General features: G+C 57.2%; 53 protein-coding genes, 2 tRNA genes and 4 pseudogenes (2 of these 59 cut by a window edge). 20 read left to right on the top strand and 39 right to left on the bottom strand.

What is annotated here, in order from left to right:
• The 4 genes from ACM1ZW_RS23030 to ACM1ZW_RS23045 all read right to left on the bottom strand — a co-directional run.
• Positions 1-413: the beginning of a purine-cytosine permease family protein gene (locus tag ACM1ZW_RS23030; protein ID WP_416739419.1), read on the bottom strand. 949 nt of this gene lie to the left of the window's left edge; the window shows 413 of its 1,362 coding nt (coding positions 1-413); the start codon lies at positions 411-413; its stop codon lies off the left edge, out of view.
• Between the two features lie 5 nt (positions 414-418).
• Entirely contained in the window at positions 419-1,096 is a 678-nt protein-coding gene (locus ACM1ZW_RS23035) for an isochorismatase family cysteine hydrolase (protein ID WP_416739420.1), read from the bottom strand.
• Positions 1,097-1,187: 91 nt separating this feature from the next.
• A complete protein-coding gene (locus tag ACM1ZW_RS23040) occupies positions 1,188-1,340 on the bottom strand; it encodes a hypothetical protein (protein ID WP_197281746.1) in 153 nt (50 codons plus the stop codon).
• A 63-nt stretch (positions 1,341-1,403) separates the two neighbouring features.
• Positions 1,404-2,447, bottom strand: coding sequence for an LLM class flavin-dependent oxidoreductase (locus tag ACM1ZW_RS23045; protein WP_416739421.1), 1,044 nt, complete (start codon positions 2,445-2,447; stop codon positions 1,404-1,406).
• Between the two features lie 368 nt (positions 2,448-2,815).
• Between ACM1ZW_RS23045 and ACM1ZW_RS23050 the strand changes: the two are divergent.
• Both ACM1ZW_RS23050 and ACM1ZW_RS23055 read left to right on the top strand, forming a co-directional pair.
• Positions 2,816-3,700, top strand: a pseudogene (locus ACM1ZW_RS23050) (cache domain-containing protein); the annotation flags it as partial.
• A gap of 201 nt (positions 3,701-3,901) precedes the next feature.
• A complete protein-coding gene (locus ACM1ZW_RS23055) occupies positions 3,902-4,606 on the top strand; it encodes a methyl-accepting chemotaxis protein (protein ID WP_416740832.1) in 705 nt (234 codons plus the stop codon).
• Between the two features lie 47 nt (positions 4,607-4,653).
• On the opposite strand, the gene ACM1ZW_RS23060 is transcribed toward ACM1ZW_RS23055, so the two are convergent.
• Positions 4,654-5,139: a flavin reductase family protein gene (locus tag ACM1ZW_RS23060; protein ID WP_416739422.1), complete on the bottom strand. Its 486-nt coding sequence runs from the start codon at positions 5,137-5,139 to the stop codon at positions 4,654-4,656.
• Positions 5,140-5,450: 311 nt separating this feature from the next.
• Here ACM1ZW_RS23060 and ACM1ZW_RS23065 point away from each other — a divergent pair, with 311 nt between their 5' ends.
• Positions 5,451-6,857, top strand: a complete 1,407-nt coding sequence (locus tag ACM1ZW_RS23065; RefSeq protein ID WP_414883665.1) for a purine-cytosine permease family protein — start codon at positions 5,451-5,453, stop codon at positions 6,855-6,857.
• A gap of 386 nt (positions 6,858-7,243) precedes the next feature.
• Here ACM1ZW_RS23065 and ACM1ZW_RS23070 read toward each other — a convergent pair whose 3' ends face one another.
• From ACM1ZW_RS23070 to ribBA, 5 genes are all read right to left on the bottom strand, one after another.
• A complete protein-coding gene (locus ACM1ZW_RS23070; RefSeq protein WP_416739423.1) occupies positions 7,244-8,398 on the bottom strand; it encodes an ABC transporter ATP-binding protein in 1,155 nt (384 codons plus the stop codon).
• A gap of 17 nt (positions 8,399-8,415) precedes the next feature.
• A complete protein-coding gene (locus ACM1ZW_RS23075) occupies positions 8,416-9,225 on the bottom strand; it encodes an ABC transporter permease (protein WP_414883667.1) in 810 nt (269 codons plus the stop codon).
• Positions 9,226-9,231: 6 nt separating this feature from the next.
• On the bottom strand, positions 9,232-10,185 hold the full coding sequence (locus tag ACM1ZW_RS23080) for an ABC transporter permease (RefSeq protein WP_416739424.1): 954 nt from the start codon (positions 10,183-10,185) through the stop codon (positions 9,232-9,234).
• On the bottom strand, positions 10,170-11,195 hold the full coding sequence (locus ACM1ZW_RS23085; protein ID WP_416739425.1) for an ABC transporter substrate-binding protein: 1,026 nt from the start codon (positions 11,193-11,195) through the stop codon (positions 10,170-10,172). Before ACM1ZW_RS23085 ends, ACM1ZW_RS23080 begins: the two co-directional genes overlap by 16 nt.
• Before the next feature lie 280 nt (positions 11,196-11,475).
• On the bottom strand, positions 11,476-12,585 hold the full coding sequence (gene ribBA / locus ACM1ZW_RS23090; RefSeq protein ID WP_414883670.1) for a bifunctional 3,4-dihydroxy-2-butanone-4-phosphate synthase/GTP cyclohydrolase II: 1,110 nt from the start codon (positions 12,583-12,585) through the stop codon (positions 11,476-11,478).
• A 71-nt stretch (positions 12,586-12,656) separates the two neighbouring features.
• Between ribBA and ACM1ZW_RS23095 the strand changes: the two genes are divergently transcribed.
• Positions 12,657-12,950: a DUF1330 domain-containing protein gene (locus ACM1ZW_RS23095; RefSeq protein ID WP_095152784.1), complete on the top strand. Its 294-nt coding sequence runs from the start codon at positions 12,657-12,659 to the stop codon at positions 12,948-12,950.
• Between the two features lie 21 nt (positions 12,951-12,971).
• Here ACM1ZW_RS23095 and ACM1ZW_RS23100 read toward each other — a convergent pair whose 3' ends face one another.
• The 8 genes from ACM1ZW_RS23100 to ACM1ZW_RS23135 form a co-directional block, all read right to left on the bottom strand.
• Positions 12,972-13,535, bottom strand: coding sequence for an NUDIX hydrolase (locus ACM1ZW_RS23100; protein ID WP_416739426.1), 564 nt, complete (start codon positions 13,533-13,535; stop codon positions 12,972-12,974).
• A gap of 2 nt (positions 13,536-13,537) precedes the next feature.
• Positions 13,538-14,290, bottom strand: coding sequence for a GntR family transcriptional regulator (locus ACM1ZW_RS23105; protein WP_095152786.1), 753 nt, complete (start codon positions 14,288-14,290; stop codon positions 13,538-13,540).
• An 88-nt stretch (positions 14,291-14,378) separates the two neighbouring features.
• Positions 14,379-14,768: a 4-carboxymuconolactone decarboxylase gene (gene pcaC, locus ACM1ZW_RS23110; RefSeq protein WP_414883672.1), complete on the bottom strand. Its 390-nt coding sequence runs from the start codon at positions 14,766-14,768 to the stop codon at positions 14,379-14,381.
• Positions 14,765-16,240 (bottom strand): NAD-dependent succinate-semialdehyde dehydrogenase, encoded by a 1,476-nt coding sequence (locus ACM1ZW_RS23115; protein ID WP_416739427.1) that lies wholly within the window; start codon positions 16,238-16,240, stop codon positions 14,765-14,767. Before ACM1ZW_RS23115 ends, pcaC begins: the two co-directional genes overlap by 4 nt.
• Before the next feature lie 69 nt (positions 16,241-16,309).
• Positions 16,310-16,795: a flavin reductase family protein gene (locus tag ACM1ZW_RS23120; RefSeq protein WP_074877285.1), complete on the bottom strand. Its 486-nt coding sequence runs from the start codon at positions 16,793-16,795 to the stop codon at positions 16,310-16,312.
• Between the two features lie 12 nt (positions 16,796-16,807).
• On the bottom strand, positions 16,808-18,289 hold the full coding sequence (locus tag ACM1ZW_RS23125; protein WP_416739428.1) for an aldehyde dehydrogenase: 1,482 nt from the start codon (positions 18,287-18,289) through the stop codon (positions 16,808-16,810).
• Complete coding sequence (locus ACM1ZW_RS23130) at positions 18,286-19,119, bottom strand: alpha/beta fold hydrolase (RefSeq protein ID WP_414883675.1); 834 nt, start codon at positions 19,117-19,119, stop codon at positions 18,286-18,288. The genes ACM1ZW_RS23125 and ACM1ZW_RS23130 overlap by 4 nt, the downstream gene beginning before the upstream one ends.
• A gap of 43 nt (positions 19,120-19,162) precedes the next feature.
• Complete coding sequence (locus ACM1ZW_RS23135; RefSeq protein WP_018927718.1) at positions 19,163-19,753, bottom strand: amino acid synthesis family protein; 591 nt, start codon at positions 19,751-19,753, stop codon at positions 19,163-19,165.
• Positions 19,754-20,452: 699 nt separating this feature from the next.
• On the opposite strand from ACM1ZW_RS23135, the gene ACM1ZW_RS23140 reads away from it, so the two are divergent.
• On the top strand, positions 20,453-20,698 hold the full coding sequence (locus ACM1ZW_RS23140; protein ID WP_416739429.1) for an Arm DNA-binding domain-containing protein: 246 nt from the start codon (positions 20,453-20,455) through the stop codon (positions 20,696-20,698).
• Positions 20,699-20,829: 131 nt separating this feature from the next.
• Here the strand turns inward: ACM1ZW_RS23140 and pstB are convergent, their stop codons facing one another.
• From pstB to ACM1ZW_RS23195, 11 genes and pseudogenes are all read right to left on the bottom strand, one after another.
• The gene (gene pstB, locus ACM1ZW_RS23145) at positions 20,830-21,609 is read right to left on the bottom strand and encodes a phosphate ABC transporter ATP-binding protein PstB (protein ID WP_017339129.1); all 780 of its coding nucleotides are present in this window, start codon (positions 21,607-21,609) and stop codon (positions 20,830-20,832) included.
• Entirely contained in the window at positions 21,609-22,481 is an 873-nt protein-coding gene (gene pstA / locus ACM1ZW_RS23150; RefSeq protein WP_017339128.1) for a phosphate ABC transporter permease PstA, read from the bottom strand. The genes pstB and pstA overlap by 1 nt, the downstream gene beginning before the upstream one ends.
• A complete protein-coding gene (gene pstC / locus ACM1ZW_RS23155; protein WP_414883952.1) occupies positions 22,478-23,446 on the bottom strand; it encodes a phosphate ABC transporter permease subunit PstC in 969 nt (322 codons plus the stop codon). The genes pstA and pstC overlap by 4 nt, the downstream gene beginning before the upstream one ends.
• A gap of 103 nt (positions 23,447-23,549) precedes the next feature.
• Positions 23,550-24,566: a phosphate ABC transporter substrate-binding protein PstS gene (pstS, locus tag ACM1ZW_RS23160; protein ID WP_017339126.1), complete on the bottom strand. Its 1,017-nt coding sequence runs from the start codon at positions 24,564-24,566 to the stop codon at positions 23,550-23,552.
• Between the two features lie 268 nt (positions 24,567-24,834).
• Positions 24,835-25,200, bottom strand: a complete 366-nt coding sequence (locus tag ACM1ZW_RS23165) for a YidH family protein (RefSeq protein WP_416739430.1) — start codon at positions 25,198-25,200, stop codon at positions 24,835-24,837.
• A gap of 48 nt (positions 25,201-25,248) precedes the next feature.
• Positions 25,249-25,467: pseudogene (locus ACM1ZW_RS23170) on the bottom strand (MBL fold metallo-hydrolase); the annotation flags it as partial.
• A 17-nt stretch (positions 25,468-25,484) separates the two neighbouring features.
• Positions 25,485-25,586, bottom strand: a pseudogene (locus ACM1ZW_RS23175) (DUF2892 domain-containing protein); the annotation flags it as partial.
• A pseudogene (locus tag ACM1ZW_RS23180) lies at positions 25,573-25,692 on the bottom strand (YeeE/YedE family protein); the annotation flags it as partial. The pseudogenes ACM1ZW_RS23175 and ACM1ZW_RS23180, both read right to left, overlap by 14 nt.
• 112 nt (positions 25,693-25,804) lie before the next feature.
• On the bottom strand, positions 25,805-26,605 hold the full coding sequence (locus ACM1ZW_RS23185; RefSeq protein ID WP_017339124.1) for a sulfite exporter TauE/SafE family protein: 801 nt from the start codon (positions 26,603-26,605) through the stop codon (positions 25,805-25,807).
• A 28-nt stretch (positions 26,606-26,633) separates the two neighbouring features.
• On the bottom strand, positions 26,634-28,304 hold the full coding sequence (locus tag ACM1ZW_RS23190) for a TIGR01244 family sulfur transferase (RefSeq protein WP_416739431.1): 1,671 nt from the start codon (positions 28,302-28,304) through the stop codon (positions 26,634-26,636).
• A gap of 54 nt (positions 28,305-28,358) precedes the next feature.
• On the bottom strand, positions 28,359-29,237 hold the full coding sequence (locus tag ACM1ZW_RS23195; protein ID WP_416739432.1) for an MBL fold metallo-hydrolase: 879 nt from the start codon (positions 29,235-29,237) through the stop codon (positions 28,359-28,361).
• A gap of 237 nt (positions 29,238-29,474) precedes the next feature.
• Here ACM1ZW_RS23195 and ACM1ZW_RS23200 point away from each other — a divergent pair, with 237 nt between their 5' ends.
• From ACM1ZW_RS23200 to ACM1ZW_RS23225, 6 genes are all read left to right on the top strand, one after another.
• Positions 29,475-30,800 (top strand): sigma-54 interaction domain-containing protein, encoded by a 1,326-nt coding sequence (locus ACM1ZW_RS23200; protein WP_416739433.1) that lies wholly within the window; start codon positions 29,475-29,477, stop codon positions 30,798-30,800.
• 162 nt (positions 30,801-30,962) lie between these two features.
• On the top strand, positions 30,963-31,139 hold the full coding sequence (cydP, locus tag ACM1ZW_RS23205) for a cytochrome oxidase putative small subunit CydP (protein WP_338012305.1): 177 nt from the start codon (positions 30,963-30,965) through the stop codon (positions 31,137-31,139).
• Positions 31,136-32,707 carry a cytochrome ubiquinol oxidase subunit I gene (locus ACM1ZW_RS23210; protein WP_416739434.1) on the top strand — a complete coding sequence of 524 codons (1,572 nt, stop codon included), beginning with the start codon at positions 31,136-31,138 and terminating at the stop codon, positions 32,705-32,707. Before cydP ends, ACM1ZW_RS23210 begins: the two co-directional genes overlap by 4 nt.
• The gene (cydB, locus tag ACM1ZW_RS23215) at positions 32,700-33,836 is read left to right on the top strand and encodes a cytochrome d ubiquinol oxidase subunit II (RefSeq protein ID WP_017339119.1); all 1,137 of its coding nucleotides are present in this window, start codon (positions 32,700-32,702) and stop codon (positions 33,834-33,836) included. Before ACM1ZW_RS23210 ends, cydB begins: the two co-directional genes overlap by 8 nt.
• 22 nt (positions 33,837-33,858) lie before the next feature.
• Positions 33,859-33,981 carry a cytochrome bd-I oxidase subunit CydX gene (gene cydX / locus ACM1ZW_RS23220; protein ID WP_090185398.1) on the top strand — a complete coding sequence of 41 codons (123 nt, stop codon included), beginning with the start codon at positions 33,859-33,861 and terminating at the stop codon, positions 33,979-33,981.
• A complete protein-coding gene (locus tag ACM1ZW_RS23225) occupies positions 33,978-34,265 on the top strand; it encodes a cyd operon YbgE family protein (RefSeq protein ID WP_017339117.1) in 288 nt (95 codons plus the stop codon). The genes cydX and ACM1ZW_RS23225 overlap by 4 nt, the downstream gene beginning before the upstream one ends.
• 91 nt (positions 34,266-34,356) lie before the next feature.
• Here ACM1ZW_RS23225 and ACM1ZW_RS23230 read toward each other — a convergent pair whose 3' ends face one another.
• The 4 genes from ACM1ZW_RS23230 to ACM1ZW_RS23245 all read right to left on the bottom strand — a co-directional run bounded on the left by ACM1ZW_RS23230 (position 34,357) and on the right by ACM1ZW_RS23245 (position 38,989).
• The gene (locus ACM1ZW_RS23230; protein ID WP_416739435.1) at positions 34,357-35,274 is read right to left on the bottom strand and encodes a c-type cytochrome; all 918 of its coding nucleotides are present in this window, start codon (positions 35,272-35,274) and stop codon (positions 34,357-34,359) included.
• Between the two features lie 9 nt (positions 35,275-35,283).
• Complete coding sequence (locus ACM1ZW_RS23235; protein WP_414883680.1) at positions 35,284-35,919, bottom strand: c-type cytochrome; 636 nt, start codon at positions 35,917-35,919, stop codon at positions 35,284-35,286.
• A 398-nt stretch (positions 35,920-36,317) separates the two neighbouring features.
• Positions 36,318-37,739, bottom strand: coding sequence for an SGNH/GDSL hydrolase family protein (locus ACM1ZW_RS23240; RefSeq protein WP_416739436.1), 1,422 nt, complete (start codon positions 37,737-37,739; stop codon positions 36,318-36,320).
• A gap of 311 nt (positions 37,740-38,050) precedes the next feature.
• Positions 38,051-38,989, bottom strand: a complete 939-nt coding sequence (locus ACM1ZW_RS23245; protein WP_416739437.1) for a LysR family transcriptional regulator — start codon at positions 38,987-38,989, stop codon at positions 38,051-38,053.
• Positions 38,990-39,124: 135 nt separating this feature from the next.
• Between ACM1ZW_RS23245 and ACM1ZW_RS23250 the strand changes: the two genes are divergently transcribed.
• The 3 genes from ACM1ZW_RS23250 to ACM1ZW_RS23260 all read left to right on the top strand — a co-directional run bounded on the left by ACM1ZW_RS23250 (position 39,125) and on the right by ACM1ZW_RS23260 (position 41,793).
• Positions 39,125-40,438, top strand: coding sequence for an MFS transporter (locus ACM1ZW_RS23250; RefSeq protein ID WP_416739438.1), 1,314 nt, complete (start codon positions 39,125-39,127; stop codon positions 40,436-40,438).
• A 62-nt stretch (positions 40,439-40,500) separates the two neighbouring features.
• Positions 40,501-41,250: a creatininase family protein gene (locus ACM1ZW_RS23255; protein WP_416739439.1), complete on the top strand. Its 750-nt coding sequence runs from the start codon at positions 40,501-40,503 to the stop codon at positions 41,248-41,250.
• A 78-nt stretch (positions 41,251-41,328) separates the two neighbouring features.
• Positions 41,329-41,793, top strand: a complete 465-nt coding sequence (locus ACM1ZW_RS23260) for a RidA family protein (protein ID WP_017339109.1) — start codon at positions 41,329-41,331, stop codon at positions 41,791-41,793.
• Between the two features lie 68 nt (positions 41,794-41,861).
• Here the strand turns inward: ACM1ZW_RS23260 and ACM1ZW_RS23265 are convergent, their stop codons facing one another.
• A complete protein-coding gene (locus ACM1ZW_RS23265; protein ID WP_416739440.1) occupies positions 41,862-43,118 on the bottom strand; it encodes an OprD family porin in 1,257 nt (418 codons plus the stop codon).
• A gap of 280 nt (positions 43,119-43,398) precedes the next feature.
• Positions 43,399-45,138, bottom strand: coding sequence for a dipeptidase (locus ACM1ZW_RS23270; RefSeq protein ID WP_414879736.1), 1,740 nt, complete (start codon positions 45,136-45,138; stop codon positions 43,399-43,401).
• Positions 45,139-45,432: 294 nt separating this feature from the next.
• Here ACM1ZW_RS23270 and ACM1ZW_RS23275 point away from each other — a divergent pair, with 294 nt between their 5' ends.
• From ACM1ZW_RS23275 to ACM1ZW_RS23300, 6 genes are all read left to right on the top strand, one after another.
• Positions 45,433-46,602, top strand: a complete 1,170-nt coding sequence (locus ACM1ZW_RS23275) for a DUF1624 domain-containing protein (protein ID WP_414883685.1) — start codon at positions 45,433-45,435, stop codon at positions 46,600-46,602.
• Between the two features lie 351 nt (positions 46,603-46,953).
• Positions 46,954-49,515 carry a nitrite reductase large subunit NirB gene (gene nirB / locus ACM1ZW_RS23280; RefSeq protein ID WP_416739441.1) on the top strand — a complete coding sequence of 854 codons (2,562 nt, stop codon included), beginning with the start codon at positions 46,954-46,956 and terminating at the stop codon, positions 49,513-49,515.
• Positions 49,515-49,892: a nitrite reductase small subunit NirD gene (gene nirD, locus ACM1ZW_RS23285; protein WP_017339103.1), complete on the top strand. Its 378-nt coding sequence runs from the start codon at positions 49,515-49,517 to the stop codon at positions 49,890-49,892. The genes nirB and nirD overlap by 1 nt, the downstream gene beginning before the upstream one ends.
• A gap of 40 nt (positions 49,893-49,932) precedes the next feature.
• A complete protein-coding gene (locus tag ACM1ZW_RS23290; RefSeq protein ID WP_017339102.1) occupies positions 49,933-50,373 on the top strand; it encodes a CBS domain-containing protein in 441 nt (146 codons plus the stop codon).
• 244 nt (positions 50,374-50,617) lie between these two features.
• Positions 50,618-50,691: transfer RNA gene (locus ACM1ZW_RS23295), tRNA-Cys, on the top strand.
• 194 nt (positions 50,692-50,885) lie between these two features.
• Positions 50,886-50,972: transfer RNA gene (locus ACM1ZW_RS23300), tRNA-Leu, on the top strand.
• 304 nt (positions 50,973-51,276) lie between these two features.
• On the opposite strand, the gene ACM1ZW_RS23305 is transcribed toward ACM1ZW_RS23300, so the two are convergent.
• From ACM1ZW_RS23305 to ACM1ZW_RS23320, 4 genes are all read right to left on the bottom strand, one after another.
• Entirely contained in the window at positions 51,277-52,449 is a 1,173-nt protein-coding gene (locus ACM1ZW_RS23305; RefSeq protein ID WP_416740833.1) for a DUF2252 domain-containing protein, read from the bottom strand.
• Between the two features lie 348 nt (positions 52,450-52,797).
• Positions 52,798-53,703: an amino acid ABC transporter substrate-binding protein gene (locus ACM1ZW_RS23310; RefSeq protein WP_416739442.1), complete on the bottom strand. Its 906-nt coding sequence runs from the start codon at positions 53,701-53,703 to the stop codon at positions 52,798-52,800.
• 48 nt (positions 53,704-53,751) lie between these two features.
• Positions 53,752-55,092, bottom strand: a complete 1,341-nt coding sequence (potE, locus tag ACM1ZW_RS23315; RefSeq protein WP_414879732.1) for a putrescine-ornithine antiporter — start codon at positions 55,090-55,092, stop codon at positions 53,752-53,754.
• A 64-nt stretch (positions 55,093-55,156) separates the two neighbouring features.
• Positions 55,157-55,920, bottom strand: the final stretch of a protein-coding gene (locus ACM1ZW_RS23320) for an Orn/Lys/Arg decarboxylase N-terminal domain-containing protein (protein WP_416739443.1). It continues 1,552 nt past the right edge of the window; 764 of the gene's 2,316 nt are visible here — the last part of the coding sequence; its start codon lies off the right edge, out of view; it ends in the stop codon at positions 55,157-55,159.

Raw genomic sequence — 55,920 nt, forward strand, 5'->3', positions numbered from 1 at the left:
GCCCCGATCAGGTAGATGTTGCCGGTGGCCGGTAACGGACTGACGGACTCCAATGCCTGGGCGGCGAGCAAGGTGTTGCTGACGAAAAACCCCAGGTAAATGAGCATCACGAACAGCAGCGGCAACACCGCCCCCAGCACGCCGAACTGGGCCCGGCTCTGGATCATTTGCGGGATGCCGAGTTTCGGCCCCTGGGCGGAATGGGATGCCATGAAAATCGCCCCCAGCAGCGAACCGATGATGATCGCCAATGCGCTCCAGAACAGATTGAGCCCCATCACCACCGGCAACACGCCGGACGCGATGGTCGTGATGTTCATGTTGGCGCCAAACCAGATGAAGAACAGCGAGCCGGGTTGGCCATGGCGTTCGGCTTCAGGGATGAAATCGATGCTTCTTTTTTCCACTTGCATGGCGATTACTCCTGAGTCCGGGCGAGGTGGGTTTGCAAACGGGCGATGGTGTTTTCCAGCTCATGGGGCTGGTGGGCGAACAGGTCCGGGCGCTCGGGGATCAGGCTTAGATACTCGCGGTTTTCCATGGCTCGAAGGCATTCGGCGCAGGTCAGGATTTCCAGGGCGTAGACCCAGTTGGCCATGATCAGGAGCGCCGAGTAATGTCCCGCCAGCGTGGTCGTGGTGCAGGCGTCGCTGACCAGGCGAATGTGAAAACCCAGGGCGAAGGCATCGAACACCGTGCTCAGTACGCAGACATCGGTCAGTACACCACATACGATCAAGGTATCGACCTGGAGTGCCTTGAGTCGGGCGTCCAGGTCGGTTCGGTGGAAGGCGCTGTAACGGCCCTTGTCGATAATGAGTTCATCTGGCTGCGGCGCCAGACGTTCGGTGATTTCCACTTGCCGGGTGCCGGCGCGATAACTGCTAGGGCCGCCGTCGGCCGCTCGCGGTTCGCCGCGCGGCAAGTCAATGCCGTCGGCCTGATTGATGTGGCGGGTATAGATGACAGGCACCCGTTGACGGCGGGCAGTCTCGAGCAGGGCGGCGGTGTTGGCCTCCACGGTGTCGAAGTGTTCCAGGACGAAACCGTCCTCCTGCTGCATGTCGATGATCAACAGCGCGTTTTTATTGTTCATTGAGCAAACCTGATCATGGGCGAAGCACAATGCACCGGACACGCTTCGCGATAACGAGACGTGGGATGCGTGAATTCCAGTTCGGGTGGGCTCAGTGAACCAGCTGCCAGAAGCCGTTCTGCTTGGCGGTAACGCTGGCGCGCAGGCGCTTGAAATGCAGATGCGAAGCGGTCCATTCGCCGCGCAGATAAACCTGCTCGGCGCCGGAGGGAAGGGCGAGTGATGGGCGGCGATCATTGATCATTGGAATCGACCCTACACGTCAGTCAGCCCCCCGGCTTCGCGTCCGAGGGGCAGGGTGGTGGACTCAGCGGAACGCCGGGACCACGTGTTTGATGAACAGCTCCAGGGATTTTTTCTTCTCCGCGTGGGGCAGGCTGTTATCGCACCAGAAGCTGAACTCGTCGACCCCCAGTTCCTGGTAATACTTGATGCGCGGGATGATTTCTTCCGCGGTGCCGATCATCGCCGTCTTGTGCAGACTCTCCAGTTCGAACTCTGGTCGCGCGGCGAATTTTTCTTCCGGGCTCGGCGCCAGGAAGCCGTTGACCGGCACTTCCTTATTACCGAACCAGGCATCAAAAGTGCGATAGAACTTCGAGATCGCCTTGGCCCCGACTTTCCAGCCTTCGGGGTCATCGACCGCGTGGACGTGGGTGTGACGCAGCACCATCAGTTGTGGGCGCGGCACCTCTGGATTGTTGTCCAACGCAGTCTGGAATTTATTCTTCAGGTCGAGGACTTCTTCGTCGCCTTTCATCAGTGGCGTGACCATGACGTTGCAGCCGTTGGCCACCGCGAAGTTATGCGAATCGGGATCGCGAGCGGCGATCCACATCGGTGGATTAGGCTTCTGGATCGGCTTTGGCACACTGGTTGAGGTCGGGAACTTCCAGATGTCACCGTCGTGGGCGTAGTCGCCTTGCCACAAGGCGCGAACCACTGGAACCATTTCCCGCAGCGCCTGACCACCGGAAGAGGCAGGCATGCCACCGGCCATGCGGTCGAATTCCACCTGATACGCGCCGCGGGCCAGACCGACTTCCATGCGACCGTTACTGATCACGTCCAGCAGTGCGCATTCGCCGGCGACGCGCAACGGGTGCCAGAACGGCGCGATGATGGTGCCGGCGCCGAGGTGAATGGTGGTGGTCTTGGCGGCCAGGTAGGCCAACAACGGCATCGGGCTCGGCGAGATGGTGTATTCCATCGCGTGGTGTTCGCCGATCCAGACGGTGCTGAAACCGCCGGCTTCAGCCATCAGGGTCAGTTCCGTCAGGTCTTCGAACAACTGACGGTGGCTGATGCTTTCGTCCCAGCGTTCCATGTGCACGAACAATGAAAACTTCATGACGCTTACCTCGGATCTTTTGTTGTCGGCCTGTCGACTGCAGGCCTGTTGCCTGGAATGAGCGCTAGGCGCTCCCGGGAGTTCTCGCCGGTTGAAGCGCGTCGCTGAGAACGGCTATTCGGCTGATTCGTTATTGGTATACCATAATATGGAATATCCACAAAATATTTCTCTCCGACGGTCGTACTCACCTCACAAGGAAGGCGAGCTTGATGAACATAAAACAAAAACTGATCCTCGCATTTGCGGCGATCGCCAGCCTCCCGGTTATTCTGGTAGCTGTGCTGATCATCCTCAACGTACGCCAAGAGGCACGGGAAACGTTTAGCGACAGCAGTGGACGGGAGATCCGTCAGGTCGAAAACGCCATGCAACTGTTCTTCGAAGGCATCAGCCAGAATGTCGCCTACCTGGCCGAACATCCGCAATTGCAGAGTATTGATGCCAGTCTCAAACGATATATGGCGAGTGACGCGGCCCAAATGCCCATGGGCGAGCATGATCAGCAACTGTTTCAGCTGTTCTCGGGGTTGGCCAGGAGTCATTCGGCCTATGCCTATCTGTCACTGGGTACTGAAGACGGCGGTTACGTGTTCTGGCCGGGTGATCCCAAGCTCTCCGGGTACGATCCTCGTACACGGCCCTGGTACAAAACTGCGATGGCGCAGCCGGGCAAGACTCTACGAACTGATGCCTATTACTGGGCGGCCGACGATGTGGTGCTGGTCAGCACCGTCCAGAGCTTCACCAATCGCCTGGGCAGTAATGTCGGGGTGGTGAACATCGACGTCTCGCTCAAGCAATTAACCGACCTGGTCAAGCAGATCAAGCTTGGTGACAGCGGCTATTTGCTGTTGATGGAAGGCAATGACACGGTACTGGTCGATCCGAATGAGCCGTCCCACAACTTTAAAAAGCTCAGTGAGCTGGGTGATGGTTACCGCGAGTTAAGTGAAGCCGGCAAGGGGCTGGTTGAAGTCAAACTGGCGGGCGAGCGCTACATGGCTTTTGTTTGGCCGTCCGAAGCGCTGGGCTGGCGCTTTGTCGGTGTGGTCCGGGAAAGTGAAGTGATGGCCGGTGCCACTCGATTGACTTGGATCATTGCTGCGATCGCCTTGGTCTGCGCCGGATTTTTTGCCATGGGCGGAGCCTGGTTTGCCGGGTTGATTGTCAAGCCGATTCGGAGCGTGGCTAGCGGTCTGGAAGGAATCGCTCAAGGTGAAGGCGACCTGACTGCACGTCTGGCAGTGCGTGGGCGGGATGAAACGGCGCAGTTGGCTGGCTGGTTCAACCAGTTTCTCGAAGCGATCCGAACGTTAATCCAGCGCATCGGCCAGGCAGCGGGGCAGATTCACAGCAGTTCCGGCAGCGCCACTGAAGTCTCGGTGGAAATGGCCGACGTTGCGTCTCGTCAGCGTGAGGCGGTGGACATGGTGTCCACCGCGTTTCATGAGATGGTGGCCACGTCCAATGAAGTCGCGCGCTCCTGCAGCCGGGCTGCCGACTCGGCCGATAATGGACAGCGCCAGGCGCATACCGGGCAGCAGCAAATCGATGCAGCAGTGAACAATGTCGGGCGTCTGAGCCAAGAGATTGAGCACTCCGCCCAGGCGATGGAGCAACTTGAAAAAGACAGTAACGACATACAGTCGATTCTCGGCACGATTCGTTCGATTGCTGAACAGACCAACCTGCTGGCGTTAAATGCTGCCATCGAGGCGGCACGTGCCGGTGAGCAGGGTCGCGGTTTTGCTGTGGTGGCCGATGAGGTGAGGGCGTTGGCCAAGCGCACCTCCGACTCCACGGGTGAGATCGATGGCTTGCTCGGTAATCTGGCACGGCGTACCCATCAGATGGGCAAGCAAATGCACGCCAGTCTGGAGGTGTCGCAGGAGACGGTGGTGTCGATCAATGAAGCGCGGGTCAGTTTTGGGTTGATCCGCGAATCGGTGGATGTGATCCGTGACATGAATACGCAGATCGCCACGGCGGCAGAGGAGCAGCATCAGGTGGCCGAAGACATCAACCGGCACATCAGCCAGATTCACGGTGATGCGCAGTTGGTTTCCAGTCTTGCAGATTCTACCCGGCAGGATGCGAAGAACCTGACCGCATTGTCCGAGACATTGAATCAGTTGGTGAGTCGTTTCAGAACGTGAGCAGGAGAGGCAGCGGTGCGGATACACGCCGCTGCCGTTTGATTGAGTCAGGCGAGGACGGGTAGCGCGCCCATCTTGCCGTGGCAATACACCAGTGGCCCTGCGTTCTGCTGGGGCACGATCAGGTTCTTCACCGCGCCGACCATGATCGCGTGGTCGCCCCCTTCGTATTCGCGCCACAGCTCGCATTCGATCACCGCCGTGGCGTTAGCCAGAATCGGGTTGCCCAGTTCACTCAAGGTCCATTCGATGCCTTGGGCCTTGTCCTTGCCTTTGCGCGCGAAGGCATAGGCTTCGCTCTGCTGGCCGCCGGACAGGACGTGAATGGCAAAGCGTTTGTTCTTGATCAGAACCGGATAGGAATCGGAGCTGTAGTTGGGGCAGAACAGCACCAGGGCCGGGTCCATGGACAGCGAGCTGAAGGCGCTGGCGGTAAGGCCGACGATTTGGTCGTCGTCATCCAGCGTGGTGATCACAGTCACTCCGGACGGAAACGAACCCATCACTTGTTTGTAGATGGCGGCATCGATCATGGGACGGTCCTCTGGCGGTGAAACAGGTTTTATGGGTTTGTAGGTCTGATGGTATACCGTAATACATCGTTTGCAAGGGCTTTTTCTTTTCCCCGATAAACGCACGTATTGGGCATTAAGCCCAATGAATACGGGCTTTTAATGGAATTTGTTGGCGTTCATTTATCGGGATTAGGGATGCTAAAAGACCCGATCAGCCTTGTTTAAAAGTTGGAATACCATAATATGACTCGCATCTGAGGGACCGCCAAAGAGCGTCCCCGGTTTGGCTTCGTACAACAATAAGATCAGACAAACTAGAGTTCATGCACATGTCCCAGATGTCCCGGCAAGACCCCCTGATCGAGAATCACACGGTCGATTACGTCCCACTCGCGGAACGCCACGGGAAGGCCCGCGACCTTTTCACTTTATGGTTCAGTACCAACATCGCGCCCTTGCCCATCGTGACCGGCGCCATGGTGGTTCAAGTGTTCCATCTCGACCTGTTCTGGGGGCTGTTGGCGATTGCGCTCGGGCACATGGTCGGTGGCCTGGTGATTGCCCTCGCGTCGGCCCAAGGTCCGCGCATGGGGATTCCGCAGATGGTGCAGAGCCGCGGACAGTTCGGCCGTTATGGTGCGTTGCTGATCGTGTTCTTTGCGGCGATCATCTACATCGGCTTTTTCATCTCCAACATCGTCTTGGCCGGCAAGTCCATTGTCGGCATTGCGCCTTCAGTTCCGGTGCCGGCGAGCATCCTCATCGGTGCGCTCAGCGCTACCGCAATCGGGGTTATCGGTTACCGCTTCATTCACACCCTCAATCGCATCGGAACCTGGGTCATGGGCAGTGCCTTGCTTGCCGGTTTCCTTTACATCTTCGCTCACGACCTGCCGGCGGACTTCTTCACTCGCGGCAGTTTCAACCTGTCGGGCTGGCTGGCAACGGTGTCGTTGGGGATCATCTGGCAGATCAGCTTCTCGCCGTATGTATCGGACTACTCGCGTTACCTGCCGGCGGATATCGGGATCGCCCGTCCGTTTTTCGCCACGTATCTGGGCGCGACCTTGGGCACCATTCTCTCGTTCACCTTCGGCGCGGTGGCGGTGTTGGCCACTCCAGAAGGCACCGAAGCGATGGCCGCGGTGAAGCAATCCACCGGCTGGCTGGGGCCGATTCTGATGGTGCTGTTTTTGCTCAACATCATCAGCCACAACGCCTTGAATCTGTATGGCGCGGTGCTGTCGATTATCACCTCGATCCAGACCTTCGCCAGCCAATGGACGCCGAGCATCAAGGTGCGCGTGGTGTTGTCGAGTGGGGTGCTGGCGGGGTGCTGCTTCGTCGCATTGGGCGCTTCCGCAGACTTCATCTCGCAGTTCATCGGCCTGATTTTGGCGCTGTTGCTGGTGCTGGTGCCTTGGGCGTCGATCAACCTGATTGATTTCTATCTGATCAAGCGTGGCAGCTATGACATCGCCTCGATCTTCCGTGCGGATGGCGGGATTTACGGGTGTTTCAATCTGCATGCGATCGTTGCGTATTTCATCGGGATTATTGTGCAGCTGCCGTTTGCCAATACGTCGTTGTATGTCGGGCCGTATGCCAATCTGGTGGAAGGTGCTGACCTGTCGTGGCTGGTGGGGCTGGTGGTGACTTGTCCGTTGTATTATTGCCTGGCTACCCGCAGTCAAGCGCAAGAGCGCAAAGCTTCCAGACTCGGTTATGCCGATTAATCAAACCCGTCTTCTGTTCGTCTGAGATGCCCGGCCTGTGCCGGGCATTTTCGTTTGGATGGTGAACAGAGGGAGAGCTGAAGGCGCACATTTGATCGGTGCCGAGCTTGAATGCTGTGTCCACTAAAGCTTCATTGCGTGAGCTCGCTGGAGAAAGCGGCTGGTCAGGCGATGATGGTGTTGGCTGAAGGATGTATTCGCGAGGGAAGATACACATTGGTTCGGGGCAGGGCACGGATGCTGTGTTCGTGGCGATACCGGGAGGTTTAAACGATGAGTCAGGCAGAGGGATAGTGAGATCAAAAAAAAGGCCGCTGCAACCCGACGTTGCAGCGGCCCGAGGGTGACAGATCAATCACAGCCCACTGGCATGGACCGGCGCCAAATCAATGAGCCCCAGCAGCCTTGTTCAGATCACTCTCAGCCCATTCGGTATACACGCAAGCATCCGCAGTGGCCCAGCGCACCCGAACCGGATCGCCAGTCTTCAGAGGCATGCCGGCGGCGGAGAGCGCCTTGACGGTCATCGAGGTACCGCCGGAAGTCATCACGGTGCAGGTCTGGCTTTCACCGAGGAACAGCACTTCGCCCGCAATGGCCGACACTTCATTCCAGCCTGCCGCTAGCGGTTCCTGAACCGCTTGCTCGACGCTCAGCGCCAAGGCTTTTTCCGGACGCACCATCAGCAGTACATCCTGATCGGTTTGCAATCCTGCGGTCAGTCGAATCGACAACGATTGCCCTTCAAACGTAGCGACCGCATTGCCTTGAGCCTTGAGCTTGAGGAAGTTCGAGTTGCCAAGGAACGAAGCAACAAAGGCATTCGGCGGGTTCTGGTACAGGTCGTAACCGCTGCCCAAACCGACGATCTTACCGTGGCTGAAAATTGCGATGCGCTGGGACAGGCGCATCGCTTCTTCCTGGTCGTGGGTCACGTAGACAATGGTGATGCCCAAGCGCCGATGCAGCTGGCGCAGTTCGTCTTGCAAGTCTTCACGCAGCTTTTTATCCAGGGCGCCAAGGGGTTCGTCCATCAGCAGGATGCGTGGCTCGTAGACCAGGGCTCGAGCGATGGCGACCCGTTGCTGCTGGCCGCCGGAGAGTTGCGATGGGCGACGATGCGCAAATTGCTCAAGCTGCACCAGTTTGAGCATCGCATCGACCCGGCGTTCGCGCTCCGCGGTGGCCAGTTTGCGAATGGCCAGCGGGAACGCGATATTGTCGCGCACCGACAGGTGTGGGAACAGCGAATAACGTTGGAACACCATACCGATGTCACGCTTGTGCGGCGGTACGTTGACCAGCGACTGGCCATTGACCAGGATCTCGCCGCTGCTCGGGGTTTCGAAGCCGGCGAGCATCGACAGCGTTGTACTTTTACCTGAGCCGCTGGAGCCGAGGAACGTGAGGAATTCACCGTCCTTGATGTCCAGCGAGATGTTGTCCACGGCGGCAAAATCGCCGTAGTACTTGTTCAGGTTGCGCAGGCTAACCAACGGTTGGTCGTTCTGATGCGCGGAATCTTTGATCACTGCACTCATGTCGTACTCCTGGGCGCTCAGGCGCTGATTGGATTGCGCCGGCGAAGGGCGGCGGCGATGACCATGACCAATACCGAGAGGCCGATCAGCAGCGTCGAGGCGACGGCGATCACGGGCGTCAGGTCCTGGCGCAGGGTGGTCCACATTTTCACGGGAAGGGTTTGCAGGGTCGGGCTGGCCATCATCACGCTAAGCACCACTTCATCCCAGGACACCAGGAACGCAAACAGGGCACCGGCCACCATGCCCGGACGAATCGCCGGAAAGGTCACCTTGAACACTGCTTGCAGGCGCGAGGCGCCACAGATCACTGCGGCATCTTCAATGGACTGATCGAACAGCTTCAGCGAGTTGATGATCGAGATGATGGTGAACGGCAACGCAACAATCACGTGGCTGACCACGAAAGCGAACATCGTGCCGGTGTAGCCCAGTTTCAGGAACAGCGCATACACCGCCACCGCGATGATCACCAGCGGCACGATCATTGGCAGGGTAAACAGGCCGTAGAGCATTTCCCGTCCAGGGAACCGTCCGCGTACCAGCGCAAAAGCGGTCGGCAGGCCCAACGCCACAGCAAAAAAGGTGGTCAGTACCGCGACTTTGAGGCTGGCCACGGCCGCGTTCATCCAGTCAGCGTTAGAGAAGAACTGGCCGTACCATTTCAGAGTCCAGCCCGGTGGTGGGAACACCAGCCACTGGGAGGAACCGAATGACAGCAGCACGATGAACACGATCGGCAGCAACAGGAACAGCGCGATCAGTCCGGTGGTGAGGTACAGGCCCAAGCGCATCCGGCGGCTCATGGCATTAGGGGTCAGGAGCATGACGGCTTACCTCGCGTTGCTGGCGCCAACCGGGGATTCCGGCTGGAGCTTCAGGTAGAAGTAGAACAACACCAGCGTAATGACAATCAGCAACGCGGCGCCGGCGCTGGCCAGACCCCAGTTGAGGAACGACTGCACCTGCTGAATGATGAATTCGGGCAGCATCATGTTCTGCGCGCCGCCCAGCAGTGCCGGGGTCACGTAGTAACCGAGGGACATCACAAACACCATCAAGCCACCGGAGAACAGCCCCGGCCGACACAGCGGCAGGAATACCCGGAAGAAGTTGGTCCACGGACTGGCGCCGCAAATCGAGCCGGCTTGCAGAATCATCGGGTCGATGGCCTGCATGGTCGCCTGCAGCGGCAGCACGATGAACGGGATCATGATGTAACTCATGCCGATCACCACGCCGGTGAGGTTATGCACCATCTCCAGCGGCTGATCGATGATGCCTATCGCCATCAATGCTTTGTTGATCACCCCGGACGCCTGCAACAGCACAAGCCAGGAGTAGGTCCGCGCGAGAAGGCTGGTCCACATCGACAGCAGCACGATGTTGAGGATCCAGCGACCCCAGCCACGTGGCACCAGGGTAATCGCCCAGGCCAGCGGAAAGCCCAGCAGCAGGCTGAACAGCGTCACCAGCCCGGCCACCGAGAACGTGTTGAGCAAGACTCGGGCGTAAGCCGAGTTGGCGAACAGCTGCTCGTAGTTGCCAAGACCCGGGCTCGGCTCCAGCACGCCACGCAGCAACAGCCCAATCAGCGGCGCCAGAAAAAACAGGCCGAGGAACAGCAGGGCGGGAATCAGGTTGCTCGAACCGCGCCAGCGCTGCGCCAGGGAAGGGGATTGCTTCATCACAGCCGCCTTGCCGGAGGCCGAACCGGCAGCGCCAATGGCGCTCCCGGTCGGAGTAGGTTGAAGGGGGGCTGCTGTCATTTTCATTTGACCAGCCATTCGTTCCACCGTGTCGCGATGGCCGGACCGTTTTTGGCCCAGTACGCGAAATCAAGAGTGATCTGATCCTTAGCGTAGGCAGTCGGCAAGTTAGGGGCCAGCACTGAGTCCAGGCGCGCCACGCTGTCGACGTTGACCGGCGCATAGGCGGTCAGGTTGGAGAAGTCAGCTTGTCCTTTGGCGCTGCTGGCGTTGGCCAAAAACTTCATGGCTGCGGCCTTGTTTTTCGAGCCTTTAGGTATGACCAGAATGTCGGCCATGACCAGGTTCTGTTTCCAGCTCACGCCCACCGGCGCGCCATCCTGTTGCAGGGCGTAGATCCGACCATTCCAGAACTGGCCGATGCTGGCTTCACCGGAAGCGAGCAGTTGTTGCGACTGTGCGCCGCCACCCCACCAGACGATGTCTTTCTTGATGGTGTCGAGTTTTTTGAAGGCGCGATCCAGATCCAGCGGGTAGAGCTTGTCGGCGGCTACGCCATCGGCCAGCAGGGCCAGTTCAAGCACGCCGGGGCTCGGCCATTTGTAAAGGGCGCGTTTACCAGGGTAGGTTTTGGTGTCGAACAGTGCAGACCAGTCCTGCGGCTTTCCACTGCCTAGCTTGCCTTCGTTGTAGCCGAGGACGAAGGAGAAATAGAACGAACCGACGCCATGGTCAGAGACAAACCGCGGGTCGATTTTGTCGCGCTGAATAACGTTGAAATCGAGGGGTTCGAGCAAGCCTTCGGCGGCGGCGCGCAGGGCGAAGTCGGCTTCGACATCGACCACGTCCCATTGCACGTTGCCGCTTTCGACCATGGCTTTGAGTTTGCCGTAGTCGGTCGGGCCATCCTGGACTACGGTAATGCCGCTGGCTTTGCTGAACGGATCAGCCCAGGCCTGCTTCTGTGCATCCTGGGTGCTGCCGCCCCAACTGACGAAGTTGACGCTTTCAGCCGCCATGACCACGTGACTGGCCGTGGCCAGTAAGCCTGCGAACAGTACTGCGGTTGCACGTTTGTTCAACACCATTTTCACGCCCTCATTTGTTGTGTTTTTGAGCGGGCTTGGTAATGCCCGCCTATCGGGAGCAGTAGGTCCATCTGGCCTCTAAAGGCGACCGTGCCAAGGGCTCTTATTGGTGCTTTCCCTGGCGGGCGCACTTGGCTGAATCGTTCGGTCTATGGAATATCATATTATGGTATTCCAAACTTTGTGCAAGCACTTTGCCTTACCGGCTATCAGCCAAAAATGTTTTTTTTCCGTCAGGCCACGGGTAGCGGCCTTCACGTTTATAGAAAGAAGCCAGGAATCATTCGGTGAAAGGGATGCTTTCCACGACTTCCAGGTTGTAACCGGTCAAACCCGCGTATTTCAGCGGCGGGCCAAGATGACGCAACTTGCCCACGCCAAGATCCTGCAGAATCTGCGCGCCGGTACCCACTTCAGAATAGATGCGCGATTGGGAGCGGCTGAATTGTTTGGGCGCCTGGGTGAGTTGCGGGACGCGTTCGAGGAGCGCTTGCGACGACTCATGATTGGCCAGCACCACCACCACGCCACGACCTTCCTCGGCTACTCGCTGAAGCGCTGCCCACAACGTCCAGTTGGACGGCCCGCTGTATTCGGCGCCCACCAGATCGCGCAGCGGATCGATCACATGCACGCGCACCAGCGTTGGTTCGTCCCGGTGCAATTTACCCATGACCATTGCCATGTGGACTCCACCTTCAATGCGGTCTTCAAAGGTGATCAGACGGAAGGTGCCGTGTACAGTGGGCAGTTCACGTTCACCGATCCGCACCACGGTGTGTTCGGTGCTGAGGCGATAGTGGATCAGGTCGGCGATGGTGCCGATCTTGATCGCGTGCTTGCGCGCGAACACTTCCAGGTCCGGGCGGCGAGCCATGGTGCCGTCATCGTTCATTACTTCGACGATCACCGAGGCCGGGGTGAAGCCGGCCAGGCGTGCCAGGTCGCAACCGGCCTCGGTATGACCGGCGCGAGTCAGTACGCCGCCTTCCTTGGCGCGCAGCGGGAAAATATGGCCGGGTTGCACGAGGTCGGCGGGCCCGGCATTAACGGCAACCGCGGCTGCCACGGTGCGCGCCCGGTCGGCGGCGGAGATGCCGGTGGTCACGCCCACGGCGGCCTCGATGGACACGGTAAACGCGGTACTGAACACGCTGCCATTGCTCGGCACCATCTGCTCCAGCCCAAGGCGTTGGCAGTGGTCGTCGATCAAGGTCAGACAGATCAGGCCGCGTGCTTCCCGGGCCATGAAGCTGATGGCCTCGGCCGTGCAGCAATCGGCGGCCAGCAGCAGGTCGCCTTCATTTTCCCGGTCCTCGTCATCGACCAGGAGCACCATCTTGCCTTGGCGATAGTCTTCGATGATTTCTTCGATGCTGTTGAAGGCCATGTTGGGATTCTCAGTGTTTGATGGAAATATTATGTGGTATACCATAATACAAAATAAACTGAGAGGTCACTATGAAGGCGTACTGGATTGCTCATGTCGATGTCACCGACCTCGATCAATACAGCCAATACACCCAGCGGGCGCCAGCGGCCTTCGCGTTGTATGGCGGACGGATGTTGGCCCGGGGCGGGCGCAGCGAAGCGCTGGAAGGCGGGCCCACGCCGCAACGCAACGTGGTGATTGAATTCGACTCGTACGAACAGGCGCTGGCCTGCTACCACTCAGAGCAGTATCAAGAGGCGAAACGGCACCGCGAGGGCGTGGCCCGGGCTCAGATCATCATTGTCGAGGGCGTGGCGCCCTGAGGGCCGCGTGTAGAAACAGACTCAGCGAATGAAGTGGATCTTGCCGGTATCATCGTTGCCGATGTAGATGCCATACACCCCGGCCTGGCGTTCCTCGATATAGCGTTCGAGGATCTGCCGGATCGCCGGGTAGTAGATGCTGTCCCAAGGGATGTCCTCGGGTGCGAAGAATTTGTAGTCGAGGGTTTCCGGCCCGTACTGCCCGGTGATCTCCAACGCAACGGCGCGGAAGATGATGTACACCTCGCTGATCTTCGGCACGCTGAAGATCGAGTAGGGCGAGAGAATTTCCGCGCGCACGCCGCTCTCTTCCCAGACTTCGCGCAGCGCCGCCTGCTCGGTGGTCTCGCCGCCTTCCATGAAGCCGGCCGGCAACGTCCAGGTGCCAGGACGCGGCGGGATGGCGCGCTGACATAGCAAATACTTGCCGTCCTGCTCGATGATGCAGCCGGCAATGATTTTCGGATTGACGTAATGGATGTAGCCGCAATCGCGGCACATCAGGCGCTCGTGCGTATCGCCCGGCGGCAGCTGGTGACTGAGGTCACTGCCGCCGCACTTTGGACAAAAGCTCGGGCTGAACATTTTTAGCGACCTATACGCGGTTCTTTAAGCGCGATGGGCAGGGTGATTGCCGGGATCGCCCCGGTTTCTTCCTGTTTGCGCTTGAGGTAATCGAGAGCGACGGTTGCAGCGGCGCGCACGTGATCGACGCAAGCCTGGTGGGCGGCGAGGGGATCGCCACTCTTGATGGCCTCGACCATGCGTTCCATTTCCTGATTGCTGGCGCCACGACGGTTTTCCTGGGATACCGAGGTCGCCCGCAAGTAGCTGATTCGCGCCTGCAACTGGCGCAGCTGAGTGGCCGCCACATGGTTGCCGGAGCCTTCGAGCAGGACATCGTAGAAACCCTGAACCGAGTCGATGACCTGTTGCAGTTCACCTTCCTTGAGGGCCTTGCGGTTTTCCTCCAGGGCTTTTTCCAGGGCCTTGATGTCCTTGGCCTTGGCACGCAGGGTGAACAGCTGGACGATCAGGCCTTCGAGCACGCAACGCAGTTCGTAGATATCGACGGCATCGGCCAGGGTAATGATGGCGACACTGGGCCCTTTGGCGTCGGCGAACTCCACCAGGCCTTCGGATTCCAGGTGACGCAAGGCCTCGCGAACGGAAGTGCGACTGACCCCCAGGCGATCACACAAATCGCGTTCGACCAAGCGGTCTCCCGGCATGAGCTGGAAGTTCATGATGGCGCTTCGCAGTTTATCCAGCACGATTTCGCGCAGGGTAACGGGATTGCGATTGACCTTGAAGCTGTCGTCGAGTGGCAGGCGTTTCATGGGGTCCGCTCTGAGTGTGGCTGTCCATGCAAAAAGAGCACTTCGATCGCAAGAATCTCTGTGCTCGGTCAGATCAAACAGCCAAGGGTTAACTGGAGGCCTCGGCATCGGCTTCGGCGAAGGCTTCACGGGCGAGCCGGAAACTGTCTACGGCAGCGGGAACACCGCAATAAATACCGACCTGAAGCAGAATTTCGCGTATTTGTTCACGACTCAGCCCGTTACGCAAGGCGCCGCGTACATGCAGCTTGAGTTCGTGAGGCCGATTGAGGGCCGAAATCATTGCCAAGTTTATCATGCTGCGCTCTTTAAGCGACAAACCCTCACGGCCCCAGACATGGCCCCAGCAGTACTCGGTGACCATCTCCTGCAATGGCTGGGTGAAGTCGTCGGCGTTCTCGATGGACCGGTTCACGTAGGCTTCGCCCAACACCTGGGTGCGGATTTTCAGGCCTTTTTCATATTTTTCATTGCTCATCGCTGTGCGCTCCCAAAATCGTCGAGCCCGCCCATCAAGGTGTATTTGAGCTCCAGATAATCTTCGATGCCGTACTTGGATCCTTCACGGCCCAGCCCCGAAGACTTGATCCCGCCAAAGGGCGCGACTTCAGTGGAAATCAGCCCTTCGTTGATCCCGACCATGCCGTATTCCAGTGCTTCACTCATGCGCCAGGCCCGGCCCAGATCGCGGGTGTAGCAGTAAGCTGCGAGGCCGAATTCGGTGTCGTTGGCCAAGTGCACAGCCTCGGCTTCGGTGTCGAAGCGGAACACTGCGGCCAACGGGCCGAAGGTTTCTTCTTGAGCGACTTTCATGTCACCGGTCACGCCAGCCAGTACGGTTGGCTGGAAGAAGCCGTGCCCCAGTGCATGACGTTCACCACCGCAAAGCAGTCGGGCGCCTTGGGAGAGGGCGTCCTGAACGTGGTCTTCGACTTTGGCCACCGCGCGTTCGTTAATCAGCGGGCCTTGAGTGACACCTGCCTCGAAACCACTGCCAACGTTCAGTTGCGCCACGCGCTCGGCCAGTCGCGTGGCAAAAGCATCATGAATGCCACTTTGCACCAGGAAGCGATTGGCACAGACACAGGTTTGCCCGGCATTGCGAAACTTGGCGATCAGCGCACCTTCTACGGCGCGCTCCAGATCAGCATCGTCAAACACGATGAAGGGCGCGTTGCCCCCCAATTCCAGCGAGACTTTTTTCAGCGTTGGCGCGCACTGCGCCATGAGCAACTTGCCAATGGCGGTGGAGCCGGTGAACGACAGTTTGCGCACCAGCGGGCTGGCGGTCAGCTCGCCGCCGATGGCCACGGCGTTGCCGGTGATCACATTGAAAATGCCCGGTGGAATCCCGGCCTGTTCCGCCAACGCGGCCATGGCCAGCGCCGAGAATGGGGTTTCCGGTGCCGGTTTTACGATGCACGGGCAACCGGCCGCCAGCGCCGGGCCGGCCTTGCGGGTAATCATCGCCGCCGGGAAATTCCACGGGGTGATGGCCGCGACCACGCCGATCGGTTCCTTGCTGACCACAATGCGCGCATCGGCTTTGTGACTGGGAATGGTGTCGCCGTAGATGCGTTTGGCTTCTTCGGCGAACCACTCGATGAAGCTTGCGGCGTAAAGGATTTCACCCTTGGCCTCCGCCAAGGGCTTGCCTTGTTCCAGAGTAAGGATTTCTGCCAGGGCATCGGCGTGCTCGAGCATCAGCGCGTGCCAGCGTTTGAGCGTCTGGCTGCGCTCTTTGGCGGTCAGTGCGCGCCAGGCCGGCCAGGCTTTGTTGGCGGCGGCGATGACCTGACGAGCTTCTGCGGCGCCAAGGTTGGGCACCTGGCCGATCTTTTCGCCGGTGGCCGGGTTGAAAATGTCCTGACAGACGCCATCGGGCGCATCCAGCCACTGGCCGTCGATGTAGGCCTGCTGGCGGAACAGTTGCAAGGCTGCTGGGCTCATGCCGGCTCCCATAATAGAAGTAAAAAAGGGCCGCACCGGGGGGGGGTAGACGCAACCCAAATGTAGACGTCAGGCCAGTGTGGGCAGCGGGCCCAGCTTGCCTTTGTGATAGATCATCGGCGTGACCGGTTGCTCGGGCAGAATCAGGTTCTTCACCGCGCCGACGATGATCGCGTGATCGCCGCCGTCGTATTCACGCCACAGTTCGCACTCGATGATCGCTGTGGCTTTGCGCAGCAGCGGGTTGCCCAGCTCGCTGAGGTGCCAGTCGATGCCTTTGGCCTTGTCCTTGCCTTTGCCCGCAAACGCATAGGCTTCGGCAGTCTGGTCGGCCGACAGCAGATGAATCGCGAACTGCTTGCTGTCACGCAGAATTGGGTACGTGTCCGAGGCATAGTTGGGGCAGAACAGCACCAGTGCCGGATCAATCGACAGCGCACTGAAGGCGCTGGCGGTGATGCCGACGATGCCACCGTCCGGGTCCAGGGTGGTGACCACCGTGACCCCGGATGGGAACGAGCTCATGACGTCTTTGTAAATGCCGGGTTCGATCATGTCGGCGGTCTCCTAGCGCATCACGAAGGGATCAGGCATGGGTGCCTGAGAGAGGTTGATCCACACCGTTTTCAGCTCGGTGTAGGCCAGCACCGAATCGATGCCGCTCTCGCGTCCATAGCCGCTGTTCTTGAAGCCGCCGATCGGCGCCATGGCCGAGACAGCGCGGTAGGTGTTGACCCAGATAATTCCTGAGCGAACGTCCCGGGCCAGGCGATGGGCACGCCCCAGGTCGCGGGTCCAGATGCCGGCGGCGAGGCCGAACTGCGAGTCGTTGGCAATCGCCAGCGCTTCGGCTTCATCTTTGAAACGGATGACCGAGGCCACTGGACCGAACACCTCTTCCTGCATGATCTTCATCGAGTTGCGGTCGCATTCGAACAGGGTCGGCTCATAGAACCAGCCATCCCCCAGATTCTCTGGACGCTTGCCGCCTAGACGCAGACGCGCACCTTCGGCCACGGCATCGGCTACCAAGCCTTCGACCACGGCCAGTTGTTGCGCAGTGGCCATCGGGCCCATTTCGCTGCTGTCTTCCTGCGGGTTGCCGATGCGGATGCGCTTGGCACGTTCGACCAGACGATCAACGAACTCATCGTAGATTTCGTCCTGCACCAACAACCGCGAGCCGGAAACGCAGCTCTGGCCTGATGCCGCATAGATCCCGGCAATCGCACCATTGATCGCGCTGTCGAGGTCAGCGTCGGCAAAGATAATGTTCGGTGATTTGCCACCCAGTTCCAGCGACAGCTTGGCGAAGTTCTCGGCGCTGCTGCGCACCACATGCCGGGCCGTGGCAGCGCCGCCGGTGAAGGCGATCTTGCGCACCAGTGGATGGCGGGAGAGGGCGGCGCCGGTGCTTGGGCCGTAACCGGTGACGACGTTGACCACGCCCGGCGGGATACCGGCTTCCAGCGCCAGACGCGCCAGCTCCAGAATGGTTGCTGAGGCGTGCTCGGACGGTTTGATCACAATGGTGTTGCCTGCCGCGAGGGCCGGCGCGAGTTTGATCGCCGTCAGGTACAGCGGGCTGTTCCAGGGAATGATCGCCGCGACCACGCCCATGGCTTCATGCACCGTATAAGCAAACAGGTCCGGCTTGTCGAGGGGCAGGGTGCCGCCTTCGAGCTTATCGGCCAGGCCCGCGGTGTAGTGGAAGAACTCCGGCAGGTAACCGACCTGACCGCGGGTTTCGCGAATCAGCTTGCCGTTGTCGCGGCTTTCCAGCTGCGCCAGTTGTTCCTTGTTTTCGGCGATCAGGTCACCGAGGCGCCGCAGCAGTTTGCCGCGAGCGGTGGCGCTGAGGCCGCGCCAGGCCGGGCTGTCGAAAGCCGTCTGCGCAGCCTGCACGGCGCGCTCGACATCGGCTTCGTCGGCATCGGGCAATTCAGCCCAGGCTTGAGCCAGGGCCGGGTTCAGGCTTTCAAAGGTCTTGCCGGAGAGGGCATCGACCCATTCACCGCCGATGCACATCTGGAAGCGTGCGAGTGTCATGCAACGATCCCCTTTATTTGGTTTTGTCGGGCGTTTGCCGTGTCGAGAAACTCCAGCAACAGCTGGTTGACCAGGCGCGGAGATTCTACGGGCATCATATGCCGCTGTTCGGCGAGCACGGCAACTGTCGCGCCGGGAATGCGTGCGGCCAATTGCTCGGCCATTTCCGGTGTCGAGCCCGGGTCCAGTTCACCGGTGGCGATCAGAGTCGGCACCTGAATGCTGGCCAGATCGTCAGCGCGGTACATGTCCTGGGTCGCGAACAGCTCATAGGTGGTCAGGTAACCTTGTGGGTCATTGTCTGCCAGGGTTTGGCGCAAAGCTGCGATCTGCGCCGGGTTGGCCGCCTGATATTCGCGGCTGAACCAGCGTGACAGGGCGGCTTCGGCGTTGGCATCCGGTCCGTGTTCGGCCGCTTGAGCGGTGCGGGCGATGACGCCGGCACGCTGTTCGGGACTGCGATTGAACACGCTGTTGAGCACCACGAGGCCTTGCAGGCGTTGCGGGTAATGCAAGGCAAATGCCCGTGCGACCAGCCCACCCATGGAAAAACCGATCACCGTCGCCTGGGGCAATTGCAGGTGATCGAGCAGCTCCAACAACTGGTCGGCATAGCCGAGCAGGGGGGTGCCGCTTTCCGGGCGCGGGCTGGCGCCATGGCCCAGCATGTCGTAGGCAATCACGCGGTACTTCGTGGCCAGGCCAACGACCTGGCCGCCCCACATTTCTTTGTTCAGGCCCACGCCGTGGATCAAAACCACGGGCTGGCCTTGGCCGGTCGCCAGGTAACTGGTGCCAGCCGGGGTGAGTTCAGCGGTGAGCCGAATCATGGAGCGCTCCTGCATGCCTTTTTGTTGTTCTTACCGACCTTGATTACTGGGCGTTTTCAGCCGCCAGCTCTTCCAGATCGATGTATCGGTTGCCGATGCGTGGGTGCAGGCGGCCGCCATCGGCGCAGCCCAGAACCACCACGATTTCGTCGGCACGCGGTGCATCTTCAATCTGCATTTCCAGGGTGATGTAGTGCGAACGCAGGCCTTCGTCGTCCTTGTGCATCATCGGGATCTGGATCGAGGTGCCTGGGCCGCCGCGCTTGTTGGTGAAGCTGAGGTAGCTCTTGGCTTTCACCGCTTCGCGGTAATGGTTGCCGAAGCGCAGGGTATGGATGACGGCGGAGGCGTGTTCGATTTCACCGTCGGCGCCCACTACGGCGGCCTTGCCATAAGCCTCGATCTTCTCGGCGCCCCCGATGATGCCCACCAGACGCTCGACCATCAGCGCACCGAGGTCGGAGCAGTTGGCGCGAATTTCCGGCTTCAGGTCTTCGACAAAGCCGCGACCCAGCCAAGGGTTTTTCATCACGACGGCCAGCCCGACCATGGTCACGGGCTTGTCGGCAGCCTTGCCTCCTTCGATAAAGGTTTCTTCGACGTAGCTGACGATCTTGCGGATTTCGAAACTCATGAGCTGCTCCGTGTAGGGTAAGAGTGTCTGTGCGTCTGATGGTATACCATAATACCGGAAGCACAAGTCCCTGAAACGGGTTTCTGGTCGGAAGGCGATAAAAGGAGGGCTGGGCTATTGCTGCAGTTGCCTGGAACACATCGCTTGCGGCAGGACGGGTTCTATCGTTTCTGTAGCTGTCGATAGTCGGTGATTCGTATCAAACCCTGCGTACTGAACAGACCCGATCCAAGATATTTCGTAACGGAAAGTCCAAGTGGCGTGTGTTGGAACAATCACATTTCTTCGTCTTGATATGCCCAAAAAACAAGTCCAGAATCAAGTCCATTCCTGTTTTAGGAATAAAAGAAACCCCTAGATTTCAATGGGTTGGACGCCAGATGTGAGTCTCGTTTCCCGCTCCAGATGTTGTTTTGCAGAGCTCCATTGGGCGCTGCAAAGCTAGAAAAATAGAGGCTTCGGCCTCTTTTTTCGTTCCTGCGATTTCTATCGATATCTACCAGCAGCCACGGATTTTAAGTACATCAATAAGTACCTCGAAATCCGGGTTTTGCTCGTAGCAGTTTCCAGATAGATGATGCATCGCCGGACCCGTACAACTCTCCTCAATCGAACGAGACGAGGGGATGTACCCATGCCGTTGACCGATACGGCAGTTCGTAACGCCAAACATTACGGAAAAACTACACCCTCAAGGATATGGATGGGGTGTACCTGTTCATCGGCGCCAAAGGCGGAAAACGCTGGCATTTCCGTTTCTATTGGCCAGGCCGGCAGGTTCGTATCTCACCGGGCAGTTATCCGGACATCAGCCTCAAGAGTGCGCGAGGCACGAGACCAGGCCCCACCTTGGTGGCACAGGGAGTTGTTTTCCGTGCAAGCAGGAAGGAGGAGCATCTGGCAGCTTGTGCTGCGGGCCCCCTTCATCTCGTGGAATCGGGATGAGTTATGAATTTTGGTGGCTATGGTGTCTGGAGAGTCCGGGGCGATTCACACTAATGTTCTCACCAAGCTACCGAACTCCTTGCAGCTCCAGGAGCTGAGCGCTTACGAATGTAATGAATGAAGTAGGGGAGTTATCCAAAGCGACCGGTAATGTAGTCTTCTGTCTGCTTCACTTTTGGTGAGGTGAAGATCTTATCGGTCACATCATGCTCAATCAATTCGCCCATGAACATAAAGGCGGTGTAGTCCGACACGCGTGCGGCTTGCTGCATGTTATGGGTCACGATGATAACGGTGTATTGCTCTTTCAACTCAGTAATCAACTGCTCTATACGCCCGGTGGAAATCGGGTCAAGAGCAGAGGTCGGTTCATCTAGAAGCAATACTTGGGGGCGCAAAGCGATGGTGCGCGCTATACACAGGCGCTGTTGCTGGCCACCCGACAGGCTCTGTGCGCTTTGTTTGAGCTTGTCCTTTACCTCGTTCCAAAGCGCTGCACCGTGGAGTGCTTGCTCTACGCGTGCATCCATTTCATGACGGGAGAGCTGTTCATGGTGGCGCACGGCATAGGCAATGTTGTCGTAAATGGACATCGGAAACGGCACCGGTTTCTGAAATACCATGCCGATATGGCTACGTAGCCGGTTCATCGAGTAATCAGGGGCGAGAATATTCTCACCGTTAAGCAGCACCTCGCCGCGCGCCTCCTGCTTCGGGTACATGGCGTAGATGCGGTTGAATACCCGCAATAATGTCGACTTCCCGCAACCTGAAGGGCCAATGATCGCAGTGATGCGTTTCTCTGGAATATCCATATCGATGGATTTCAGAGAGCGCTGGCTGTTGTAAAAAAAATCCAGGCCGCGAACGCGAATTTTGGTTTTTTCGTTAGCAGGATCATGGCTCTTCATCAGGTCGACCTATTGCGTAAAAGGATCAAGCGGGACAGTAAGCTGAGTATCAGTACAAACAAGGTCAGTACCAATGCGCCAGCCCAGGCTAAGGAGTGCCAGTCATCGAACGGGCTCATGGCGTACTGGAAAACCACCACGGGCACGCTGGCAATCGGTTTCAGAAGATTGCTGCTCCAGAACTGGTTGCCGAACGCTGTAAACAGCAGCGGTGCTGTTTCACCGGTAATTCTGGCCAGTGCGAGAAGCACACCGGTCACCACACCCGCTTTTGCAGCCCGCAATACGATTTGCAGAGTCAGTTTCCATTGTGGGACGCCTAATGCCAGCGCGGCTTCCCGCATGGTTGAGGGTTGTAACTGAAGCATCTCGTCAGTGGTTCTCACGACCACTGGAATCACCAATAGCGCCAATGCCAGGGCGCCGGCGATAGCGGAGAAACCGACTTGGTGGTTAGTCAGTATGTTCAACGGCAGGATAACGCCGGTGTAAATGAATAGGCCCAGCACAATGGACGGTGCCGACAGCAGAATGTCGTTAATGAAACGGACTGTGGTGCCCAGGCGCGAGTGGCGTGCGAATTCCGCTAGCCAGATTCCCGCCATCAAGCCAATCGGCGTACCGATCAGCAGGGCGATAGCGGACATCAAGGCACTGCCATAGAAGGCGTTTGCCAGACCACCTTCGGTACCAGGTGGCGGTGTCATCTGTGTGAAGAGACGAAGATTTAGCGCCTGAAATCCGTTGATTACCGTAGTCAACAGAATCCAGACCAACCAAATGAGGCCGAATGCCGTGGCGCCACAACTGAGCACCATTGCAAGCCGGTTCTTGACGGCGCGGATTTGGTAGAGACGTTCGTTACCAGTCATAGACCCTCCTTGCGTGAAAGCCGCATAAGCAGGAGTCGTGCTAATGCCAGCACAATAAAGGTGACGACAAACAGCAGGAAACCCAGCGCGATGAGTGCCGAGCGATGCAGGTCGGTATAGGCCTCGCTGAACTCGTTGGCGATTACTGACGCGATGGAGCTGCTTGGCATCAGCAATGAGGCGGAGAACTGTTGGGCATTACCCAGCACGAAAGTCACCGCCATGGTCTCGCCCAATGCCCGTCCGAGGCCCAGAAAAACTCCCCCGACAACCGCAGATCGGGTGTAAGGCAGAACAATGTCCCAGACCACTTCCCAAGTAGTGCTACCAAGTGCGTATGCAGACTCCTTGAGGGTTGTGGGAACACTACGGAACACCTCATGCATGACAGAGGTGATGAAGGGCATGATCATGATTGCCAGCACAATGCCCGCTGTCAGCATGCCAATTCCTAATGGCGGCCCCTGAAACAGCGAACCGACCAAAGGAAGTTCACCCAGATAGTCATTGATCCAGGGCGACAGGTTTTCTGCCATGAACGGGCCGAAAACGAACAGCCCCCACATTCCATAGATAATCGATGGAATCCCCGCAAGCAATTCAACCGCCGAGGCGACGGGCATCCGCAGCCAAGGCGGTGCTACTTCAGTAAGGAAAATCGCAATGCCAAAACTGACGGGAACAGCAATCAGTAACGCCAGAAAAGAGGTCACTAAGGTGCCGTAAATCGGTACCAACGCACCGAAGTGGTTATTGACGGCATCCCATTCAGTGCTTGTAAGAAAGTCGAGACCAAAGGTCTTGAGCGCAAGACTACCGCCCCAAAGTGTCGAGGCTGCGATGCTCGCCAGTAGCAACAGCACCAGCATTGCGGCGCCCAGCATTGAACGCTTGAACCAGAGATCATGACGCTGATCGCGAGCCGCACGCCTATCACTCGTTACGTCGCCAGTGTGAAGGGGCATGGTCAAAGGTTGGACTGTGTCGTTCATCATAAGTCTGCTCACAAACAAACCCCTTCGCCAGGCAAAACGGGCTTGAGGAAGGGGGCTTTTGAATGTTGCTGGATCAATGGGCGAAGTCAGACTTCCAGTAACCTTCAATCCGCTTTACCAGGGAGTCAGGCAACGCGACATAGTCCAGCGCCGAGGCCTGTTGCTGACCGTTCTCCAACGACCATTTGAAGAAGTTGAAGGCGGCTTGGCTTTGCTCGGCATTCTTTGGCTGTTTGTACATGATGATCCAAGTGGTCGCCGTGATCGGCCATGCGCTATCACCAGGCGCGTTGGTCATGATCAGGTTGAAATCCTTGGCGTTAGCCCAGTCCGCAGTGTCGGCAGCCGCTTGGAACGCTTTGGAGTTGGGCTGAATGAATTTCCCGGCGGCGTTTTTCAACTGCGCGTGCGTCATCTTGTTTTGCAGGGCGTAGGCGTACTCAACATAACCGATTGAGTTTTTGATCTGTTTTACGTAGGCGGAAACACCTTCGTTACCTTTGCCACCTACACCGACGGGCCAAGGCACAGCGGTGCCAAAACCGATTTTCGATTTCCAGCCATCACTCACTTTGGAGAGGTAGTTGGTAAAGTTATACGAGGTACCGGAGCCGTCAGAGCGGTGAACGACGGTGATTGTGCTGCCTGGCAATTTCATGCCCGGGTTCAATGCGACGATAGCCGGGTCGTTCCAGACGGTAATTTCACCAAGGAAGATTTTCGCCAGGGTCTCACCGTCGAGCTTCAACTGGCCCGGCGCGACCCCTTCAATGTTCATCACCGGCACGATGCCGCCAATGACACTGGGAAACTGGCCCAAGCCACCAGCCTTGAGATCATCGGCAGACAACGGTGCGTCAGACGCACCAAAATCCACTGTTGCAGCCTTGATCTGAGCGATACCGCCACCCGACCCGATCGACTGGTAATTGATACGGTTGCTGGAGCTTTTGCTGTAGTCCTGCGACCACTTGGATAAAACCGGATAGACAAAACTGGAGCCCGCGCCAGTAACATCGGTTGCATGAGCAAGGCTGCTCATGCAGAGGGAAGCCAACAAGACAGACAGGCTTTTTTTAGTCAGCAACATCACGACAACACCTCAATGGAAGGGGTCAAGTGGAGGTACCCACCTGGTCAGAGAAGTGACGATTTAATTCTTTATTTATTTCTGTCTGATGACCGTTTCGGCGCTTTCAGTAATATTTTGAAATAATTGTGAGCCGATCTTATTTTGCGCGTTTGCACGTCGAAAAATGCTCGACTGCACCAGCCCCCAGCCCATGGGGCTGCCGTTTTTTTCCTCGTATGCGGTATCGATGGCGGAAGCCGAGTGAGTTCAGGCAGGCCAGCCTTGCTCACATAATGGACAAATAGGCCATGAGCAAAACGCCCAGGATTGCAGTAATGACATTAATGCCAGGGCCTGCATTGACGCTGTAGCCAAGGGGGATCTCAACGGGCTTGAGGGTCTTGATCACCTTTTTGTATTGCCAGGATGACCAGCAGGCAACCCATGAGCCCAGCATGAGAAAAGCCAGTCCGATCCAGAACGAAAAATGTTGTCCAGGCGGCCCCCAAACGCCCGGCTTTAGCATCTGTAGCAGTAGCCCGGATCGTTCAATCAAAAAGCCAAAGGCCATCAGCGAAAGACTGGTTCGGTTCCACGCCAGCAAGGTTCTCTCAGCAGCAAAGAACACGCGTGGATCGTTCAGGTCGGACATTAAAATCTCCTTGTGCAAACAAGTTTTGAAACTGCTCCGCTCAGGTTAGTCATCTCGACCCGGGGCCTTGTAGTCGTGGCACATAAATAAACGGGTATCGTCGGGCCACTCGAACAACTTTTGAATGGACTGGAAGAGTTTTCGCGCATCGCCACCGGGAAAATCGCATCGCGCAGTGCCGTAATCAGGCATGAACAGCGCATCGCCGACAAAACCGGCATCACCGATTAGATCGGTCATGCAGGCCGGTGTATGTCCTGGGGCCAGTGTGCAACGGCTGTCGTTCAGCGACGGTTACAGGTTTTGATGCCCAGCAAGGTGTAGACAGGGCAGAAACGGAAAATGCCAGTGGCCAGGGGCAACAAACAGATCCAGCCCGCTGATCCCTGCGATACGCCGGTTGGCGACGACGAATAGACTGGCCCCCAGCTCAATCAATGCGCCACCGGCAAGGGATGACCAGGGAGTGAAGTTGAGCCAGTCGACATTAATGAAAGTTCTCCGGCGCAAAAATGTTGATACAGGGTTTGGATGACTGCCAATGCTGCGGGACTGCTGATGGGATAGGACACCTGCTTTCCGTGACTGCAGCGTATGCATATGACTAGATCGCTTTCACCAGCAAGGCCACCGCAACCACCATGGAAACTGCGGCGAAGCCTTTTTGTAAGTGTGGACCCGCTAGCCGTGCTGCGATCAGGCGCCCGCCGACCATTCCGACCAATGCTCCAGTGGAAAACGGAATGGCGACTGCCCACTGCAAGTGCCCGGCTGCCGAGCTTGCAGCAACGCCGGAAATTGAAACCAGCGCGATAACGGCCAGTGACGTTGCGAGCACTGACTGCGCGGTCAAATTGGTGTATCGCTGGAGCGCCGGCACCATCACAAAGCCACCGCCCACGCCGAGCAAGCCAGAGAGCCCTCCCGCGACAATGCCAGAGACGGTGAGTGCCCACGCACACGGACCAGTCCAGTTAAGCTTTCCTCGGTTGACGTCCAATAGACAAGGTGGTGGTTTGGATGTGACGGGGGGCTTCGACTCCGTGGAGGGCGCGAGCGATCGTTGATAGACCCGAAACGCAACGTACATCAGCACGAAGGCAAACAGGATCGTCAACGGGCGATTGGGTGTGCGCTGCGCCAGCCAAAGACCAAGGGGAGAACAGACGATCCCCGCGCCTGCAATTAGAAGCGCCGCTTTATAGCGGACGGTGCCGTTTTTGAGGCCCATTACGGCACCCAGGGTCGCGGCTAAACCGACAGCCAGTAAACCAATTGGCCCTGCCTCGGCCATGCTCAAGCCGACTCCGAACACCAGTAATGGAACAGCCAGTATTCCTCCGCCGGCGCCGGTCAGCGCCAGAATGACTCCTACAGTAAGACCGAGCAGTAAGACCACGATCATCCCAGTCTCCTTGCCTTCAGGTCTGATTTCATACGTCAGCCATCTCAGGTTTCGCCATCCACTCATGGCCCTTGAGCATTCCCTTCCAATACAGCGGTGGAAGAATCCGCTCTTTGAGCAGCCATGCCAGCCTCGATGGCCGGGTACCGTCAATCAGCCAGGATGGAAAACTGGGGGCAACCTTGCCGCCATAGGTGAATTCAGCCAGTACGATCTTGCCGCGCTCAACCGTCAGCGGGCAGGAGCCGTAACCGTCGTAATGGGCGCTGCCTTTCGCTTTCCCCATTGCAGCCAACACATTATGGGCAACGACTGGCGCCTGCTTGCGCGCTGCTGCCGCGGTTTTGGCGTTGCTGGAGTTGGTGGCGTCTCCCAGCGCGTGAATATTTGCCCAGGTTTTATGGCGCAGAGTGGCAGGGTCTACATCAATCCAGCCAGCCGCATCAGCGAGAGGGCTGACCCGAACGAAATCCGGCGCAATTTGCGGCGGCACCACATGAAGTAGATCGAAGTCGCGCGTAACAATATGGGAGCTGCCATCCGGATTGACGCAGTTGAACGTTGCAGTCCGTGCGGGCCCATTCACGCTGGTGAGTGTGTTGCCGAAATTCAGGTCGATTCCATAGGCCTTGATGTATTCCATCAGTGCGGGCACGTAGTCGGGAACTCCGAACAGCACCGCACCGGCGCTGCAAAACTCGATCTCGACTTTGTCCAATACACCGGTACGTTTCCAATGATCGGCAGATAGGTACATTGCTTTTTGCGGCGCCCCGGCACATTTGATTGGCATGGGCGGTTGCGTGAAAATGGCCCGGCCACCACGCAGTTGCTGCACCAGTTCCCACGTATAAGGCGCAAGGTGATACAGGTAGTTTGAAGTCACGCCGTTGCGGCCCAGGGTGTCCGACAACCCCTCGATTGCGTGCCAATTGAGCTTCAGGCCGGGGCACACGATCAGTTGCTCGTATTTGACGACTCTGCATCCATCAAGAATGACGGCATTTCTCTCGGGTTCGAAAGCGGCGACCGCCGACTTGATCCAATGCACACCGCGGGGGATGGTCGTACCCATCGTGCGGGCAGTTTGGGGTGCATCGAAAACTCCACAGCCGACAAGTGTCCAGCCAGGCTGATAGTAGTGCACATCTGCCGGGTCGATGATGGAAACGTCGAGTCCAGGGTCTCGTGCCAGCAAACTGGATGCAGTCGCGATACCTGCCGCACCGCCCCCGATGATGACCACTGTATGTTGCGCCTCAGCCACTTCGACCGGCGTGCGCCCTTGATTCACAATCCGGCGAATGACGCCTTTCATATCGAACCCGGCTTTTTTGGCGGACTCGACGATGTGTGGCAGGGATTGTTGGCCCGCTTGTGACAGCGCCCACATCGTTGTCGAGCGCATACCGGAACGGCAATAGGCCAACACCGGTTTTGGCAGTGTTTCAAGGAGCTTGCCGAAGGCAATACCTTGCTCATCGGTGACTTTGCCTGATTCCGCGGGAAGGTAGTGCGCCTCGATGCCGAGCGCTTGGGCGGCTCGTTTGATTTCGGCAAACAAGGGTTGATCGCCGCCTTCACCATCGGGACGGTTACACACAATGGCGCGAAAACCGGCGTCTTTCAGTTCTGCCAATTGATTGGGAAAAATCTGTTCTGATACCGACAGTCCAGGCGCAAGGCAACGAATGTCCATAAGGGTCTCCGTTAAGGGTATTTTTCTTCTGAGTTTTTTGGGGGGAGGGCAACGTCAGGCGACGTTGAGCGGGATTTTCAGGTAGCGGGTCCCGTTCGCTTCAGGCTCAGGCAAGTGCCCGGCGCGCATGTTGACCTGAACGGATGGCAGGATCAGCGTCGGCATGTCCATCGATGCATCACGCTTGGTGCGCATCGCCACGAACTCCTCCTCACTGATGCCGTTACGCACATGAACGTTGTGCGCGCGCTGGTCGGCAACGGTACTGACGTACTGCACCTCGCGGCCACCAGGCTGGTAGTCGTGGCACATGTACAGCAGGGTATTGCCCGGCAGACCCAACACCTTGTTGATTGACTGGAACAACGTCCGCGCATTGCCGCCGGGAAAGTCACAGCGTGCAGTACCGTAGTCCGGCATAAACAAGGTATCGCCGACGAATGCAGCCGTTTCGGTCCCATCGCTGATCACATAAGTCATACAGGCCGGTGTGTGGCCCGGTGTATGAAGTGCGTGGCATTGCAGCGTGCCAATGGCAAACGGCTCGTCATTAACGAACAGGTGATCGAACTGGCTTCCGTCGCGGGGCATCTCGCCACCAGTATTGAACAGCGTGCCAAACACCTCTTGCACCGTCGAAATCTGACTACCGATCCCTATTTTTCCACCGAGTTTTTCCTTCAGGTATGGCGCGGCCGTCAGGTGGTCCGCGTGGACGTGGGTCTCAAGAATCCAGTCGACCGTAGCATTGAGTTCGTTCACCCTCGCAATCAATTTGTCGGCAGACGTTGTGGCGGTGTGGCCGGATTTAGGGTCGTAATCAAGTACGCTGTCGATTAAAGCGCAGTGGTGGGTGGCTTCATCCAACACAAGATAGCTGACGGTATTGGTGGCAGAATCGAAGAATCCTTCGACGTGAAGTTTTACGCTCATGACCTGTCTCCTTAGGGGGCTTTTACCAAGCCGCTCACACTAAGGACTGACATAGCAATAAGTCTGCCAGGCTCGGCCTGCACAAAAATATGTTGTTATCTCTTTGATTTTATTCTGTTTAATTTTCTAGATGTGGTTTGAGCTTTTCTGCATCTGCCTCGATTCACTGCCATTGGCAGTGCTTGTTGACAGGGGTGGCAGTGTCACGACAGGATGGATGGATTCTTAGGAGCCGAGATGAAGACTATCCTGACTATCCCAACCCATTCACTCCCGCACCCGGATCAAGTGCAGTCACTGGTTTCGTTTCTTGAGCACGAACCCCAGCCGATGATCGTGCTTGATCCGGACTACAACATCCTGGCAGCCAACACTGCCTATCAGCGGCAGTTTGGCAGCACTGACAAACCCTTTATCGGACATAAGTGTTATCAAATCTCACACCATTACGATGTGCCTTGTGATCAGGCGGGTGAGAATTGTCCGATGAAAAAGGCGCAGGAAATGCGCGGACCGGATCGTGTTTTGCACATTCACCACACGCCTCGCGGTCCAGAGCATGTCGACGTCGAATTGCGCCCGATTCTAGACGAGCACGGTGTTATTACTGCCTACGTGGAGCGTCTCACCCTGGTCCGCAGTGCATCAGCACGACCCAGCAACGAAGGGTTGGTCGGCCGTTCACCAGCCTTTAATCGAGCGCTGTCAGAGCTGCAGCGGGTGGCACCATCAATGCTGCCGGTGCTGCTGCTCGGCGAGTCCGGTACGGGCAAAGAGCTGTTCGCCCGTGCCGTACATGAGACCAGCGAGCGGGCCACTGGACCCTTTGTCGTCGTTGATTGCTCTGGATTGACCGAAACGTTATTTGAGAGCGAACTGTTCGGCCATGAAAAAGGAGCATTCACCGGTGCCACCACGCGTAAGCCTGGCTTGGTTGAAACAGCCCAAGGCGGCACGTTGTTTCTCGATGAAATTGGCGATGTTCCACTGGCAATGCAAGTGAAGTTATTGCGCCTGATCGAATCGGGCACTTATCGCCGTGTCGGGAGTGTCGAGACCCTTCACGCTAACTTCAGGTTAATTGCTGCGACCCACAAACCACTGGAAAAAATGATGGAGAAAGGCGAGTTCAGGCAGGACCTGTACTACCGCATCAGCGCCTTTCCCATTCAGTTACCGCCCTTGCGCAACCGGGTTGAGGACATTGGTTTGCTTGTGAATTCATTTCTGCAACGTGCCGGTACAGGCAAACGCCGACTGACGATAGATGCAGATGCTCTGATGCAATTGCAGCGGTTTTCCTGGCCCGGCAATATCCGTGAATTACGCAATGTTCTGGAAAGAGCCAGTCTGTTCGCTGACGATGGGGTGATCCGCTCCATACATTTGCCCCAGGTATCCGTGGTGGCGTCTGCTCAGGCCTCTACTTCAACTGCTATCGACGGCAGCTCGCTGGCACAGGAACTGGCGACTTTCAAAGGTACCCGCAGTGAGCTGGCCAGGCACCTGGGTATTAGCGAACGGACTTTGTATCGACGATTGAAAGAACAAGGTCTGGCCTAGTAGTAAGTGCTCAAGTCACAAGACTGCCAATGACTGCCAGCCCTGGCAGATTGGCAGCGCACTGGCCTCTCGCGCATCACCGGCTTGCTGATTAAGTGACTGTTTTAAAACGAGAAAATAAAACTTCTTGCCCTTGGCATGCCATGTGCTAACTGCATAGCCATGACCATTTCCGACAAACGACTTCGACGCCATCTGCTCACGGCAGTAGTGATCAAACTACTGGTGCTGACAGTGTTGTGGTGGCTGTTCATCCGGGATTCGCGCGTTAGCGTCGACTCGAACACCATCGGCGACAGGTTCGGTGTACCCACCTCGACTCAAGGGGCAAGCAAGTGATTTCAGAACACCTGGTGGATTTGTCTCGGCTGCAGTTTGCAGCCACTGCGCTTTACCACTTTCTATTTGTACCGCTCACGGTTGGCATGGTTTGGCTGCTGGTCATCATGGAAAGTGTCTATGTGATGACCGGTCATGTCATCTGGAAAGACATGACGCGTTTCTGGGGCAAGCTGTTCGGCATCAACTTCGCCTTGGGGGTGACTACGGGCATCACCCTGGAGTTTCAGTTCGGTACCAACTGGGCGTATTACTCGCACTACGTCGGCGATATCTTCGGAGCCCCACTGGCAATCGAAGGCATGATGGCGTTTTTTCTTGAATCGACCATGATCGGACTGTTCTTCTTTGGTTGGGATCGTCTGAAGAAAGAGCACCATTTGCTGGTCACGCTGCTGATGGCGATTGGTACAAACCTTTCGGCGTTGTGGATTTTGATCGCCAATGGATGGATGCAGAACCCGGTGGGTTCAGAGTTCAGTTACATCACCATGCGTATGGAGATGGTTGATTTTTGGGCGGTGGTTTTCAATCCAGTGGCGCAGGCCAAGTTTGTCCACACCGTCTCAGCCGGTTACGTCACCGGCTCGATGTTTGTGCTGTCGATTTCCAGTTGGTATTTGCTCAAGAATCGTGATGTCGAGTTTGCCAAACGTAGCTTCCGGGTGGCGGCAGCCTTTGGCCTGGCATCGGTGCTGAGTGTGATCGTATTGGGTGATGAGTCTGGTTACACGGTGGGTGAGGCACAGCAAACCAAAATGGCAGCCATGGAGGCCATGTGGGAAACGAAGCCTGCACCGGCAGGCCTGACGTTGGTGGCCAGTATTAATGAAGCCGAGTCCAAGAATAACTGGGAAGTTGAAGTGCCTTGGCTGATGGGCTTGATTGGCACACGATCAGTCAGCAAGCAAATTCCAGGCATTCATGAGATTAAAGAAAAGAACCGCGCTCGAATTCTCCGAGGCATTACCGCCGTCAATGCTCTTGAAGCCGTCAGGGCCAATCGCACCGATTCAGCAGCGCTCAAGACATTCGAAGAATACAAAGCCGATCTGGGCTTTGGCTTGCTGCTCAAGAAGTATGTCGAGGACGTCAACCAGGCAACGCCGGCCATTATCGAAATGGCTGTAAACGATACTGTCCCGCGGGTGACGCCTATGTTCTGGGCGTTCCGGATCATGGTAGGTCTTGGTTTTGCCATGCTAATGCTCTTCGGCCTTGCCTTCTGGAGCACCCTGAAGTCGACCTGCACGCGCCGCCGCTGGTTACTGCGTTGGGCGCTCTGCATGCTGCCTGCGCCATGGATTGCCTGTGAGCTGGGCTGGTTCGTCGCTGAGTACGGCCGCCAGCCCTGGACCATATACGGCGTGCTGCCGACCCACATGAGCGTATCCACGCTTAGCGTCAACAACCTCTATGGCTCGCTGGCAGGATTCATCGTTTTCTACACCGTGCTGCTGGTGGTTGAAATGTTCCTGATGGTCAAGTTTGCCCGTCAAGGTCCAGGCAGCCTCGGTACCGGCCGTTATGTTCACGATGCCCATTTGAAGGAACTCCTCCATGCTTGATTACTTCACCCTGAAAATTATCTGGTGGGCGCTGGTCGGTGTACTGCTGATCGGCTTCGCCATCATGGACGGCCACGATATGGGGGTTGGCACGCTGCTGCCTTTTGTTGGCCGCAATGACATGGAGCGTCGCGTCGTTATCAATACCGTCGGTCCGCATTGGGATGGAAATCAGGTTTGGTTCATCACTGCGGGCGGCGCGTTGTTCGCGGCATGGCCAGTGGTGTATGCCACGGCATTCAGCGGGTTCTATTGGGCGATGATTCTGGTCCTCTGGGCGTTGTTCTTCCGCCCCGTGGGTTTTGACTATCGCAGCAAGATCCACAACTCCACCTGGCGCAGCACCTGGGACTGGGGACTCTTTGTGGGTGGGGCAGTGCCGCCCCTGGTGTTCGGGATCGCGTTTGGCAACCTGCTGCAAGGTGTACCGTTCCACTTCAACGACCTTCTGGTATCGACGTATACCGGCAGTTTCTGGCAACTGCTGAATCCCTTTGCACTTCTGACCGGCGTTGTGAGTAGTGCAATGATCACCTTACAGGGCGGAGCTTATCTGGCGCATCGCACGGAAGGTGTTATCCAGGCGAGGGCAATCAAAGGCGCTGTTGGCGCGGCGATTGTGCTGGTGTGCTCATTCACCTTTGCCGGTATCTGGTTGCAATCCATCGATGGTTATCGCATCACGTCAATCGTTGATACCGCCGGACTACCCGATATTCTCAACAAGTCCGTAGTGCGCGAAGCGGGCGCGTGGATGGCCAACTATGGTCACTTTCCTTTGTTGTGGCTGTTGCCCGTACTGGGATTGGTAGGCGCTGCAGGTGCCGCCATGTTGCTGATGATGCGTCGCACACTTTCGGCGTTTGTTGCCTCATCGCTTGCGGTGATCGCAGTGATCAGCACGGCGGGCGTGTCGATGTTTCCATTCATCATGCCGTCATCAACAGTGCCTGCGGCAAGCCTTACTGTGTGGGACAGCGTCTCCAGTCATTTAAGCCTGGCCATCATGTTCTGGGCCACGTTGATCTTCATGCCACTGATCGTGATTTACACCTCGTGGGCGTATCGCGTTATGCGGGGCAAGGTCACCGTCGCACAGATCAAAGCCAACGAACATTCAGCCTACTAGTGCCGGCAAAGGAGTAATAAACATGTGGTATTTCGCCTGGATGCTGGGAGTCGGTTTTGCATTGCTACTGGCTATATTGAATGCGATGTGGGGCGAGAACGAAGCTGGCCGAGCCTTGAGCGACAACGACGAGACACTGTCATGATGCCGCGTGTCGCTAACGCTCAGCCAACCTCACACATTCATGTACTGAGTTTGGTTATCGCTTTAGCGATCATGCTCGCTTGTACGCTCTATCCCCCCATGATGGCCGCCCCCGATGGGAAAGCTGACCATGGTCTGGCTACTGCATTATTCGCAGCTATGAGTGTGGCCTTTGTGAGAGGTGTGGGTTTTGTCCCGAGGATGCTCGTCTGGCGGTGGCTTTTCTCCGGCTGGACCTGCTTTGCGTTACTTGCAGTGGCTGGTTGGGTAAAGTTTCTACATTGAGATCTGGCGACAAGAAATGACGCAGCATTACCAAGCTATGACATGACGGCATTCGCGCAGTCAGTGATAGCTTGGTTTCGTCTGAACTGACTCATTCAGTACCTTGGCCGATTGTCACTCCGTTCACCTTTTGCCCATAGAGATTGACCCCATCATTTGCGTGAAATTTTAATCGGGTCTGCTCGACAGAGCCGGCAATCATCCTTGGGTCTTTTGGTCGTTCGTGGCTGTTCATATAGGCTGCAACGTGCCACGCCTCATCGGAAGAGAGCGTTCCCCCCTGACCTAACGGCATATTCGATTTTATGAAGCCGGCAGCGGTATTGATTCGATGCATTCCCGCACCCCAGTTGAATGAGTCTTTACCCCAAAGTGGTGGAAACACATAGTCGCTTCCTGCTTTCTGACCTTCACCTTCAGCTCCGTGGCATACAGAACACTGCTTGGCGTAGATAGCCTTTCCCTTGGTGAGATCAAAACCTCCGGCAGGTTCAGGAATCTCGGGATAAGAACGTCCGGGCAGTTCCTGTCCTGTAGGTGCACCCGTTGCGAGCCAGTATGAGTATGCGGTTAGAGCTGCTATGACTTGACTGTCCGCTGGAGGCGGTTTTCCGTTCATGCTGAACTGAAAACATCCTTGTAGACGCTCAGCGTAGGTGTTGACCTTGTCGTTCTTTTTTCGATAAGCGGGGTACATTGTGTAAGCTCCCCAAAGAGGAGCAGAGTCAGCTTTTCTTCCCTGTTCCAAATGGCAGTTGGTGCAATTTAATCCGTTTCCTACGAACTCGGATGCATTGGCTTTCGTATCTACAAAGATCGCGTGGCCTTGCTGGACTAATCGACCAAAAGCATTGTCGGGTAGCGTCTCCTCTGCGGGAGGGAGAAATGTGGGAGGCTTCTTCTGAGTTGGATTCGTGCTTTTGGGTGATGCGGTTGATTCTGCAACTTCAGTAGCACAAGCCATCGATATAATATTGAAAGTGATAAGTGCAGCGATGATGGATTTCATGGCTAGCCTCTATTTACTGAGCTCAGCAAAATATTGGGAAACAGCCTCGACCTCGGTATCAGTGAGCGAGCGTGCAATATGTCCCATGAGATCGTCTGGATCATTTTTTCGAGTCTTCTGCCGCCAAGCATTCAGTTGTGATGTGAGGTATTGAGCCGACTGGCCTGAGATCGGGGGAAAGGAGGCGCCGACTCCGATACCACTTGGGCCATGGCACGCCACGCACTCGGGAATGTTCCGATCCCAGGCGCCTCTCAAGGCCAGGATTTCCCCTGGTCCTTTCGCCACGTGCGCGCGGTTCACTGGTTTTACTGCCGGACTTGGCATCTTGGCGAGCATCACTGCGAGTGCATTCGACTCGTCTTCACTCAATGCCTGAGCGATTGGTTGCATTATTGGATTAGCTCTAGAGCCAGAGCGAAAATCAGTGATCTGCTTCGTCAGATATTCAGCAGGTAGGCCTGCAAGCCTTGGAAAACCAGCCGCAGGCATACCCAGGCCGTCTGCACCATGACAGGTTGAGCAGGCTATGACCCCTGGATTAGAGCCTCCTTGGGTGAATATTTTTTGTGCGTCCGCTGCAAAAGAGGGTGTCGTAAATGCACCGGATAAAATAAAAACTAATACCCATCGTGAGATTTCCATCGGGTAGCCTCATTGTTATTTTTTTATAACACGGGTTTCGATTAATTAGGTTAGTCGTAATGTAGGCGGATGTTATGACTTCTTTTTTGCCCATGACGCGTTGACGCCAACACCGCATTAATCACTTGCTGATACACGATCGATCCACCTCTGCAGGGTTTCTTGACTCGTGTAATCAGGTGCAGAAGCGAATGGTAAAAATTGACCACTTTGCAATCTTGAAAAATTCGTACATCACCTCGTACATGTTTCCTGCTCCAAATAAAAAAAGCGCCACTCAATGAGTGGCGCTTTTTTTTGCGCGTGTTTTATGGAATCGGAAAACGCGATGCCGCTGTCTGGCGTTTTCTTGCGGCGCTGGTCTGCGCGATTAGACGTAAACGGTGATACACGCAACATCACTCAATAAGCGGCGGCCGATAAGCCCGCAATTCCAAAATCGCGGGAGCATCAGAAGTGACGGTGAGCTCAACGACATGATGTGTATTGGGAAGGCTGGTTGCCAGTACATGACGCTGCTGCACCGAGCCATTTGGCAAGACAGTTGCCAGTTCGTCTCCGCAGGCGAATCGACGCTCCCATTGAAAGCTTTGTTCCTCCGCGAGACCTTTGCCCGATACCGTCTTGGCATGGGAAAGATTCCAGGCATCCGGCTGTATGGTTACGTTTCCCGAGAGCGAGTTGAAAACGTCCTTGCTCGAGCCGCTTCCGTCTGCTCCTGTACGAGCGCTCTCGATTTCAAAGTCGAAGACATCTTGCGAGATGTCGAGATGGCGTACCCGAAGCGTCCAAACATCCGCTTCGTGGTAAGTGGGACGTACATTGACTTTTTTCAGGGCCGGCCAATCCGGAACGTTAGGCAAACGTGTCACTCGGCTGGTCTGCCAACAGCCGTCGAGTTCGCCAGGGGCCTTTCCGTCGATTTTGATATCTACTTTTCCGTCCAGGGGGCCCGCGGCAATGAGTTCGGCGCGATTGCCGTCAAATTCATATCGAGTCTTTTCGCCCGGCACCGGCGGAGTAAAACTCCGAACCTGGCCGACAGTGTTCGGCCCATTATTTTGAGGAAGATCCGCAAGCTCCTCCAGCCATGAGGTAAACAGGTGAGCCATAACGGTCCACCCCTTGGCGTTAGGATGCGGTGGATCGGCGAGAAGATCAGTTGATTGAAGATTATTTTCCTGCAAATAGGTATTCCAGCGCTGGCGGCGCGGTTCCAGCGCAAGGTCATATTTTGCCGCCATGGCAGGCTCCCAGACGCCGGACATGAACTCTTCCCAGTTTTTTTGCTTGAACCAGAAATGACCCTCACAGCCCTCGAGCGGCGCCCATCGAAGGTGAAGGCCTGGGTCACACAGGGGTTCAAGCGGAATGACGACGTGGTCGCTTTGAATGATGATGTCGGAAGCCGTTTTTGAACGAAGGATCCGTATAATTCGTTCGTAGGCACGGTGATCGCCATAAACGTGAAAAACGATCAGGTCGGGATAGGTTTCCTCCACGTCGCGGGCGACCGCCTGTTCCAACAGAACGGCGTTCCACCCGCCCAAAGCGAGGTTGCGGTATTCAAACGCCACGTTTGGATATTTGGCTCGCAGCGCCGCAATAGCCAGGTCGGTCCATTTCGGCGAACTGATTGACTGTCCATAGAAAAGAATTTTCAGGACCTGCGGCTTCTCTGCAGTTGCTGAACGAATAATTGACAATGAACGGCCGATCGCCTGACCGGGATCGGGAGGAGCGGGCTCTGCGGATACCTGCAGACAGCAACTTGTAAGCATTAGGCTGAAGATGAGGACACGATTGACTTTCCGCCACATCAAAACACCACATGTTAGAAAGTTAATCGGTCACATCACCTGCGAGAGTGCTGCAAGACATCCAGTCACAGGAGTGTATCGGACAGCACTGCTAGCGCCAGGAGGCGTTGGAATGTGGGATCTCTGCCGGGCTCGGTGGAATCCGGGCACCGCCCAGCAGGGCGGCATCGAGTTCGAACAGGGGCGCGGAGCTCACGGAAATCCCCTCGGGAGAATCGGGATCAATCGCAAGAGCTTAGCCGCTGTCGATGCGTTGCGGCAGGTCACGATTGAGTGGACCGCATCGAGCACATCAGAAAGCAACGCTGAGGTCACCGTGAAGCCAATGTAGTTTTGTCTTCAGGCATAAACATCGGCAAGCGCTGCAACATCCAGTTCAGCAACTCCTGAGCCGGGGCGGCCAGAGGTCGGCCGGACTTCACCAGCAGTTTCGCCTCAACCCCCAGAAACAGCGGATGGTCGATCGATACCGCCGCCAGGCTGCCCTTGGCGATTTCCCGATAGGCCGCGAATTCGCCGAGCAATGAAGCGAAGTCTCCGGAGGCCACCATGCGCTTGAGCGCAGCGAGAGAGTTGCTGACCAGTGCCGGTCGGATGTCGATCTTTTCGGCGTACTCGAGCATTTTTATCGCGTGACCGATTCCGAATGAGGTGGGCGTCAACACCAGTTGGCAGGTGAGTATCTCCTCGATGGATGCCGGTCCGCCTCTCAATGCCAACGGATGATCGGGTCGGACCAGCAGCATCACCGGCTGCGATGACGTCGCGCGATAATCGATGTGCGAATGCAGAGGGGGGTTGTAGGCAAGGCCGATATGCGCACGGTTTTCGGCGACTTCATTCAGCACGTCGTCCACGGGCAGGATGTCCAGCCTGACATCAAGCTTGGGGTACTGTTTGCAAAACGGTGCGAGCACGTTGTCCACCAGTGCATCGACATACCCCTCGCTGATCACCACTCGAACATGGCCCTGCTGTAGGCCTTTGATCGCCTGGAGCTGGTCTTCGAGCTTCTCCTGATGTGAGCGATAACCTCGCCAGAACTCCAGCAAGTGCGCCGCGGCCTCGGTGGGCTGGACACCACGGGCCTGACGCTCGAACAGCTTCGCCCCCAATTCCTCTTCCAGCAGCTTGATCTGGCGCGTGATCACCGAGGGCGACGTATTGATGCTGTCCGCTGCACCGCGAATCGAGCCGTGGACCAGCACCTCGTGAAAATACCGCAACCGTTGTTGGTTGATCTCGCGCATGCAGGGCTCCGTAAATGGATGTGTGTTGCCTGTAGAGCAACGATACACGAACTTAGTTGCTCTTGCTGGGGCTGAGGTGTCGGTGCAACATTCTTTGGCAAGAACGCAGACCCACAAGAATAATCGGAGAGTCGCATGTCAACCTTTTCAGCACCGGCAGGCAGTGATGCCACTTCCGCCCTTTACCGCAAGCTCAATTGGCGGCTGCTGCCGCTCCTGTTCATTTGCTACGTCTTTGCGTATCTGGACCGGATCAACGTCGGCTTTGCCAAGCTGCAGATGCAACATGATCTCGGACTTTCCGATGCGGCCTACGGTGCGGGCGCAGGGATTTTCTTTCTGGGGTATGTGCTGTTCGAGTTGCCGAGCAACTTGATGTTGCCGAAGGTGGGCGCGCGAAAAACCTTCAGCCGCATTCTGGTGTGTTGGGGCATCACTTCGGCTTGCATGCTGTTCGTGCGTAACGTGCCGATGTTTTATGCGATGCGTTTTCTGCTGGGGGTATTCGAAGCCGGTTTCGCGCCGGGCATGATCTATTACCTGTCCTGCTGGTATGGCCCGAAGCGTATGGCGCGGGCCATTGCGATCGTATTCATCGCCGGCCCCGTTGGCGGGATTGTGGGCGGTCCACTGTCAGCCTGGTTGATCACCACGTTTGAAGGCGTTGGCGGCATGGCCGGGTGGCAGTGGATGTTCTTGATTGAAGGCCTGCCTTGCGTGTTTCTTGGCATTCTGACCTATTTCATTCTGTCGAATCGGCCCTCGGAAGCCCGTTGGCTGAGTGGCGAAGAAAGAAAACTGCTGGAGAGTGAACTCGGTGCATCGACGGGACACGTCCATTCATTCCGGGCGGTGTTGCGCGACCCGAAAATCTACGTCCTGGCGTCAGCCTATTTCTGCATCATCTTTTCGATCTACGCGATGAGTTTCTGGCTGCCAGCCATCCTCAAGGCCCAGGGCGTCAACGACACCATGCAGCTGGGTTGGTATGCCGCGATTCCCTACGTCGCAGCGGCATGCGGCATGTACTGGATAGGGCGCCGGTCCGACCGGGTCGGTGAAAGACGCTATCACTGCGCAATCCCTGCGGGCATTGGCGCAATCCTGCTGCTCATGTACCCCTTTGTCGACGGTCACCTGATGGCGTCGCTGGTCCTGCTGACCCTGGCAACCGCCATGATGTTCATGGCCTACACCGTGCTATGGGCAATGCCGTCCGAACACATCAAGGGCGATGCGGCGGCGGGCGGTATCGCCTTGATTAACACCATCGGTCTGTCCGGCGGCTTCTGGGGACCGGCGGTGATTGGCTGGGCAAAAACGGCAACCGGCAGCGCCAATCTCGGCATCGTCATTGTGGGCTGCGTGTTCCTGTGCGCAGCATTCGTGATTCTTTCCACCAAACCGCGCGCCCGTGATAGCTCGGTTTCTGAATTCAGTGCGGGTTGATCAACCGCCTTCCCCTTGATCAATCGAGTTCCGAAAGGAACCCTTTTAAAGAGAGAACCCACATGCTTTTACACCTATCGACCTGGGCCGAGATCGGGCAATTCCTTGAACGCAGCCGCACCATCGTGATCCCGATCGGCTCCAACGAACAACACGGTCCGACCGGTCTTCTTGGGACCGACTGGATGTGTCCCGAAATCATTGCACGCGAAGCGCAGAATTCAGCAGACATCCTGATCGCTCCGACCTTCAACATCGGCATGGCGCAACACCATCTTGGTTTCCCCGGGACCATTTCACTTCGCCCGTCGACGTTCATCGCGGCGATTGGCGACTGGGTACGTTCGCTGGCCGCTCACGGGTTCGAGAAAATCCTTTTCCTCAATGGCCACGGCGGCAACGTTGCCTCCATTGAAGCGGCGTTCTCGGAGCTCTACGCCGAAGCCAGCTTCGCACGACGCCCTGCAGGGTTCGCGCTGAAGTTGTGCAACTGGTGGGATCTGGAAGGGGTAGGTGATCTGGCGCGAGATCAATTCCCTACGGGCCACGGCATTCATGCCACGCCTTCGGAAATTGCCGTCACCCAATGGGCTTACCCGGACGCCATCAAGTCCGCCCAGTACTCGCCGCAGATCGCGCCGTGGGGGCCTATCCGCGAAGCGCAAGATTTCCGCGCACGTCATCCGGATGGCCGCATGGGGTCGGATCCGTCCCTGGCCAGCCCGGATAAAGGCCGCGAACTGGTAATGCTGGCAGCACAGAGCCTGGTGCAGGAACTCGATGCCTTCAGCCGCGAATCGATTCCCGGTTAACCCATCGGATTCAGACTTTTCAACTTGACCAGCGCCCGGAAGTTCCGGGCGTTGGCACATCCTGTTCGAGGAAATCCCATGATTGAACGCGACGTTTATACCCGCCTGAAAGACCTCGGTATCGAGTTACCTACCACCGGCGCTCCCGCCGCTGCCTATGTGATGAGTGCGCAGAGTGGCAATGTCGTTTACCTGTCCGGCCATATTGCGAAAAAGGAAGGCAACGTCTGGGCTGGAAAACTGGGCGAAACGCTGACGACAGAGGAGGGCTATGCGGCCGCGCGTTCGACGGCCATCGACTTGCTGGCGACGCTGCAGGCTCACGTTGGTGATCTGAATCGGGTCGTGCGGATTGTCAAAGTACTGAGCCTGGTGAATTCAACTTCCCGTTTCACCGAGCAGCACCTGGTCACTAACGGCGCCTCGGAGCTGTTTGCCGAGGTGTTCGGCGATCAGGGAAAACACGCACGCTCGGCATTCGGTGTGGCTCAGATTCCGTTGGGGGCTTGTGTCGAAATAGAGATGACCGTCGAAGTCCGTTGAAGATCGGTTAACGGTGAAAGGTGGTGTGTGGGGGCGAGGCCATTCGCCCCCACAGTCCGTAATAGCGCTTAGAACAGCGTCCAGGTGTAACTGATGATCAACCGGTTCTCGTTGATATCCGTGCGGTAGTTGGAGCGCGCCATCGCGTTGCGTACTCGCACGCCAAGGCCTTTCAGCGGGGCGGACTGAAAGGTGTAGCTGAGGTCCAGGTCACGCTCCCAATCTTTGCCCTCATAACCCATCCCGGTCTTCACATTGTCGCCGGTGACATAGCGCGTGCTCGCTAGCAGCCCAGGCACACCGAGGGCCGCGAAGTCATAGTCATAACGCAGTTGAAAGGAGCGCTCATGGGTGGAGACGAACTCGTAGGTCGGCAGTTCGTTGCCAAGTGCACTGACATTGAGAAACACGCGAGGAAAGGGGCTGTCGCCGTACATGCCTTGGTAACCGGCATAGAACGTGTGACCACCAAGTTTGGCCGATAGCAGCGAGAAGAAGGCCTGGTTGTCGACCTTGCCCACCCGTTTGCGACCTGTTTCCTTGGCGTCGTAATAACCCAGATTGGCCCCCAGCACCCAACTTCCCACCGGCACACTGTGTTTTAAACCAAAGAAGTCCTGCTCATAGATATCCTCCAGTAGGGAGTGCCAGGCACTCACGGTGGTGCGATTACTGTTGAACGCATAGTCGCCGCCCACGTAGTTGAAGGCATCGCTCGACACCTGGCGTTGCGGCTTGTTACCCAGCAAGGCCTGCAGTTTGCTCTCGCCGGCCTCGTTGCGCAGGGTCGTAGAAGTCAGGTGCCCGGCTTGCAGTGTCAGGCCGGGGATTTCACTGCTGGTAATGCTCGCGCCTTGATAGGCAGGGGGGAGCAGGCGGATATCGCTGAAAACCAGCGAAGGAATATTGGGTTGCAGTTCACCGACCTTCAGTTCCGTTTTGGAAACGCGCATCTTGGCCGCCAACCCGAGGCGGCCATAGTTGTCAGCGGCACGGCCGTCGTCCTTCACCGGTAATAACCCCGAGTTGACCCGGTCCGGACTGCTGTCGAGCTTGATGCCGAACTTGGCGGTGGCATCCAGGCCAAATCCCACGAGCCCGGGCGTGTAACCGGACTTGAAGTTGAGGATGAAGCCTTGCGCCCACTCCTGGGCCATCGATTTTTCCGAACCTCGGATGTCGGAGAAGTCTCTGCTGAAAAAATAGTTTCGGGTTGTCAGCGTTGCAGTGGACTGCTCAACGAACCCGCTGTCGGCGGCGTGGGCGAGGTTGGCGCCAGCTCCTGTGAAGAACAGCACACACAGTTTGCCTCGATCTTTTGTCATATTTTGACTCTTGTTTTTATTAGACATGACTCCGCCGTAGACGCTCTTTCGAGGGCCTTGCGAGTAGGACGGGGGAGGTAGGGACAGCCGTCAGCGTGCGGCTTTTGATGTTGCTGCGGTGTCGAGAGCGATGCTCGCTCCATTGGCCAATGGCAGCAAGAGCAACTTTATTCAGACATCGTTGCTCTGGAGGCAACGATGGTGCGAAGGCATGAAAAGGCTGCTTTCAGAAAGGCGGAACAAAAGATGGACCCGCCAGAACGGCGGGTCCGACAGTGGATCAGAGTTTCGGCAATTGCCCGATGCGCCCCATCATTTCGGTCACGATCTGCAGGTCCAGCAGGAACTGGTCGACGGTCTTGAACTCGTTGTCGGTGTGGCCGGTGTATTTGACCTCGGGCCGGGCCAGGCCGAACTGCACGCCATTGGGCAATTCATGAACTGAGGTGGCGCCGGCGGAGGTGCCGTACTCGTGTTTCATGCCAAGGTTTTCGCTGGCGACGGCCAGTAGGGCCTTGACCCATTCACCCTCTGGGTTGCGGTACATCGGCTCGGCAATCGAATAATCGAAAGTCGCTGCAACGCGGGACTTCTTGCTCCAGGCGCCAATTTTATCGGCGATTTCTGCCTTGAGCGCTTCCGGGGACTTGCCCTTTGGCACGCGCAGGTTGACCGCAAGCTTGAAGGCTTTTTCATCCATCCCGACAAACGTCAGGGACGTGGTCAGCGGGCCCATGAAGGCATCGGAGAAACCGACTCCCAGTTTGCCTCCGAGGTAATCCAGGCCCCAGTTGTCAGCGGCGTAGCGGGCGGCGTCGGTGATGTGGTTGTGCTTGAGCGCGACCTTGCCGTCGAGGCCATTGATAAAGACCAGCATCCTGGAAACCGGGTTGACGCCTGACTCCGGCTCGGAGGAGTGGGCGGAAACGCCGGTGACCGTCAGCTTGACGTCCTTGCCGTCAACCTTGGCGTTCACGCTGAAATTGCCGCCATTGCGCTTGGCAAACTCAGCACCGGCCTTCTGCAGGCTTTTGGCCAATTCGGCAGGCTTGTCACTCAGCAGCGTGACGACCGAAGCCGACGGGATCTGGTTAGTGGCCAGGCCGCCAGTCATCGAGACGATTTCAGCGCCTTTGCCGTCCGCCTTGCGCTTGGGGAAATTGGCCATGACGGTGCCGTAGCCTTTTTCGGCAATCACCACCGGGTAGCCGCCATCGAGCGCCAGGTTGTAGTTGGGTGTCGGGTTGTGTTCGAAGTAGTACGGGATGGCGTCGCCGGAGGTTTCCTCGGTGGTGTCGACCAACAGCTTGAAATTCCTCGCCAGCGGCAGCTTCTCTTCCTTGATCACTTTCATGGCGTAGAGCGCTACCACGATGCCGTTCTTGTCATCCTCGGTGCCCCGGCCATACATGCGGTCGCCGATCAGGGTGACCTTGAACGGATCGAGTTTGGTCCCGTCTTCCAGAACCCAGTTCTCCGGTGTCACGGGCACCACGTCGGCGTGGGCGTGAATGCCGACCACTTCATCGCCGGTGCCCTCGAGGGAGATCTCATAGACGCGGTTGTCGATGTTGCGGAAGTTAAGGTTGAAGGCCTGGGCAAGGCTCTTGATCTTGTCGGCGATCTTGATGAATTCAGGGTTGTCGTGCTGGGCAACGCCGTCGACGTTGAAAGTCGGGATGGCCACCAGCTCACGCAGCGTCTCGGTGGCGGCGCTGCCGTACTTCACCCGCGCATAGAGCCCCAGCAGGCGATGAATTTCGTTCTGCTGGTCGGCAGAAAGGGACTTGTTGTCCAGGAAGGCGCTGATTGCTGCGCCGAGGCCATCGGTTTTGGCCAGGTCGGTCTTGGCCAGGCCTGTCAGGAACTGCCTGAAATCGGTGGCCGATGCGTCACTGAACGTCTTGAGGATGGTCGCGCTCTGTTCCGGGGTAATGTTGGCGTGCGCGGCCGTGGTGAACGATGAAAGGCTGGCCAACATCAGGGTTGTTGCGGCCAGGTGCTTGAGTGAGAAGTCCATTGCTATGGGCATTCCTTTGCAGGGAGTGAGTTAGAAGTGTCTGATTAATGAAACAAAACGTTTCCAACCTACCACCACGGCGGCGCAACAGGGGAGCCCTGAAGCGGGATCTGTCGCACAGCCATGCAAAAGCGGCGCAGATATGAAAAAGAAACTCGGGGCCGTTTTCGTGACGAGTTTTACAAGATGTGTGCAAATTAAAAATTGGTTTGAGATGTTATAGGGTAACAATATAAGGTGCGCGGCAATCTGTTCTGCGGGACATGTTTATCCAACCCTTGTTGCGAAACCTCCATGACCATTGCGCCTCCTCGTTCTACCGGCACGGCCGTCGGCCGGCTCCTTTCCATCGATGCATTGAGAGGCATGGTGATTCTGTTCATGCTGCTCGACCACGTCCGCGAAACCTTTTTCCTGCATCGACAGGTGTCCGATCCCATGGACATTGCCTCGACCGAACCCGCGCTGTTTTTCAGCCGTACACTCGCCCATCTGTGTGCGCCGGTCTTCGTGCTGCTCACCGGTCTGTCGGCCTGGCTCTACGGTGAGAAATACGCCGGCAAGGCTGACGTTTGCAGTTTTCTGTTCAAGCGCGGTCTGTTTCTGGTGGTGCTTGAGTTCACTCTGGTGAACTTTGCCTGGACGTTCCAGTTTCCGCCGACGGTTATCTACCTGCAGGTGATTTGGGCCATTGGCCTGAGCATGATTGCGCTGTCGTTATTGGTCTGGCTACCGCGTCCGGTGTTGCTGTTCCTGAGCCTGGCGATCATCGCCGGCCACAACCTGCTGGACGCTCTGCACTTTCCTGTCGAGTCGGCAATGCACGTGCCTTGGGCGATTCTCCATGATCGCGGCTGGATCGAACTGGCCGAAGGGTTTCGGTTGCGCACGTCCTATCCGGTGCTGCCGTGGATTGGCGTGATCGGCCTGGGATATGCCATGGGACCGTGGTTCGGGCGCACGGCGGACGCCAGGGTGCGTCAACGCCTGCTGCTGGTCGGTGGTGTCACCGGGCTGGCGGGATTCGTTGCGTTGCGGCTATTCAACGGTTATGGCGAAAAGGCCTGGAGCGTGGGCGAGACGTCCCTGCAAACGCTGATGAGTTTTTTCAACATCACCAAATACCCACCGTCGCTGCTGTTTGTTGCACTGACTGTCAGCGCTGGGTGTTTGCTGCTTCTGTGGTTTGAGCGTGTGCAGAAGCGCCAGTGGCTGCGTCCGTTGACGGTGTTCGGGTCGGCACCGATGTTCTTCTATCTGTTGCACCTGTACGCGCTGAAGGTTTTGTATGTCATCGCTGTCGCGCTGTTCGGCTTGAACCAGGGGGCGTGGTTTGGTTTCACGTCGATAGGTGCGGTCTGGCTGGTGGCAATTTTGCTGGCGATTGCGCTTTATCGCCCGGTCAGTTGGTTCTCGTTGTTGAAGGCTCGACGTCGAGACATCGCCTGGCTCAAGTATCTCTAATGACGGCATTTGTGCACTTTTATAAAGCCGTGCTGCATCTCGCTGCACTATGCGAAGGCAAGAGCGGCCTGTTTTCCCGGTGAATTCAATACCAAAACGTCAGAGAGACCGCCCCCAAGCGCGACTTTTGCGATCTGGCACAAACACTGCAACACACCGAACAGGCCCACCCTGAAAGCAGTCGAGTGGGCAGCCCCCTCGGTCAACGACGATCGATTCGTGGGCAACATCGGTGGATCAGGCATAGACGTCTGGTGCTAACACCGCAAAAGAACAGGCAAAGACGCCTGGAACCGCAAGGTTTCAGGCGTTTTTTTTTGCTTTTTGAACCGTTTTAGCCGGGTGCTTCTTATGAATTCCAATGTTGCCGCGTTGAACAAAGTGCAAACGCTGATCGTGATCGGCAATGGCATGGTCGGACATCATTGCGTCGAGCAGTTGATCGAGCGGGGCGCTCTTGACCAGTATCGGCTGCACGTCTTCAGCGAGGAGCCGATGCGTGCCTACGACCGTGTGCATCTGTCCGAGTACTTCTCGGGGCGCGATGCCGAATCGTTGGCGCTGTCCGATGCATCGCTTTACCAGACGCCGGGCGTCACCCTGCATTTGGGTGTGCCGGTGATGGAAATCGACCGCGCTCGGCGCCAGGTGATTACCGCGCAAGGCTGCATCCCTTACGACAAATTGGTGTTGGCCACCGGTTCCTATCCGTTTGTGCCGCCCGTCGAAGGTGCCGAAGGCGATTCGCGTCTGGTGTATCGAACCCTTGAAGACCTCGACGCCATCCGTGCCGCCGCTGCCAACGCCCGCCGCGGTGTGGTGGTCGGCGGTGGCCTGCTGGGCCTTGAAGCCGCCAATGCGCTGAAAAGTCTCGGTCTGGAAGCGCATGTCGTGGAGTTCGCCCCGCGCCTGATGCCGGTGCAGCTGGACGAAATGGGGGGGCTTGCGCTCAAGTCGCAGATCGAAAGACTGGGTGTCGGTGTGCATCTGTCGCGCGCCACTCAATCAATCAGTGCAGGCGAGGAGTATCGCTACCGCATGAATTTCGCCAACGGCGAGTTTCTTGAAACCGACCTGATCGTGTTCTCGGCCGGCATCCGCGCACAAGATGCGCTGGCCCGCCACTGTGCCTTGGAAATCGGCCCGCGCGGCGGCGTGGTGATCAACGACGAATGCCTGACCAGCGACCCGGACATCTACGCCATTGGCGAGTGCGCCTCGTGGAATGGCGGCCTGTTCGGCCTGGTCGCGCCGGGCTACCAGATGGCGCGCGGTGTGGCGGCAAGACTGTGCAACGACGTGGCCGAACCGTTTCTGGGTGCCGACATGTCGACCAAACTCAAGCTGCTGGGCGTCGACGTCGGCTCCATCGGCGACGCGCATGGCCACACGCCGGGTGCGCGCAGTTATCAGTTCATCGACGAAACCACGGCCAGCTATCGGCGGCTGGTGGTGGATACCTCCGGCAAGCACGTCATCGGCGCGGTGCTGGTCGGCGACAACAGCTATTACGACACGCTGCTGCAGTACATGCAGAACGCCATAGCCCTGCCGTCGGAACCGGCCAGCCTGATTCTGCCGTCCTCCGAAGGCGCACCGACCCTGGGCCCGGGTGCATTGCCCGAGTCGGCCACGGTCTGCTCGTGCCACAACGTCACCAAGGGTTCCATCTGCTCGGCCATCGACGGTGGCTGCACCGACCTCGGTCTGCTCAAGGCGCAGACCAAGGCCTGCACCGGCTGTGGTGGTTGTGCCGGTTTGCTCAAGCAAGTCTTCGAGCATGAACTGATTGCCCGGGGTGTGAGTGTCGACAAAAGCCTCTGCGAACACTTCGCCTACACCCGTCAGGAGCTCTATGCGCTGGTGCGGGTAGAAGGGGTGATCACCTTTGAAGAACTGCTGGCCAAACATGGCCGTGGCCACACCGGTTGCGATGTCTGCAAACCGGCGGTGGGTTCGATCCTGGCCTCGTGCTGGAACCAGCCGATCATGGACGCCTCGCTGGTGCCGTTGCAGGACACCAACGACACCTTCATGGCCAATATGCAGAAAAACGGCACTTATTCGGTGGTGCCGCGCATTCCCGGCGGCGAAATCACCGCCGACAAACTGATCGCGATCGGTGTGGTGGCGAAGAAATACGACCTCTACACCAAAATCACCGGCGGCCAGCGAATCGATCTGTTCGGCGCACAGTTGCATGAATTGCCGGACATCTGGGCTGAGTTGATTGAAGCCGGTTTTGAAACCGGGCATGCCTACGGCAAATCGACCCGGACGGTGAAGTCTTGCGTCGGCAGCACCTGGTGCCGTTACGGCGTGCAGGACAGCGTACAAATGGCCCTGACCATCGAGGATCGCTACAAGGGTTTGCGCTCACCGCACAAACTCAAGTTCGCGGTGTCCGGATGCACCCGCGAATGCGCGGAAGCCCAAAGCAAAGACGTCGGCGTGATCGCTACCGAGAAAGGCTGGAACCTTTACATCGCCGGTAATGGCGGCATGCGCCCGCGCCACGCCGAACTGTTCGCCACCGACCTCGACGACGCCACCCTGATCCGCTACATCGACCGCTTCCTGATGTTCTACATCCGCACCGCCGACAAACTGCAGCGCACTTCGGTGTGGCGAGAAAGCCTGGAGGGCGGCCTGGATTACCTCAAGGACGTCATCATCCACGACAGCCTCGGGCTCGGCGCCGAGCTCGAATCGCAGATGCAGTTGGTGGTCGACCGCTATGAATGCGAATGGGCCAACGCGCTCAAGGATCCGGAAAAACTCAAGCGCTTCCGCACCTTCGTCAACGATAAACGCCCGGACCCGGACATCCACTTTGTCCAGGAACGTGGTCAGCGGCGCCCGATCATGGCAGCCGAACTCAACCTTATCCCTGTCACCGAGGAGATTGCCTGATGAGCCAGTTCAATACCCAACGCATCAATGCCCTGGCCAACACTGAGGTGTGGCAATCGGTGTGCGCGCAACAGGATCTGGTCAGCAACTCCGGCGTTGTCGTCTGGCTCGATGGCGCCCAAGTGGCGCTGTTCTACCTGCCGGGCGCGGAGGGGCGGAGCCTCTATGCCATCGACAACCATGATCCGCAATCCGGGGCGAACGTCATTGGTCGTGGATTGGTGGGCAGCATCAAGGGTGATCTCGTTGTCGCTTCACCGATCTACAAACAGCATTTCCGGCTGGAGGACGGCAGTTGCCTGGAGTATCCGCAACAGCGTCTGCGGGTCTGGCCGGTACGGCTGAACGGCGGCGTAGTGGAAGTCGGCGTGGCTTGAGTTCAAGCATCGGCAATGAGCAACGATAGCGGGGGCATCCATGAAAACAGCCGCACAGCTGTTGAAACTGAAAGTCGTGCAAAACCAGCACGTGCATAGCATTGCGCCGGACCAGATGGTGCTTGAAGCGCTGAAAATGATGGCCGAGAAGAATGTGGGCGCGCTGCCGGTCATCGAAGCGGGGCAGGTGGTCGGCGTCATCAGCGAGCGCGACTATGCGCGCAAGGTCGTTCTGCAGGGACGCTCCTCGGTCGGCACACCCGTGCGCGACATCATGAGCGCACCGGTGGTGACAGCCGACAGCCAGCAGAGCATTGAACGTTGTATGGCGGTCATGACCGACAGCCACCTGCGCCATTTGCCGGTCGTCGATAGCGGCGAGTTGATCGGTTTGTTGTCGATTGGCGATCTGGTCAAAGAAGCGATTGTCGAGCAGGCCGATTTGATTCGGCAATTGGAGTACTACATTCGTGGGCACTAAGCGGGCCGGCGGTCCGTTGTGGCGCGCGTAAGAGATCGTTGGGCCTTTGTCGAAAACGTGCAAAGCGCCCGACAAATTTTTTTTGAAATCAAGGGGTTGCCAGCCTTCGGAAATCAGTACATAATTCACGCCATCGAAAGCACTGACGGCTGAAAAAGCTCAATGTTTTCAAGGGGTTAGATCTAGTATCTGATTCCAAGTTTGTACGCGTCGGGTGTTGTGCTACATGACATCAGATGTTTGAGGCCGAGTAGCAAAATGGTTATGCAGTGGATTGCAAATCCACCTACGCCGGTTCGATTCCGACCTCGGCCTCCACTTTAAACAAGCTCCGTAGATCAATGATTTACGGAGCTTTTTTATTTGCAGTGTCTTGCAAGATTTAGTCTTGAAATGGGCATTTGTTAACTTGCTTCACCGGGACGGGATGTATATATTTCGTCCTCTGCTGCACAGGCGTCAGAACTGACAGATCTTCATTTGCCAGGCTTCAGACGGCTTACCGCGCTACCGCCCGAATGGCGAAACTGGTAGACGCATGGGACTTAAAATCCCCCGCTCGTAAGGGCGTGCCGGTTCGATTCCGGCTTCGGGCACCATGAATATCAAGGGCTTGCATGAGGTTTCTCATGCAAGCCCTTAGTTCTTTTCCGCAATCAAAAAATTATTTCCGCAATTCGCGACCGTCAGTCACGTCGTCGGGGTTCGGATGTGCTGCTCCGTCATCCCGACGATTGTATGACCTGACTGGCGCCGAGCTTCGCGGATGCTCCCTGTTGACGCCTCTTTGTCCGAAGCCGCTTTTGCTCTTGAGTCGCGCATCTGAAATTCTGCTTTTGCAATGCCCGCTGCCTCCCAGCCGAACGCGCACATATCCTCGATATCGGGAATCTATATAGCGGGCTAGTCATCCTCTCTCAGCGCTTTGACCTTCCCTGACTTTTCTGCAGCCACCAGCGCCGCATGGTCTTTTTCATTTTGATCCGCATAGCTCAATGCAAATTTGCCGATGGCCTGATCGAAGGTGTCCGATTGTCCCAAATAGCCACTGATGAGTGCAGCGTCTCCGGATTTGGCGTGGGCGCGGGCCAGTGTGAGTCCGCACAACTCGGCGTACATCTTCATTTGCGCCGCCGATGCGCCTTCAATCGGTGCTGACATTTTCATGTCCCGCAACTGGCGTACAAAGAAATGGCGACCTTTTTTACCTTGCGTCCAGCCCAAGAAAATGTCGCTGGACGACTGCATCAACCGTTGTCCGGTGACCACGCGTTGACCCTGATTTTCATAGATGCTTTTGCCGGCATAAGGCGCCAGCACGGAAGGGCCGGCTTCCTTGAACTGCAGGAGCAATGGGTGATTTTCCGCAGAGAAAAACAGACCGACGAAACAATACGTACCGACGCTGCCGATGCCCACGGCTTTCACGGCGAAGTCTTCCAGGCGATAGCGATCAAAGAGCACGCGCCGCTCATCAGGCAGCGTCTCTCGGTAAGCCTGTAATGCCAGCTGAACTCGGTGCTCGAAGTCCTTTTCGTAAATGTGGAAAAGTACCGGCGGTTGATCGATCAGGCGCCGTCGCCCCGCGACCTCGCTGCTGATCGTGGGATAAAGGTAGTCACCGATACGAATCCTTGCCTTCGCGATGACTTGCTCACGGTTTTTTTTGACCTTGGCATTGGGGGCCATGTCGACAATTGTTTGAGCATCAAGACGGTCATACCAGACGTCCAGAGGACTTTGTTTGGATAGTTGGCGCAATCGCTCACGATAAGCACGAACACATTCGACGGTGATTGCCAGGGCCTGCTTATCGCTGAGTCCGTTGTCGCGCGCGGCCACGGTAAAGCTGACCGCCAGACGTTTAACGTCCCATTCCCACGGAGCCGGAAGCGTTTCGTCGAAATCATTGATGTCAAAAATCAGATTGCGCTCGGGAGTCGCAAACAGTCCGAAATTCAACAGGTGGCAGTCCCCGCAAGCCTGTACCTGAATGCCGGTGTTCGGGGTCATCGCCAAGTCGTGGGCCATCAACCCTGCAGAGCCGCGCAAAAAGGTGAAGGGGCTGCGTAACATGCGACCGTAGCGCACCGGGATCAGATTGGGCAGTCGATACCGGTTCGACTCTTCAAGGAGGTCGATCGGGTCTCGGTGTTTACGCGGTGGTTTCCATACAGCGTGAGACGAATGTGGCACGCTTTCGCGTAATTGCTCACCTTCAGTCAAACGTTCTTTGCGGGAACGAAAGATGGGTTCGTCCACGATGACTTTCGCCGTTTTTGACGAACCTTCGGCACGCGGTTTTTTGTTGGGCGACATCTTCACTCCTTTGCTCGACAGAGCTGAATCGCCATTGCGAACAAGCCTTGCAAGAGCATCAATGTCCGTCGACAAAGACTACTCACGGTATGTCCGGTTTTTTACCTAAGGTATCGCATAGACCTTGAACAGCTTTTTGGCCGTGGCGCTGGCGCCACCCAGGTATTTGTCGAATGCCTGCTCGATCTCCCCGGAGCGGTACATTTCACTCAGCGTGGTGTCGACCAGCAAACGGAAGTTTTCGTCGTCTCGATCCACCGCCATTGCAGTCGGTGCGTACTCAAAAATTCGGTCCAGCAGAACCAGATTTCCTGCGGAGTAATCGGTACTGATGAGGTTCTGGAGCATCATGCGTTCAGCGAAGAAAGCATCGGCTTTGCCTTCGGAGACCAGCTTGAGGCCTGCCGCGGTGTTTTCCACGGTGACCAGAGTGGCCACCACTCCGAGTAATCGCATCTGCTGACGGATCCATGCCTCGGTGATTCCGCCAGCGGTGGCGGCATAGGTTTGGTTCGACAGCCCGCTGTTGACCGTCGCTCGCCAGGTTGGCCCGGTACGCGCCACCTTGCCATTAAGCACATTGAGCAACGCCTCTGATGCATCCTTGCGCACCACCGCCGAGAGGCCTGCCGTGTAGATCGGCACCGAGTAGCTCACAGCCTTGCGCCGCTCCAGTGTGGGAGAGGTCGGTGTACAAAGAATGTCGATCTTCCCCAATCTCACGGCGCTCATCTCGTCGGTGGCTGTGACGGGCAGGTAACGTATTTGCAACCCGGGCAAACCCAACTCGGTCTTGACCTTGTCGGCGATTTTCAGACAGAGGTCGATGGCATAACCGCTGGCTTTATCGGCTGCCTGGACGCTAAAAGGTGCGAAGTCCGGCAGGTAGCCGAGGGTAAAGGTATTGCTCGCCCGCACGCGTTCAAGCGTATTGGCATCAGCCAGTACGGGTACCAGCGCGAGCAGGCAAACGAGCAGCAGGTTGTTGGCTTTGGTCAGTTTCACGTTCATATCCTGGTTCCCCGAATTCAGAGGTTAGTGCAGTCCTGAAAACAATGGTCAAGGGTTGTCGGCCCGGGTCTGAGCGGTTGGAGATGGGTCGACAAAACGTTTGGCGAGGAAACCGTAGAGCAGGTAGCCGACCACCAGGACGAGGGTGCCGCCGAACACGGCGTCTTTGCCGCAGGCATACAGGGCGTACAAGGAATAGGAGACGGCAACCAGTAACAATATGGTGTTGCGGGTGTATACGCCGGCACTGACTTTCGCTTTGTACATCATGACCAGCAGGCCGGTGGCCGCCGTCACATAGGGAATCAGGTTGGTCACTGCTGCCAGGCTGACGAGTTTTCCGAATTGGGCACTGGCGTTGGGCGAAATGGTAGATAGCGCCAACAAGGTCTGCAACACACCACAGACCAGCATTCCGACTATAGGGGCATCCCTTGAGCTGACCTTGGCGAACAGTTTCAGGAACATGCCTTGGTCAGCCGTCATCTTGGCGGTTTGCGCCAGGGTGAACTGCCAGCCCAGCAGCGAACCGACACAGGCCATCACTGCCAGCGCCATGATGATGTTGCCGACCATGGGATTGAACATGTGTGCATAGACGAGCGCGAAAGGGGCCGATGAGTTGGCCAGTTCGGCATTGGGAATGATCCCCTGAATAACCGTGGTCGACAGCACATAAACCACTGCCGCACCCAGCGTGCCAAACAGGCAGGCCAGCGGTACGGTGCGCTTGGGATCTTCCACGGCATCGGAGGCCTGGGCCGCCGATTCCATGCCGAGGAAGGCCCACAGGGTCAGGGGAATCGCCTTGCCGATGGCTTCGGAGATTGGCAGGTTGTTCGGGTTCCAGGCGGCAGCCAGCACATCGGGCTTGAACCAGAACCAGCCGATGATGCTCAAGCCGGCCACCGGGATGATCACACCCCATACCGTTATCGCACCGATCTTGCCAGTGATGCCGGGGCCGCCAAAGTTGGCCACGGTGGTCAGCCAGAGCAAGCCGACCGTTCCGATGAACAGCGGAATGGCGCCACTGCCCAGCCAGGGCACGAACGATGTCATGTACCCCACTGCGGAGATGGCGACCGCTACGTTGGCAATGGCCAGCGAAAGGAAGTACAGATACGAGCACAGGAAGAACCCTGATTTGGCGTGCGCCTCTTCGGTGTAGGCGGACAGCCCGCCTGAGCGCGGACAGTAGATGCCACACTGGGAAAAGCAGTAAGCGATGGCCATGGAACCGACGGCAGTGACGATCCATGACAACAATGAAACGGCCCCGAGTTGGGCCATGCTCGTCGGCAACATGATGATGCCTGAGCCCATCATGTTCACCGTCACCAGTGTGGTGAGCCCCATTAGGCTCATTTTCTTGCTTGAGTCGGCCATCGGAAACTCCTTGATCTGCTCAACGCATTGACCCTGAATCCGGCGCTTGACCACTTGTCGTCGGCTAAGGGGCTAAACCCTGGTTTTTGACCACATAGACTTTGTAGGTTGGCCGACCCTGGCTATCACGCTCGATTTCCACGCCATGATTGTCATGCTCGTAACCCGGGAAGTGGCCATCGAACAGTTCCATCGCCAACAGGTAGTCAACGATGGCCTTTTTATCGGCGCCGGCTTTTTCTCCGGGCATCATCAATGGAATGCCCGGCGGATAAGGAACGATCTGCACGGCCACGGTGCGGTCGATCATGTCTCGCACGGCGATTTGCTCTATGTCGCCTTTCACCAGCCTGGCGTAGGTGGCCCGAGGCGAAGCGACCGGGTCCGGCAGCAAGGTGTAGGCCGCATCCATGTTGCGTAGCATCTGCGAGCTGATCATGTCCTGGTGCATGGCTTCGGCGAGGTCCTTGAGCCCCATGCCGCTATAGCGCTCGGCATGGTTGTCGACCAGATCGGGCAGGACTTGCTCCAGCGGTGAATTGCACTCGTAATGTTTCTTGAATTCCATCAGGCCGGCGATCAGAGAGCCCCATTTGCCTTTGGTCACGCCGAGGCTGAACAGCACGAGAATGGAATACGGCTCAGTCTTCTCAACCACGATGCCGCGACTGGAGAGGAAGGACGACACCAGCGGCGCGGGGATGCCACTGTCCTCCATTTGACCGTCGAGCCTCTGGCCAGGCGTCAGCACCGTGACCTTGATCGGGTCCAGCATGCAGTAGTCGGCGCCCAAGTCACCGAAGCCATGCCAGCTGGCCGCCGGTTTGA

The organism is Pseudomonas sp. NFX71 (genome assembly GCF_048079215.1).
Classification (GTDB): domain Bacteria; phylum Pseudomonadota; class Gammaproteobacteria; order Pseudomonadales; family Pseudomonadaceae; genus Aquipseudomonas; species Aquipseudomonas fluorescens_B.

Excerpts from the sequence above, each read along its gene's own strand:
- ACM1ZW_RS23085 (WP_416739425.1), bottom strand. The coding sequence starts at position 11,195 with ATGGTGTTGAACAAACGTGCAACCGCAGTACTGTTCGCAGGCTTACTG.
- ACM1ZW_RS23065 (WP_414883665.1), top strand. The coding sequence starts at position 5,451 with ATGTCCCAGATGTCCCGGCAAGACCCCCTGATCGAGAATCACACGGTC.
- ACM1ZW_RS23200 (WP_416739433.1), top strand. The coding sequence starts at position 29,475 with ATGAAGACTATCCTGACTATCCCAACCCATTCACTCCCGCACCCGGAT.
- cydP (WP_338012305.1), top strand. The coding sequence starts at position 30,963 with ATGACCATTTCCGACAAACGACTTCGACGCCATCTGCTCACGGCAGTA.
- ACM1ZW_RS23305 (WP_416740833.1), bottom strand. The coding sequence starts at position 52,449 with ATGTTACGCAGCCCCTTCACCTTTTTGCGCGGCTCTGCAGGGTTGATG.
- ACM1ZW_RS23130 (WP_414883675.1), bottom strand. The coding sequence starts at position 19,119 with ATGATTCGGCTCACCGCTGAACTCACCCCGGCTGGCACCAGTTACCTG.
- ACM1ZW_RS23040 (WP_197281746.1), bottom strand. The coding sequence starts at position 1,340 with ATGATCAATGATCGCCGCCCATCACTCGCCCTTCCCTCCGGCGCCGAG.
- pstA (WP_017339128.1), bottom strand. The coding sequence starts at position 22,481 with ATGACTGGTAACGAACGTCTCTACCAAATCCGCGCCGTCAAGAACCGG.
- ACM1ZW_RS23240 (WP_416739436.1), bottom strand. The coding sequence starts at position 37,739 with ATGTGGCGGAAAGTCAATCGTGTCCTCATCTTCAGCCTAATGCTTACA.
- ACM1ZW_RS23230 (WP_416739435.1), bottom strand. The coding sequence starts at position 35,274 with ATGAAATCCATCATCGCTGCACTTATCACTTTCAATATTATATCGATG.
- ACM1ZW_RS23135 (WP_018927718.1), bottom strand. The coding sequence starts at position 19,753 with ATGAGTTTCGAAATCCGCAAGATCGTCAGCTACGTCGAAGAAACCTTT.
- ACM1ZW_RS23060 (WP_416739422.1), bottom strand. The coding sequence starts at position 5,139 with ATGATCGATGCCGCCATCTACAAACAAGTGATGGGTTCGTTTCCGTCC.
- ACM1ZW_RS23235 (WP_414883680.1), bottom strand. The coding sequence starts at position 35,919 with ATGGAAATCTCACGATGGGTATTAGTTTTTATTTTATCCGGTGCATTT.
- pcaC (WP_414883672.1), bottom strand. The coding sequence starts at position 14,768 with ATGAGCAATGAAAAATATGAAAAAGGCCTGAAAATCCGCACCCAGGTG.
- ribBA (WP_414883670.1), bottom strand. The coding sequence starts at position 12,585 with ATGGCCTTCAACAGCATCGAAGAAATCATCGAAGACTATCGCCAAGGC.
- ACM1ZW_RS23140 (WP_416739429.1), top strand. The coding sequence starts at position 20,453 with ATGGATGGGGTGTACCTGTTCATCGGCGCCAAAGGCGGAAAACGCTGG.
- ACM1ZW_RS23125 (WP_416739428.1), bottom strand. The coding sequence starts at position 18,289 with ATGACACTCGCACGCTTCCAGATGTGCATCGGCGGTGAATGGGTCGAT.
- ACM1ZW_RS23275 (WP_414883685.1), top strand. The coding sequence starts at position 45,433 with ATGACCATTGCGCCTCCTCGTTCTACCGGCACGGCCGTCGGCCGGCTC.
- ACM1ZW_RS23310 (WP_416739442.1), bottom strand. The coding sequence starts at position 53,703 with ATGAACGTGAAACTGACCAAAGCCAACAACCTGCTGCTCGTTTGCCTG.
- potE (WP_414879732.1), bottom strand. The coding sequence starts at position 55,092 with ATGGCCGACTCAAGCAAGAAAATGAGCCTAATGGGGCTCACCACACTG.
- ACM1ZW_RS23080 (WP_416739424.1), bottom strand. The coding sequence starts at position 10,185 with ATGGCTGGTCAAATGAAAATGACAGCAGCCCCCCTTCAACCTACTCCG.
- ACM1ZW_RS23165 (WP_416739430.1), bottom strand. The coding sequence starts at position 25,200 with ATGTCCGACCTGAACGATCCACGCGTGTTCTTTGCTGCTGAGAGAACC.
- pstC (WP_414883952.1), bottom strand. The coding sequence starts at position 23,446 with ATGCCCCTTCACACTGGCGACGTAACGAGTGATAGGCGTGCGGCTCGC.
- ACM1ZW_RS23185 (WP_017339124.1), bottom strand. The coding sequence starts at position 26,605 with ATGATCGTGGTCTTACTGCTCGGTCTTACTGTAGGAGTCATTCTGGCG.
- ACM1ZW_RS23095 (WP_095152784.1), top strand. The coding sequence starts at position 12,657 with ATGAAGGCGTACTGGATTGCTCATGTCGATGTCACCGACCTCGATCAA.
- ACM1ZW_RS23195 (WP_416739432.1), bottom strand. The coding sequence starts at position 29,237 with ATGAGCGTAAAACTTCACGTCGAAGGATTCTTCGATTCTGCCACCAAT.
- cydX (WP_090185398.1), top strand. The coding sequence starts at position 33,859 with ATGTGGTATTTCGCCTGGATGCTGGGAGTCGGTTTTGCATTGCTACTG.
- nirB (WP_416739441.1), top strand. The coding sequence starts at position 46,954 with ATGAATTCCAATGTTGCCGCGTTGAACAAAGTGCAAACGCTGATCGTG.
- ACM1ZW_RS23260 (WP_017339109.1), top strand. The coding sequence starts at position 41,329 with ATGATTGAACGCGACGTTTATACCCGCCTGAAAGACCTCGGTATCGAG.
- ACM1ZW_RS23045 (WP_416739421.1), bottom strand. The coding sequence starts at position 2,447 with ATGAAGTTTTCATTGTTCGTGCACATGGAACGCTGGGACGAAAGCATC.
- ACM1ZW_RS23265 (WP_416739440.1), bottom strand. The coding sequence starts at position 43,118 with ATGACAAAAGATCGAGGCAAACTGTGTGTGCTGTTCTTCACAGGAGCT.
- ACM1ZW_RS23120 (WP_074877285.1), bottom strand. The coding sequence starts at position 16,795 with ATGATCGAACCCGGCATTTACAAAGACGTCATGAGCTCGTTCCCATCC.
- ACM1ZW_RS23245 (WP_416739437.1), bottom strand. The coding sequence starts at position 38,989 with ATGCGCGAGATCAACCAACAACGGTTGCGGTATTTTCACGAGGTGCTG.
- ACM1ZW_RS23250 (WP_416739438.1), top strand. The coding sequence starts at position 39,125 with ATGTCAACCTTTTCAGCACCGGCAGGCAGTGATGCCACTTCCGCCCTT.
- ACM1ZW_RS23115 (WP_416739427.1), bottom strand. The coding sequence starts at position 16,240 with ATGAGCCCAGCAGCCTTGCAACTGTTCCGCCAGCAGGCCTACATCGAC.
- cydB (WP_017339119.1), top strand. The coding sequence starts at position 32,700 with ATGCTTGATTACTTCACCCTGAAAATTATCTGGTGGGCGCTGGTCGGT.
- pstS (WP_017339126.1), bottom strand. The coding sequence starts at position 24,566 with ATGTTGCTGACTAAAAAAAGCCTGTCTGTCTTGTTGGCTTCCCTCTGC.
- ACM1ZW_RS23225 (WP_017339117.1), top strand. The coding sequence starts at position 33,978 with ATGATGCCGCGTGTCGCTAACGCTCAGCCAACCTCACACATTCATGTA.
- ACM1ZW_RS23075 (WP_414883667.1), bottom strand. The coding sequence starts at position 9,225 with ATGCTCCTGACCCCTAATGCCATGAGCCGCCGGATGCGCTTGGGCCTG.
- ACM1ZW_RS23190 (WP_416739431.1), bottom strand. The coding sequence starts at position 28,304 with ATGGACATTCGTTGCCTTGCGCCTGGACTGTCGGTATCAGAACAGATT.
- pstB (WP_017339129.1), bottom strand. The coding sequence starts at position 21,609 with ATGAAGAGCCATGATCCTGCTAACGAAAAAACCAAAATTCGCGTTCGC.
- ACM1ZW_RS23100 (WP_416739426.1), bottom strand. The coding sequence starts at position 13,535 with ATGTTCAGCCCGAGCTTTTGTCCAAAGTGCGGCGGCAGTGACCTCAGT.
- ACM1ZW_RS23055 (WP_416740832.1), top strand. The coding sequence starts at position 3,902 with ATGGTGGCCACGTCCAATGAAGTCGCGCGCTCCTGCAGCCGGGCTGCC.
- ACM1ZW_RS23270 (WP_414879736.1), bottom strand. The coding sequence starts at position 45,138 with ATGGACTTCTCACTCAAGCACCTGGCCGCAACAACCCTGATGTTGGCC.
- nirD (WP_017339103.1), top strand. The coding sequence starts at position 49,515 with ATGAGCCAGTTCAATACCCAACGCATCAATGCCCTGGCCAACACTGAG.
- ACM1ZW_RS23255 (WP_416739439.1), top strand. The coding sequence starts at position 40,501 with ATGCTTTTACACCTATCGACCTGGGCCGAGATCGGGCAATTCCTTGAA.
- ACM1ZW_RS23105 (WP_095152786.1), bottom strand. The coding sequence starts at position 14,290 with ATGAAACGCCTGCCACTCGACGACAGCTTCAAGGTCAATCGCAATCCC.
- ACM1ZW_RS23070 (WP_416739423.1), bottom strand. The coding sequence starts at position 8,398 with ATGAGTGCAGTGATCAAAGATTCCGCGCATCAGAACGACCAACCGTTG.
- ACM1ZW_RS23290 (WP_017339102.1), top strand. The coding sequence starts at position 49,933 with ATGAAAACAGCCGCACAGCTGTTGAAACTGAAAGTCGTGCAAAACCAG.
- ACM1ZW_RS23035 (WP_416739420.1), bottom strand. The coding sequence starts at position 1,096 with ATGAACAATAAAAACGCGCTGTTGATCATCGACATGCAGCAGGAGGAC.